53 protein-coding genes (1 of these 53 only partly in view) are annotated in these 56,883 nt (G+C 72.1%); 23 read left to right on the plus strand and 30 right to left on the minus strand.

Annotation, left to right across the window (positions count from 1 at the left end):
* The 6 genes from N801_RS20985 to N801_RS08015 form a co-directional block, all read left to right on the plus strand.
* Positions 1–322 (plus strand): hypothetical protein (locus tag N801_RS20985; RefSeq protein WP_035935984.1); only part of this gene is annotated, 322 nt, incomplete at its 5' end.
* An 85-nt stretch (positions 323–407) separates the two neighbouring features.
* Complete coding sequence (locus N801_RS07995) at positions 408–1,079, plus strand: DUF6766 family protein (RefSeq protein WP_035935986.1); 672 nt, start codon at positions 408–410, stop codon at positions 1,077–1,079.
* 160 nt (positions 1,080–1,239) lie between these two features.
* Positions 1,240–2,427 carry a Glu/Leu/Phe/Val family dehydrogenase gene (locus N801_RS08000; RefSeq protein WP_245618307.1) on the plus strand — a complete coding sequence of 396 codons (1,188 nt, stop codon included), beginning with the start codon at positions 1,240–1,242 and terminating at the stop codon, positions 2,425–2,427.
* Positions 2,428–2,574: 147 nt separating this feature from the next.
* A complete protein-coding gene (locus N801_RS08005; protein WP_035935988.1) occupies positions 2,575–2,772 on the plus strand; it encodes a DUF3073 domain-containing protein in 198 nt (65 codons plus the stop codon).
* Between the two features lie 84 nt (positions 2,773–2,856).
* Positions 2,857–4,356 (plus strand): purine-cytosine permease family protein, encoded by a 1,500-nt coding sequence (locus N801_RS08010; RefSeq protein WP_035936113.1) that lies wholly within the window; start codon positions 2,857–2,859, stop codon positions 4,354–4,356.
* Positions 4,353–4,907, plus strand: a complete 555-nt coding sequence (locus N801_RS08015) for a cysteine hydrolase family protein (protein WP_052112762.1) — start codon at positions 4,353–4,355, stop codon at positions 4,905–4,907. Before N801_RS08010 ends, N801_RS08015 begins: the two co-directional genes overlap by 4 nt.
* Positions 4,908–4,921: 14 nt before the next feature.
* Here N801_RS08015 and N801_RS20680 read toward each other — a convergent pair whose 3' ends face one another.
* The 3 genes from N801_RS20680 to purF are packed head-to-tail and all read right to left on the minus strand — an operon-like array spanning position 4,922 to position 8,004.
* The gene (locus N801_RS20680; protein ID WP_035935991.1) at positions 4,922–5,275 is read right to left on the minus strand and encodes a hypothetical protein; all 354 of its coding nucleotides are present in this window, start codon (positions 5,273–5,275) and stop codon (positions 4,922–4,924) included.
* A 7-nt stretch (positions 5,276–5,282) separates the two neighbouring features.
* The gene (gene purM / locus N801_RS08025) at positions 5,283–6,404 is read right to left on the minus strand and encodes a phosphoribosylformylglycinamidine cyclo-ligase (protein ID WP_035935994.1); all 1,122 of its coding nucleotides are present in this window, start codon (positions 6,402–6,404) and stop codon (positions 5,283–5,285) included.
* Positions 6,405–6,429: 25 nt separating this feature from the next.
* A complete protein-coding gene (gene purF, locus N801_RS08030) occupies positions 6,430–8,004 on the minus strand; it encodes an amidophosphoribosyltransferase (protein ID WP_035935997.1) in 1,575 nt (524 codons plus the stop codon).
* A gap of 85 nt (positions 8,005–8,089) precedes the next feature.
* On the opposite strand from purF, the gene N801_RS08035 reads away from it, so the two are divergent.
* The 4 genes from N801_RS08035 (at position 8,090) to N801_RS08050 (ending at position 11,858) form a co-directional block, all read left to right on the plus strand.
* Complete coding sequence (locus N801_RS08035) at positions 8,090–9,673, plus strand: molybdopterin-dependent oxidoreductase (protein ID WP_035936000.1); 1,584 nt, start codon at positions 8,090–8,092, stop codon at positions 9,671–9,673.
* A 114-nt stretch (positions 9,674–9,787) separates the two neighbouring features.
* Positions 9,788–10,438 (plus strand): fasciclin domain-containing protein, encoded by a 651-nt coding sequence (locus N801_RS08040; protein WP_035936003.1) that lies wholly within the window; start codon positions 9,788–9,790, stop codon positions 10,436–10,438.
* 35 nt (positions 10,439–10,473) lie between these two features.
* A complete protein-coding gene (gene sigK, locus N801_RS08045; protein ID WP_439330533.1) occupies positions 10,474–11,067 on the plus strand; it encodes an ECF RNA polymerase sigma factor SigK in 594 nt (197 codons plus the stop codon).
* On the plus strand, positions 11,064–11,858 hold the full coding sequence (locus N801_RS08050; RefSeq protein WP_035936009.1) for an anti-sigma factor: 795 nt from the start codon (positions 11,064–11,066) through the stop codon (positions 11,856–11,858). The genes sigK and N801_RS08050 overlap by 4 nt, the downstream gene beginning before the upstream one ends.
* A gap of 74 nt (positions 11,859–11,932) precedes the next feature.
* On the opposite strand, the gene N801_RS08055 is transcribed toward N801_RS08050, so the two are convergent.
* Genes N801_RS08055 through N801_RS08065 form a run of 3 tightly spaced genes read right to left on the minus strand, consistent with a single transcriptional unit; the run spans position 11,933 to position 13,413 of the window.
* The gene (locus N801_RS08055; RefSeq protein ID WP_035936011.1) at positions 11,933–12,181 is read right to left on the minus strand and encodes a hypothetical protein; all 249 of its coding nucleotides are present in this window, start codon (positions 12,179–12,181) and stop codon (positions 11,933–11,935) included.
* On the minus strand, positions 12,178–13,026 hold the full coding sequence (locus N801_RS08060) for an LLM class flavin-dependent oxidoreductase (RefSeq protein WP_035936014.1): 849 nt from the start codon (positions 13,024–13,026) through the stop codon (positions 12,178–12,180). Before N801_RS08060 ends, N801_RS08055 begins: the two co-directional genes overlap by 4 nt.
* Positions 13,027–13,032: 6 nt before the next feature.
* Positions 13,033–13,413: a sterol carrier family protein gene (locus tag N801_RS08065; RefSeq protein WP_035936018.1), complete on the minus strand. Its 381-nt coding sequence runs from the start codon at positions 13,411–13,413 to the stop codon at positions 13,033–13,035.
* A gap of 184 nt (positions 13,414–13,597) precedes the next feature.
* On the opposite strand from N801_RS08065, the gene N801_RS08070 reads away from it, so the two are divergent.
* Together N801_RS08070 and N801_RS08075 are read left to right on the plus strand one after the other, a co-directional pair.
* Complete coding sequence (locus N801_RS08070) at positions 13,598–15,334, plus strand: bifunctional metallophosphatase/5'-nucleotidase (RefSeq protein WP_035936022.1); 1,737 nt, start codon at positions 13,598–13,600, stop codon at positions 15,332–15,334.
* Positions 15,335–15,404: 70 nt separating this feature from the next.
* Complete coding sequence (locus N801_RS08075; protein WP_169744228.1) at positions 15,405–16,205, plus strand: spermidine synthase; 801 nt, start codon at positions 15,405–15,407, stop codon at positions 16,203–16,205.
* Between the two features lie 30 nt (positions 16,206–16,235).
* Here the strand turns inward: N801_RS08075 and N801_RS08080 are convergent, their stop codons facing one another.
* From N801_RS08080 to N801_RS08095, 4 genes are all read right to left on the minus strand, one after another.
* On the minus strand, positions 16,236–16,955 hold the full coding sequence (locus N801_RS08080) for a hypothetical protein (protein WP_156996617.1): 720 nt from the start codon (positions 16,953–16,955) through the stop codon (positions 16,236–16,238).
* On the minus strand, positions 16,952–20,839 hold the full coding sequence (gene purL, locus N801_RS08085) for a phosphoribosylformylglycinamidine synthase (protein WP_035936122.1): 3,888 nt from the start codon (positions 20,837–20,839) through the stop codon (positions 16,952–16,954). Before purL ends, N801_RS08080 begins: the two co-directional genes overlap by 4 nt.
* A 63-nt stretch (positions 20,840–20,902) precedes the next feature.
* On the minus strand, positions 20,903–22,495 hold the full coding sequence (locus N801_RS08090; RefSeq protein ID WP_035936027.1) for a serine hydrolase domain-containing protein: 1,593 nt from the start codon (positions 22,493–22,495) through the stop codon (positions 20,903–20,905).
* A gap of 180 nt (positions 22,496–22,675) precedes the next feature.
* Positions 22,676–23,566, minus strand: a complete 891-nt coding sequence (locus tag N801_RS08095; protein ID WP_035936029.1) for a phosphoribosylaminoimidazolesuccinocarboxamide synthase — start codon at positions 23,564–23,566, stop codon at positions 22,676–22,678.
* Between the two features lie 110 nt (positions 23,567–23,676).
* Here N801_RS08095 and N801_RS08100 point away from each other — a divergent pair, with 110 nt between their 5' ends.
* From N801_RS08100 to N801_RS08110, 3 genes are read left to right on the plus strand one after another with little or no spacing between them, the layout of a single operon-like run.
* Positions 23,677–24,264, plus strand: coding sequence for a biotin transporter BioY (locus N801_RS08100; RefSeq protein WP_035936031.1), 588 nt, complete (start codon positions 23,677–23,679; stop codon positions 24,262–24,264).
* Positions 24,265–24,281: 17 nt separating this feature from the next.
* Positions 24,282–24,977, plus strand: coding sequence for an energy-coupling factor ABC transporter ATP-binding protein (locus tag N801_RS08105; RefSeq protein WP_035936037.1), 696 nt, complete (start codon positions 24,282–24,284; stop codon positions 24,975–24,977).
* Positions 24,977–25,585, plus strand: coding sequence for an energy-coupling factor transporter transmembrane component T family protein (locus tag N801_RS08110; protein WP_035936038.1), 609 nt, complete (start codon positions 24,977–24,979; stop codon positions 25,583–25,585). Before N801_RS08105 ends, N801_RS08110 begins: the two co-directional genes overlap by 1 nt.
* Positions 25,586–25,619: 34 nt before the next feature.
* Here the strand turns inward: N801_RS08110 and N801_RS08115 are convergent, their stop codons facing one another.
* Together N801_RS08115 and purD are read right to left on the minus strand one after the other, a co-directional pair.
* Positions 25,620–26,066, minus strand: a complete 447-nt coding sequence (locus N801_RS08115; RefSeq protein WP_035936040.1) for a VOC family protein — start codon at positions 26,064–26,066, stop codon at positions 25,620–25,622.
* A 31-nt stretch (positions 26,067–26,097) separates the two neighbouring features.
* Positions 26,098–27,378, minus strand: a complete 1,281-nt coding sequence (gene purD / locus N801_RS08120) for a phosphoribosylamine--glycine ligase (protein WP_035936124.1) — start codon at positions 27,376–27,378, stop codon at positions 26,098–26,100.
* Between the two features lie 293 nt (positions 27,379–27,671).
* Here purD and N801_RS08125 point away from each other — a divergent pair, with 293 nt between their 5' ends.
* Complete coding sequence (locus N801_RS08125) at positions 27,672–28,664, plus strand: helix-turn-helix transcriptional regulator (RefSeq protein ID WP_035936042.1); 993 nt, start codon at positions 27,672–27,674, stop codon at positions 28,662–28,664.
* Positions 28,665–28,779: 115 nt separating this feature from the next.
* Complete coding sequence (locus tag N801_RS08130) at positions 28,780–30,993, plus strand: HelD family protein (RefSeq protein ID WP_035936045.1); 2,214 nt, start codon at positions 28,780–28,782, stop codon at positions 30,991–30,993.
* Positions 30,994–31,288: 295 nt separating this feature from the next.
* Here N801_RS08130 and N801_RS08135 read toward each other — a convergent pair whose 3' ends face one another.
* The 8 genes from N801_RS08135 to N801_RS08170 all read right to left on the minus strand — a co-directional run bounded on the left by N801_RS08135 (position 31,289) and on the right by N801_RS08170 (position 37,590).
* Positions 31,289–32,587: an adenylosuccinate synthase gene (locus N801_RS08135; RefSeq protein ID WP_035936052.1), complete on the minus strand. Its 1,299-nt coding sequence runs from the start codon at positions 32,585–32,587 to the stop codon at positions 31,289–31,291.
* 96 nt (positions 32,588–32,683) lie between these two features.
* Positions 32,684–33,502 (minus strand): helix-turn-helix transcriptional regulator, encoded by an 819-nt coding sequence (locus N801_RS19680; protein ID WP_052112763.1) that lies wholly within the window; start codon positions 33,500–33,502, stop codon positions 32,684–32,686.
* 205 nt (positions 33,503–33,707) lie between these two features.
* Positions 33,708–34,112, minus strand: coding sequence for a DUF3151 domain-containing protein (locus N801_RS08145; protein WP_035936054.1), 405 nt, complete (start codon positions 34,110–34,112; stop codon positions 33,708–33,710).
* Between the two features lie 3 nt (positions 34,113–34,115).
* Positions 34,116–35,147, minus strand: coding sequence for a class II fructose-bisphosphate aldolase (gene fbaA, locus N801_RS08150; protein ID WP_035936056.1), 1,032 nt, complete (start codon positions 35,145–35,147; stop codon positions 34,116–34,118).
* 98 nt (positions 35,148–35,245) lie between these two features.
* On the minus strand, positions 35,246–36,475 hold the full coding sequence (locus tag N801_RS08155; RefSeq protein ID WP_035936059.1) for an RNA polymerase sigma factor: 1,230 nt from the start codon (positions 36,473–36,475) through the stop codon (positions 35,246–35,248).
* Entirely contained in the window at positions 36,472–36,840 is a 369-nt protein-coding gene (locus N801_RS08160) for a YciI family protein (protein WP_035936061.1), read from the minus strand. The genes N801_RS08155 and N801_RS08160 overlap by 4 nt, the downstream gene beginning before the upstream one ends.
* Positions 36,837–37,226 carry a YciI family protein gene (locus tag N801_RS08165; RefSeq protein ID WP_035936063.1) on the minus strand — a complete coding sequence of 130 codons (390 nt, stop codon included), beginning with the start codon at positions 37,224–37,226 and terminating at the stop codon, positions 36,837–36,839. The genes N801_RS08160 and N801_RS08165 overlap by 4 nt, the downstream gene beginning before the upstream one ends.
* Before the next feature lie 16 nt (positions 37,227–37,242).
* Positions 37,243–37,590, minus strand: coding sequence for a YciI family protein (locus N801_RS08170; RefSeq protein ID WP_035936069.1), 348 nt, complete (start codon positions 37,588–37,590; stop codon positions 37,243–37,245).
* A 134-nt stretch (positions 37,591–37,724) separates the two neighbouring features.
* Between N801_RS08170 and N801_RS08175 the strand changes: the two genes are divergently transcribed.
* A complete protein-coding gene (locus N801_RS08175) occupies positions 37,725–39,023 on the plus strand; it encodes an acyltransferase family protein (protein WP_035936072.1) in 1,299 nt (432 codons plus the stop codon).
* Here N801_RS08175 and N801_RS08180 read toward each other — a convergent pair.
* The 7 genes from N801_RS08180 to N801_RS08210 are packed head-to-tail and all read right to left on the minus strand — an operon-like array spanning position 38,995 to position 49,010.
* Complete coding sequence (locus tag N801_RS08180; RefSeq protein ID WP_084108512.1) at positions 38,995–41,016, minus strand: HelD family protein; 2,022 nt, start codon at positions 41,014–41,016, stop codon at positions 38,995–38,997. The two genes, N801_RS08175 and N801_RS08180, sit on opposite strands and share 29 nt — an antisense overlap.
* Before the next feature lie 54 nt (positions 41,017–41,070).
* The gene (locus N801_RS08185) at positions 41,071–41,760 is read right to left on the minus strand and encodes a TrmH family RNA methyltransferase (protein ID WP_052112764.1); all 690 of its coding nucleotides are present in this window, start codon (positions 41,758–41,760) and stop codon (positions 41,071–41,073) included.
* 43 nt (positions 41,761–41,803) lie between these two features.
* Positions 41,804–42,142: a cupin domain-containing protein gene (locus N801_RS08190; RefSeq protein WP_035936079.1), complete on the minus strand. Its 339-nt coding sequence runs from the start codon at positions 42,140–42,142 to the stop codon at positions 41,804–41,806.
* Positions 42,139–42,876: a respiratory nitrate reductase subunit gamma gene (narI, locus tag N801_RS08195; protein ID WP_035936081.1), complete on the minus strand. Its 738-nt coding sequence runs from the start codon at positions 42,874–42,876 to the stop codon at positions 42,139–42,141. The genes N801_RS08190 and narI overlap by 4 nt, the downstream gene beginning before the upstream one ends.
* Complete coding sequence (gene narJ, locus N801_RS08200; RefSeq protein ID WP_052112765.1) at positions 42,873–43,595, minus strand: nitrate reductase molybdenum cofactor assembly chaperone; 723 nt, start codon at positions 43,593–43,595, stop codon at positions 42,873–42,875. Before narJ ends, narI begins: the two co-directional genes overlap by 4 nt.
* Entirely contained in the window at positions 43,592–45,283 is a 1,692-nt protein-coding gene (gene narH, locus N801_RS08205) for a nitrate reductase subunit beta (protein WP_035936083.1), read from the minus strand. Before narH ends, narJ begins: the two co-directional genes overlap by 4 nt.
* Position 45,284: 1 nt before the next feature.
* Positions 45,285–49,010 (minus strand): nitrate reductase subunit alpha, encoded by a 3,726-nt coding sequence (locus N801_RS08210; RefSeq protein ID WP_245618309.1) that lies wholly within the window; start codon positions 49,008–49,010, stop codon positions 45,285–45,287.
* 187 nt (positions 49,011–49,197) lie between these two features.
* On the opposite strand from N801_RS08210, the gene N801_RS08215 reads away from it, so the two are divergent.
* The 5 genes from N801_RS08215 (at position 49,198) to N801_RS08235 (ending at position 55,309) form a co-directional block, all read left to right on the plus strand.
* Complete coding sequence (locus N801_RS08215; RefSeq protein ID WP_035936086.1) at positions 49,198–50,592, plus strand: MFS transporter; 1,395 nt, start codon at positions 49,198–49,200, stop codon at positions 50,590–50,592.
* Positions 50,589–51,989 (plus strand): MFS transporter, encoded by a 1,401-nt coding sequence (locus N801_RS08220; RefSeq protein WP_035936089.1) that lies wholly within the window; start codon positions 50,589–50,591, stop codon positions 51,987–51,989. Before N801_RS08215 ends, N801_RS08220 begins: the two co-directional genes overlap by 4 nt.
* Before the next feature lie 66 nt (positions 51,990–52,055).
* Positions 52,056–52,739 (plus strand): DedA family protein, encoded by a 684-nt coding sequence (locus N801_RS08225; RefSeq protein ID WP_052112769.1) that lies wholly within the window; start codon positions 52,056–52,058, stop codon positions 52,737–52,739.
* A gap of 46 nt (positions 52,740–52,785) precedes the next feature.
* Complete coding sequence (locus tag N801_RS08230; RefSeq protein WP_035936093.1) at positions 52,786–53,697, plus strand: NYN domain-containing protein; 912 nt, start codon at positions 52,786–52,788, stop codon at positions 53,695–53,697.
* A gap of 160 nt (positions 53,698–53,857) precedes the next feature.
* Complete coding sequence (locus N801_RS08235; protein WP_245618310.1) at positions 53,858–55,309, plus strand: DUF222 domain-containing protein; 1,452 nt, start codon at positions 53,858–53,860, stop codon at positions 55,307–55,309.
* A gap of 4 nt (positions 55,310–55,313) precedes the next feature.
* Here N801_RS08235 and N801_RS08240 read toward each other — a convergent pair whose 3' ends face one another.
* The 3 genes in view from N801_RS08240 to pyrE are tightly spaced (at most 57 nt apart) and all read right to left on the minus strand, a layout consistent with a single transcriptional unit that may run on beyond the window.
* Entirely contained in the window at positions 55,314–55,742 is a 429-nt protein-coding gene (locus N801_RS08240) for an FHA domain-containing protein (protein WP_052112767.1), read from the minus strand.
* A gap of 7 nt (positions 55,743–55,749) precedes the next feature.
* Positions 55,750–56,490, minus strand: coding sequence for a LemA family protein (locus tag N801_RS08245; protein WP_035936100.1), 741 nt, complete (start codon positions 56,488–56,490; stop codon positions 55,750–55,752).
* 57 nt (positions 56,491–56,547) lie between these two features.
* Positions 56,548–56,883, minus strand: the 3' portion of a protein-coding gene (pyrE, locus tag N801_RS08250) for an orotate phosphoribosyltransferase (protein WP_035936101.1). It continues 219 nt past the right edge of the window; the window shows 336 of its 555 coding nt (coding positions 220–555); its start codon lies off the right edge, out of view; the stop codon is at positions 56,548–56,550.

Raw genomic sequence — 56,883 nt, forward strand, 5'->3', positions numbered from 1 at the left:
CGCCGCGACCGACGCGGCGACCGCCTTCCTCGCGGCGGCCTCGTCGGCGCCCCGGGGCGCGTGCGACCTGCTCGCACCGGCCACCCTCGAGGTGCTCCGCTCCGACGGGGACGACTGCGCCGCCGCGCTCGCCGAGGTCGCTCCGGACGACCTCGCCGGCGCGGAGCCGACGGCCGAGGTCTACGGGCGCGACGCGATCGTCCGCTGGGGCGGCGAGACGGTGTTCCTCGCCCGCTTCGACGACGGCTGGCGGGTCACCGCCGCCGGGTGCCGTCCGCGCGGCGACGACCTCCCCTACGACTGCTCCGTCGAGGGTCGGTGACGAGGATGCGCTGGATGTTCGTCGGGTGGCTGGTCTTCATCGTCGGCGGGCTCGCCTGGTGCCTCGCGATGGGGGTGAGTGCCCGATGAGGAGGCGGCGCGACCACGGCCTGTCGCTCGTCTTCGCCGGGCTGCTCGTCCTCGCGCTCGTCGGTCAGGCCGTCTCCGGTCTCGCCGGGGTCAACGACGACGCCCGCGACCACGGTCTGCCGACGGTCGGGATGGGCGAGTACCTCGCGTCGTCCAGCTTCGCGGTCGACGTCGCCGAGAACTGGCAGTCCGAGTACCTCCAGTTCCTCCTCTTCATCCTCCTCACCGTGTGGTTCGTCCAGCGCGGCTCGCCGGAGTCCAAGCCGCTCGACAAGGTCGGGCGGGAGAGCGACGAGGACCAGAAGGTCGGCCGGTTCGCCGAGCCCGGCTCCCCCCGGTGGGCCGCTGTCGGCGGGTGGCGCCGCCGCCTCTACTCGCACTCCCTCGGGCTCACGATGGGGCTGATCTTCCTCGGCTCGTGGGTCGCCCAGCTCGTCGCCGGCCGTGCCGCGCACAACGCCGAGCAGATCCGGGACCTCCAGGCGCCCCTCGGCTGGGCCGACTACCTCGCCGCACCGGACTTCTGGAGCCGGACGTTCCAGAACTGGCAGTCGGAGTTCCTCGCCGTCGGGAGCATGGTGGTCCTCGCCATCTACCTGCGCGAGCGGGGGTCGCCGGAGTCCAAGCCGGTGGGTGCCTCGCACGGGGCGACCGGAGTCGAGGGCTGAGTCCGGCAGCGGCTGGCGTGGCACGGTCCTCGCCCGGATCCCCTCGGTCGAGAAGTACGAGCGGAGGTCCGGCCGCACCATCCCCGTGGCGCGGCTGCACCCCGTCGCCTCCGGGCCGGACACCGCGAGCAGGTCCGGGAGACACGGCTAGCCTGTGGGGGTGCGTGCGACCCACGCCACGACCCGCTCTGCGCTGCACCACCTCGCGGCGCGCACTGACGAAGGAGTCACGACCGTGACCGTGTCGAGCACCACCGTCCCGCCCTCCCCGCCGACCTCCCCGCTCTCCATGGACGGCCACGAGCAGGTCGTCCACTGCTTCGACCGGACCACGGGCCTGCGGGCGATCATCGCCATCCACGACACCTCGCTCGGCCCGGCCCTCGGCGGCACCCGCTTCTTCCCGTACAGCAGCGACGACGAGGCCCTGGCCGACGTCCTGCGCCTGTCGCGCAGCATGAGCTACAAGAACGCGCTGGCCGGCATCCCGCACGGTGGCGGCAAGGCCGTGATCATCGGCAACCCGGCGACGGACAAGACCCCGGAGCTGCTGCGCGCCTACGGGCGCTTCGTCGAGAGCCTCGGCGGGCGCTACGTCACGGCGTGCGACGTCGGCACCTACGTGCAGGACATGGACGTCGTCGCCGAGACGACGCGCTTCGCGACCGGCCGCTCCCCCGAGAACGGCGGCGCGGGCGACTCCTCGGTGCTCACGGCATACGGGGTCTTCCAGGGCATGCGCGCGGCCGCCCAGCACGTCTGGGGCGAGCCCACCCTGCGCGGCCGACGAGTCGGCATCGCCGGCGTCGGCAAGGTCGGGCGCGTCCTCGCGGGTCACCTCGTCGAGGACGGCGCCCAGGTCGTCGTCACGGACGTCAACAGCGCCGCCGTCTCGGCCCTGCTCGCCACCCACCCGTCGGTCGAGACGGTCGGCGACGTGGCCGCCCTCGTGCGCGGCGACCTCGACGTCTACGCCCCGTGCGCGCTCGGTGGCGCCCTCGACGACGACACCGTCGAGGTGCTCAAGGCCCGCATCGTCTGTGGCGGAGCCAACAACCAGCTCGTCATCGAGGGGGACGGCGGCACCGCGGACCGGCTCGTCGCCAAGGGCATCACCTACGCCCCCGACTTCCTCGTCAACGCCGGCGGCGTCATCCAGGTCAGCGACGAGCTGCGCGGCTTCGACTTCGAGCGGGCCAAGAGGGGTGCCAGCGCCATCTTCGAGCACACGCTCGAGGTGCTCCGGGTCGCCGACGAGCGGGGCGAGAGCCCGGCCGCCGCCGCCGACCACATCGCGGAGCAGCGCATGGCCGCGGGGTCGCCGACGATCTGGCTCCCGCAACCCTGACCGGTGGAGCGGAAACACCCCGGGCTGCTGTAGCGTTGACCCCACGACATACACACGATTCCCGGGACCACAGCTCGACTTGGGATGACCCCTTCGGGGCCGTCCCTTCGGGTATGTCGCCCGGCAGACGCACAAGGGGGTCTCGCCATGGGGCGCGGCCGAGCAAAAGCCAAGCAGACCAAGGTGGCCCGGGAGCTGAAGTACTACAGCCCCGACACCGACCTGAGCTCGCTTGAGCGCGAACTCCACGGGAGCGCGCCGTCGCTCCCGTCGACGACTCGGGTCGCCGAGCCGGAGACCGACGAGGACGACGACTACGACAAGTGGGCCAGCGGACGTCGCTGACGTCTGACCGCCTGCTCGATCCTCCCCCGCACGCCACGTGCGGCCTGTGCGCCCTGACCTCGGGGATCTGACATGCTCACGGGCATGACTGACGTGCGCAGCGCCGACGCCGCCAAACGGCTCGGCGTCGAGACCACCGGGATCGAGATCATCGACGAGGCGGCCCGCACCGCCTCACCGCGCGACCTGTTCTGGCCGTGGTTCGCCGCCAACGTGTCGGTGTTCGGCATCTCCTACGCCGCGTTCGTCCTCGGCTTCGGCATCTCCTTCTGGCAGGCCCTCGTCGTGACGGTCGTCGGCATCATCGTCTCGTTCGCCCTGTGCGGGATCATCGCCCTGGCGGGCAAGCGCGGGTCGGCCCCCACGATGGTGCTGTCGCGCGCCGCGTTCGGCGTCAAGGGTCAGAGGGTGCCCGGAGTCGTCTCGTGGCTGGTCTCGATCGGCTGGGAGACCTTCCTCGCCATCCTCGCCGTGCTCGCGACCGCGACGATCTTCGAGCGCCTCGGCTGGGGCGGGGGCACGGTCACCAAGGTCGTCGCCGCGGTCGTCGTCGCCACGATGATCGTGCTCGCCTCGGTCGCCGGCTACCACATCATCATGCGGATGCAGTCGGTGCTGACCTGGCTCACCGGCGCCATCACGGTCCTCTACGTCGCCATGACGGTCCAGCACCTCGACTGGTCGGCGATCTCCTCGCTGCCCTCCGGCGGGATCGGCGCGACGATCGGCGCCCTCACCCTCGTGATGACCGGCTTCGGGCTCGGCTGGATCAACATCGCCGCCGACTGGTCCCGCTACCAGCACCGGGACGCCAGCGGGGCGGCCATCGTCGGCTGGAACACCTTCGGGGGCGCCCTCGCGCCGGCCCTGCTCGTCAGCTACGGCCTCGCCCTGGCCGGGTCGGACGAGGAGGTCCTCGCCGGCATCGGCGCCGACCCCATCGGCACCCTCGCCACGCTCCTGCCGACCTGGGTCCTCGTCCCGTTCCTCCTCGCGGCGATCCTCTCGCTCGTGTCGGGGGCGGTGCTCGGCATCTACTCCTCCGGCCTCACCCTCATCTCCCTCGGGGTGAACATCCCCCGGCCCATGGCCGCGCTCGTCGACGGCCTCATCCTCACCCTCGGCACGTTCTACGTGGTCTTCGTCGCCGAGAGCTTCATCAACCCGTTCCAGTCGTTCCTCATCACCCTCGGGGTGCCGCTCGCCTCGTGGGCGGGGATCATGATCGCCGACATCGCCCTGCGGCGGCGCGACTACGACGACGACGCCCTCTTCGACGAGACCGGCCGCTACGGCGCCTTCGACTGGGTCTCGATCGGGACGATGGTCGTCGCGTCCGTGCTCGGGTGGGGGCTCGTCGTCAACAACTTCGCCGACGACGCGACGTGGAACAACTGGCAGGGCTTCCTGCTCGACCCGCTCGGCCTCGGCACGTTCATCGAAGGAACAGCCGACTCGTCAGCGTATTGGGAGGGAACCTTCGCCTACGCCAACCTCGGCGTGCTCCTCGCGCTGATCCTGTCCTTCGTCGTGACGTACGCCGCCCGCCGGGGCACGGTGCGCCGCCAGGAGAGCGGCACGTGACCTCGGGCCGGCCGCTCGACGTCGAGCCGCTGCCCGGCGAGTGGCTCGTCGTCATCGACCCGCAGGCGATCTTCGCGGACCCGGCCACGAGCGCCTGGGGGTCGCCGATGTGGTCGCAGACGGCGCCCCGCATCGTGCGTCTCGCCGCGGCATACGGGCCCTCGCGCACCATCGTGACGCGCTTCGTCGCCGACCCGGCCCTCGGCGGCTCGTGGGGGCCGTACTACGACGCCTGGCCGTTCGCCCTCGTCCCGGACGACGACCCCCTGTATGCCGTCGTGCCCCAGCTCCGAGGTGTCGCCGACCGGGTGCTCACCGCCGGCACGTTCGGCAAGTGGCCCGTGCTCCGGGAGGTCGTCGGTGACGACGCCCGGGTGCTCCTCACCGGGGTCTCCACCGACTGCTGCGTGCTCTCGACGGCGCTGCCCGCGGCCGACGCCGGTGCCCTCGTGCGGGTGGCCGCGGACGGGTGCGCCGGCTCCACCCCCGAGAACCACGAGCGGGCCCTCGCGGCGATGGCCCTCTACGGTCCCCAGATCACCCTGGTCTGAGGCCCTCCCCCTCGTCAGAGGGCGCCGGTCGCGGCGAGCACCGCAGCACCCGCCAGGACACCGAGCGACCCGGCGGCGACGCCCGCGCCGCGAGGACCCAACGCCTCCCCGCGGCCCAGCAGCGCGGCGGCCGCGAGCCCGACGCCCCACCCGACGAGCAGACCGGGCGCGACCTCGACGAGCAGCGCCGTGAGGTCGAGTGCGCCGACGTCGCGATCCCTCACGACCTCGATGGCGGACCCCACCAGCCATGCAGCCACGATGACCAGCGTGAGCCAGGCGGTCAGCAGGACCGTGGCGACGGAGAGGACGCCGACGGCCCAGCGCCGCGTGCTGCGCTCGAGCATCGGGGGCGGGTCGTCGGACATGGTCGGCTCAGGCGGGGTGGTCGCCGACGACCTGGACGGAGCCGCCGTCGACGCCCTTGGCGCCGCGGACGACCTCGACACCGGGGGCGAGGCTCGCGCCCTCGAGCGACTGCACCTCGCCGATCGCCCACGACCGGATGCCGCGCTCCGCGAGCACCGCGCTCGCGGAGTCCACGGAGTCGGCGGGCAGGACGGCAACGAACCCCACGCCCATGTTGAGCGTGCGCTCGATGTCGTCGCGGGGCACGTTGCCGAGCTGCTGGAGGGTCGTGAAGACGGGGGGCGGGGTCCACGTCGACCGGTCGACCCGGGCGAGCACGGTGTCCGGCAGGACCCGGGCCAGGTTGGCGGCGAGCCCGCCCCCGGTCACGTGGCTGAGGCTGTGCACGTCGACGCCGTCGGCCCGGATGAGCGCGAGCAGGTCGGCGGCGTACACGCGGGTGGGGGTGAGCAGCTCCTCGCCGAGCGTGCGGCCGAACTCGGGCACGTCGCGGTCGAGCTCCCAGCCGGCGGCGGAGACGATCCGGCGCACGAGGGAGTAGCCGTTGGAGTGCAGCCCGCTCGACTCGAGGGCGAGGACGACGTCGCCCACCGCGACGCGGCCGGGGCCGAGCACGTCGGCGTACTCGACGACACCGGTGGCGGCGCCGGCGACGTCGTACTCGTCGGGCCCGAGCAGGCCCGGGTGCTCGGCCGTCTCGCCTCCGACGAGGGCCACGCCGGCCTGCTGGCAGGCGCGGGCGATGCCGCCGACGATGGCGGCGATGCGCTCGGGCACGACCTTGCCGCAGGCGATGTAGTCGGTCATGAACAGGGGCTCGGCGCCGCAGACGACGATGTCGTCGACGACCATGCCGACGAGGTCGAAGCCGATGGTGTCGTGCCGGTCGAGCGCCTGCGCGATGGCGACCTTGGTGCCGACCCCGTCGGTGCTGGACGCGAGGACGGGACGCCGGAAGCGGGTGAGGGCGCTCGCGTCGAACATCCCGGCGAAGCCGCCGAGCCCGCCGAGCACCTCGGGCCGGGTCGCGCGACGCACGTCCGCCTTCATCAGCTCGACGGCACGGTCACCGGCCTCGACGTCGACGCCGGCTGCGGCGTACGTGATCTGCTCGCCCTGTCCGCTCACGCCGGTCAGCCTAGTTCCCGGCTCGTCACGGGCGGCGCACGGCCTCCGCGGCTCCGCCGGCAGCGGTGACCGAGACCCGGTCGACGTCGAGCGTGCCGGTCTCGGTGACGTCGCTGAGGCCCGCGTCGACGGGGAACTCGAGCTCGAGCAGGCCCTTGCCCAGCCGGTCCGCGGACGGCAGCTCGATCGGGTAGTTGCCGGTGAAGCAGGCCGTGCAGAGCTTCTCCGGCTCCTGGTCGGTCGCGGCGATCATGCCGGCCTCGGAGATGTAGCCCAGCGAGTCCGCCCCGAGCGAGCGGCAGACCTCCTCGACCCCGATGCCGGTGGCGATGAGCTCGGCGCGGGTCGCGAAGTCGATGCCGTAGAAGCACGGCCAGCGCACGGGCGGCGAGGAGATGCGCACGTGGACCTCGGCCGCCCCGGCCTCTCGCAGCATCCGGACGAGCGCGCGCTGGGTGTTGCCGCGCACGATCGAGTCGTCGACGACGATGAGCCGCTTGCCCTTGATGACGTCCTTGAGCGGGTTGAGCTTGAGCCGGATGCCGAGCTGGCGGATGGTCTGCGAGGGCGCGATGAAGGTGCGGCCGACGTAGGCGTTCTTGACGAGGCCCTGGCCGTAGGGGATCCCCGACTCCTGGGCGTAGCCGATCGCGGCGGGGGTGCCCGACTCCGGCGTCGGCATGACGAGGTCCGCCTCGACCGGGTGCTCGCGGGCGAGGGCGCGGCCCATCTCGACCCTGGCCTCGTGGACGACCTTGCCGTTGATCGTCGTGTCGGGGCGGGCGAGGTAGACGTACTCGAAGACGCAGCCCTTGCGGTCGGTCTCGGCGAACCGCTGCGAACGCAGCCCGTCCTCGTCGATGGCGATGAGCTCGCCCGGCTCGACCTCGCGGATGAACGAGGCACCGACGATGTCGAGCGCCGCCGTCTCGGAGGCGACCACCCAGCCGCGCTCGAGCCGGCCGAGCACGAGGGGACGGATCCCCTGGGGGTCGCGGGCGGCATACAGGGTCTGCTCGTTCATGAAGACGAAGCAGAAGGCGCCGCGCAGCCGCGGAAGCACCTCGAGCGCGGAGTCCTCGAGGGTGCGGTCCGGGTCGGCCGTGAGCAGGGCGGTGACGAGGGCCGTGTCGGTGGTGTTGCCGCGACCGAGCTCACCGGGGTGCGGGCCGGAGCCGCTGCGCTCGTCGACGAGGTCGCGGAGCTCGCCGGAGTTGATGAGGTTGCCGTTGTGGGCCAGCGCCACGGTGCCGCCGTCGTGACCGCCGAGGGTCGGCTGGGCGTTCTCCCACGTGGAGGCCCCGGTCGTCGAGTAGCGGCAGTGCCCGATCGCGAGGTGACCCTTGAGCGAGCCGAGGGAGCGCTCGTCGAAGACCTGCGAGACCAGGCCCATGTCCTTGTAGACGAGCAGGCGGCGCCCGTCGGACGCGGCGATGCCGGCCGACTCCTGCCCGCGGTGCTGCAGCGCGTAGAGGCCGTAGTACGTCAGCTTGGCGACGTCCTCGCCGGGAGCCCAGACGCCGAAGACCCCACAGGCGTCCTGCGGCCCCTTCTCGCCGGGCATGAGGTCGTGGGTGAGTCGTCCGTCTCCGCGTGCCACGCTGTCAGTGTCCCACGACCCCGCGGGGCCTCGGCGCGGCCGTCGGTGACCCATCCGCACCGGGTTCGGCACCGAATGACCTCACATGGACCTTTCCGGCACGACGCGCTCACGCTGGCCGTATGCCGCCAGCGGCCTCCTCGCGGCTGCGGCTGGTGCCGCCGCCGGTCACCTCGCGGCGTACTTCGTCGCGCCGGAGGCCTCGCCCGTGCTCGCCGTCGGCTCCACGGTCATCGACGCGACGCCGACGCCGGTGAAGGAGTGGGCGGTGCGCACCATGGGAACCGCCGACAAGCCGGTGCTCATCGGGAGCGTCGCCGTCGTCACCCTCCTCCTCGCCGCGGTGGCCGGTCTGCTGTCCGCTCGCCGCCCGGTGGTGGGCCGGCTCGTCATCCTCGCGCTCGCGGTCCTCGCCACCGCCGCGGCGGTCCTGCGCCCCACGGCCGGCCCGGCCGACGTCATCCCCGGTCTCGTGACCGGGCTCGTCGGCGTGGCCGTCCTCGGACTGCTGCTCGGCCTGCTCCCCCGCGCTGGGGGCGCGGGAGCACCGGCCGGGGCCGGGCGGGAGCAGCCGACCGACCACAACGCCCGCGAGACCGGAGAGCCCGTCGCCCCTGCGCGTCGCAGCTTCCTGCTCGCCGCCGGCGGCACGGCGGTCGGCGCGGCCGCGGTCGGGGGCCTCGGCCAGAAGCTCACCACCGACGCGATCGCGCCGTCCTCGGTGACGCTGCCGACGCCGGCCGAGACGCTCCCGCCCCTGCCGGCCGGGCTCGAGGGGCGCATCAAGGGCCTCGTCCCGTGGCGCACGCCGAACAAGGACTTCTACCGGATCGACACCGCCCTGGTCATCCCCCGCGTCGACGTCGACGGCTGGTCGCTGACGATCGACGGCGACGTCGACTCACCCTTCACGATCGACTACGCCGAGCTGAGCTCGATGGACCTCGTCGAGAAGGACATCACGATGTGCTGCGTGAGCAACGAGGTCGGTGGCGGCTACATCGGCGGCGCCCGCTGGCTCGGCGTCCCCGTGCGCCAGCTCCTCGAGCGCGCCGGTGTGCGTTCGGGTGCCGACCAGATCCTCAGCACCTCCGTCGACGGCATGACCATCTCCACGCCGGTCCAGGCGCTCACCGACGACCGCGACGCCCTGCTCGCCATCGGCATGAACGGCGAGCCGCTGCCTCGCCGCCACGGCTACCCCGTCCGCCTCGTCACCCCCGGCCTGTTCGGGTTCGTCGGCTCGACCAAGTGGGTCGAGCGCCTCACCGCGACCACGTATGCCGCGCAGAAGGCCTACTGGACCGAGCGCGAGTGGGCGACCGACGGCCGGGTCCTCACCCAGTCGCGCATCGACACGCCCCGGGGCCTGGCCCAGCTCAGGACCGGCAAGAACGTCATCGGCGGCGTCGCCTGGGCGCAGGGTCGCGGGATCGCCAAGGTCGAGGTCCGGATCGGCGAGGGACCCTGGCAGCAGGCCGTGCTCGGCCCGGACGCCAACATCGACTACTGGCGCCAGTGGTACCTCGAGTGGGACGCCCCCGCCGGCCAGCACCAGCTGACCGTCCGCGCGACCGACCTCACCGGCGCGGTCCAGCCCGAGCAGCGCACCGAGCCCTTCCCCCGCGGCGCCACCGGCTGGCACACCATCCCCGTCACCGTCGAGTAGCCGCGGGGCGGCGTGGGCGAGAAAGTTCGAGAAACATTGGGGCGCAGGCAATCCGGAATGCCGGCGGCTGCGAATAGGAGGTGTACGCCAACCCATTCCAGGAAGAGATCGATCATGAAGCTCACGCACCGTTCCTCGGCCCTCGCCCTCGCGTTCGTCCTCCCGCTCGGCCTCGCGGCCTGCGGCAGCTCGGACGCCTCCACGGACGCCGGCTCCACCACGGAGAGCTCGGCCTCGGCGTCGGCCTCCCCCAGCGCCTCGGCCTCCCCCACGGAGTCCATGGCCATGGCGGGCGAGCCGTTCGGCGCCGCCTGCAGCCAGGTCCCCGCCTCGGGCGCGGGCTCCTTCGACGGCATGTCGACGGCCCCCGTCGCCACCGCCGCGAGCGCCAACCCGCTCCTGTCGACCCTCGTCACCGCCGTCGGTGAGGCCGGTCTCGTCGACACCCTCAACAGCGCCCCCGAGCTGACCGTCTTCGCGCCGGTCAACGACGCCTTCGCCGCGCTCCCCAAGGCGACGATGGACGCCGCGATGGCCGACCCCAAGGGTCTGCTCACCAAGGTGCTCACCAACCACGTCGTCGCGGGCAAGATCGCCCCCGACAAGATCGCCGGCGACCACAAGACCCTCGGTGGCGGCACCATCACCGTCGCGGGCAGCGGTGAGGACTTCACCGTCGGAGAGGCCAAGGTCATCTGCGGCAACGTGCAGACCGCCAACGCCACCGTCTACATCATCGACGGCGTCCTCCTGCCGGCCATGTGATCCGGCTCCACGAGGCGTAGGTCATCATGGTCGTCATGGCAGCGGTCGGATCGGGGGACACGTCCCTACCGACCGCTGCCATGGGGCCGGACCTCGTCGCCCTCCTCACCAGGGCGGCCCGCGGCGACGAAGCCGCCTTCGCCGAGCTCTACGACGCCACCGCCAGCCGGCTCCACGGTCTCGTGGTCCGGGTGGTGCGTGACCGGGCGCAGAGCGAGGAGGTCACGCAGGACGCCTACCTCGACATCTGGCGGCACTGCACCCGCTACGACCCCGCCAAGGGCTCACCGCTCTCGTGGATGATGACCATCGCCCACCGCAAGGCCGTCGACCGGGTCCGCTCGGCCGAGGCCAGCAAGGCGCGGGAGGTCACCTACGAGGCCACCACGGTCGACCGCGAGCACGACTCGACACTCGAGCAGGTCGAGGTCCGCCTCGACCAGCAGCGCGTGAGACGGGCCCTGGCCAGTCTCACCGACACCCAACGGGGAGCCGTCGAGCTCGCCTACCTGGGTGGCCACACCCACACCGAGGTGGCCGCCCTCCTCGACATCCCGCTCGGGACCGCGAAGACACGGATCCGGGACGGCCTCATCCGACTGCGCGACACCCTGGAGGTGACGGCATGAACCCTGACACCCACGCCCTGGCGGGTGCGTATGCCGTCAACGCCGTGACCGAGGACGAGCGCGCCTCCTTCGAGACCCACCTCGAGCAGTGCCCCGACTGCCGCGCCGAGGTCGCCGAGCTCCGGGCCGCCGCCGCGACGCTCACCTCCGACGTCGAGGTGACCCCGCCGCCCGCGCTGCGTGCCTCCGTCCTCTCCGCCATCTCCCAGACCCGCCAGCTCTCGCCCCTCGTCGAGACCACCGGGACCCGCAACCCGCCCGGCACCCCCGAGGCGTCCCCGTCGTCCGTCGCCGCGCCGGCGCAGGATGCCCCCGTGGTCGACGAGCTGGCCGCCCGACGCGGCCGGCGCCTGCAGCCCTGGCTCGCCGGCGTCGCCGCCGCTGCCGTCATCGGGGTCGCGACCCTGGCGTGGCAGCCGTGGGACGACGCGGACACGGGCCAGCAGGTCACCGCCACCGAGCAGGTGCTCCGGGCCGAGGACGCGCAGCGGCTCGAGCAGCCCATGGGTGCCTCCGAGATCGCCATCGTCCGCAGCCCGTCGATGAAGCAGGCCGTCTTCGTCGCCGACGCGATGCCGACGCCGCCCGCCGGCCGGGCCTACCAGCTGTGGTTCGACGTGCCCGGGCTGGGCATGGTCAGTGCCGGGATGATCCCGACGTCCAACGCCACCGTGGCCGTGATGCTCAAGGGTGACGCCTCGGCCGCCACCGGTGCGGGGATCACGCTCGAGCCCGAGACCGGCTCCGAGCACCCGACGTCCGACCCGGTCGCGCTCTTCACCTTCGCCTGACCGCCGTCAGGGTCGGCGGCGGCTCGTCACGACGAGGGCGAGCATCACCCCGAGCGCGAGTCGCAGGCCGGGACTCATCGGTTGCGGCGCTCCGAGAGCGTCTCGATGAGGACGGAGACGGCGGCGGCGAGGAGCCCGACGACGATCGCGCCGAGCAACCCGAGGTAGCCGACCGCCGTCGACGTCGAGTACTCGCCCTGCACGACCCGCGACGACGGCTCGAGCCCGCGAAAGATCCCGAGGAACCCGCCGAGGGCGAAGCCGACGACCGCTCCGATGATGAGGACGCGGAGGTGGTTGGGGCGACGGACCTGACTGTTCACGGGTCCACGGTACTTCGGGAGGCGACCTCCTCGAGCGTCGCCTCCGACCCGGCATACGGGTCCTCGGGACGAGGCCAGTGGGTGATGGTGTCGGTGAAGCCCAGGGAGGCCGCGCGCCCGGTCATCTCCTCGTAGACGCCGACCGACTCGAGCGAGAACTGCGGCGAGGCGTCGAGCAGGAGGTAGCGGTCCTTGCCCTCCGACCCGGGCGTGTCCGTGAACCGAGCGGCGAGCGCGGCGACCCCGGCCCACCACTCCTCCACGGTGTCCCCACCGGCGCCCGTCGTCACCCAGGCGTCGCCGTGCGAGGCGGCGAGGCGGAGCGAGCGCGGCCCGTTGGCCGCGACGACGAAGGGGACCCGGTCGCGAACCGGACCGGGGAGCGTGCGCGCGTCGCGGACGGCATACCACTCACCGTCGTGGTCGACGTGGTCCTCGCGCAGCAGGCGGTCGAGGAGCGGGACGAACTCGTGGAAGCGGTCCACCCGCGCCCTGAGCGGGTGCGTCTCGCCGAGGATGGTCGCGTCGAGGTCGCCGCCGGTGCCGAGCCCGCAGAGGAACCGCCCCCCGGACAGGTCGTCGAGGGCGAGCACGTCGCGGGCGAAGACGTAGGGGTGGCGGAAGTTCGGCGACGTGACGAAGGTGCCGAGCCGGATCGTCGACGTCACCCCCGCCGCGGCGGCCAGCGTCGGCACCGCGGGGAACCACGGGCTGTCCGGGAGCCCGCCCCACACGAGGTGGTCGTAGACCCAGGCGTGGCTGAAGCCCATCTCCTCGGCGGCGCGCCAGCGCGGGCCGGCCTCGCGCCAGGGGAGGTCGGGCAGGATCGAGATGCCGTGGCGCACGTCGGTTCAGCTCGCTTCGTCGTGGGGGAAGAGCGGGAGGTATGCCGTGAGGTCGGCTCGCGTGCCGCTCACCCGCAGGCGCCCCCCACCGGCGGCGGCGGCGCTGTCGAGGTCGCCGACCGCGAGCGCGAGCCAGGTGGACGCGTCGGTCTCGATGACGTTGGGAGGGGTGCCGCGACGGTGCTGGAGGCCCTCGACGCACTGGACGACGCCGAACGGGGGGACGCGCACCTCCACGCTGCGCCCGGGCGCGCGGATGCCGAGCTCCTCGAGGGTGAACCGGACGGCCAGGGCCGTCGTGGGACGGTCCGCCGCGGCGGGGTCGGCGGCCCAGGTGGTGAGCGCAGCGCGCCCAGCGGTCACGGGCACTCGGCGACGGGGCGGCATACCGCTCATCGTAGGTCTGACCTCGGACGTCACCCTCGCGGCGGTCGGGTCACGCGTCGTTCACAGAACGTTTGCACAGAAGGGTGTGCAAATGGCCCGCCTCAGGGCAATATGGACCGGGTTGCCGAGCCCCTGCCGGCAACCACGCGCGCACTCACCCGGAGTGGCGGAACCAGGAGTTGGCATGACGATCACCACCAGGCGCCGGGTCGGCGCGACCGTTGTCGCGGCGGCTTGCGCCGCAACCCTCGCTGCGCAAGCCCCGGCGAGCGCCGACCGCCCCGAGGCCACCAAGGCGACGACGACGGTGCAGCTGCTGTCGTTCAACGACTACCACGGGCACCTCGAGGCCACCGACCCGAAGCTCACCCCCGTCGAGGACCCGAGCCAGACGCCCGTCGGTGGCGCCGAGTACCTCTCCTCGACGCTCGGCGCGCTGCGCCAGAAGTCCGGCTACGCCGGCAGCCTGACGGTCGCGGCCGGAGACCTCATCGGTGGTTCGCCGTTCCTGTCGGGCATGTTCCACGACGAGCCCTCGGTGGAGTCCCTCAACGAGATGGGCCTCGACGTCAGCTCGGTCGGCAACCACGAGTTCGACGAGGGCACCGACGAGCTCCTCCGCATGCAGGCCGGCGGCTGCCACCCGACCGACGGCTGCTACTTCCCGGAGGCGCCGTACGCGGGTGCCGACTTCCAGTGGCTCTCGGCCAACGTGGTCCGCAAGGACACCGGCAGCACACTCCTGCCCGGCACCTCGATCAAGAAGATCAAGGGTGCCAAGATCGGCTTCATCGGCATGACCCTCGAGGCCACCCCCACCCTCGTCAGCCCGGCCGGCGTCTCGTCGGTCGACTTCCTCGACGAGGTCCAGACCGCGAACGCGCAGGCTGCCCAGCTCAAGAAGCAGGGCGTCGAGGCAATCGTCGTCCTCCTGCACGAGGGTGGCTACCAGAGCGGCAACATCAACGCCTGCAACGGCATCTCGTCGCCGATCGCCCAGATCGCCGCCCAGATGACCCCCGAGGTCGACCAGATCGTCACCGGTCACACCCACCAGGCCTACATCTGCTCGCTGCCCGACCCGGCCGGCAACCCGCGCCTCGTCACCAGCGCCCACGACTACGGACGCACCGTCACGGAGACCTCGCTCGTCATCGACCGTCGCACGGGTGAAGTGGTTCGTGACCGGTCGACGGCCGTCAACCACCTCGTCAAGCAGGAGACGAAGGACGGCGCGATCACCCAGATCATCGACAAGTGGAACACCCTCGCGGGCCCGCTCAAGTCCCAGGTCGTGGGGACGCACACCGAGGACATCCTCGGGGACTCCGGCGGCAACCGCGGCATCGAGACGCCGATGGCCGACGTCGTGGCCGACGCGATCCTCGCCGGCACCGACGGGGCGAACGAGGGCGGCGCGCAGATCGCGTTCATGAACGTCGGAGGTGTCCGCGAGGACCTGCCGATGGCCCCGAAGTACTCCGAGGCGCCCGGTCAGATCACCTACGCCGAGGCGTTCGACGTCGCACCGTTCAACAACCTGCTCGTGAGCGTCGACCTCACCGGTGACCAGATCCGCCAGGTCCTCGAGCAGCAGTACCAGCCCGTGGCCGCCCGCGGCTCGCGCCCCATGCTGGCTCTGGGCGTCTCCGAGGGCTTCACCTACGACTGGGACGCGTCGCAGCCGCAGGGCTCGCGGGTGGTCTTCGGCTCGATGGCCCTCGACGGGGCGCCGATCGAGGCGACGAAGACCTACCGGGTCGGGACGCTGAACTTCCTCGCCGACGGTGGCGACCTGTTCACCGCCTTCACCAAGGGCACGAACCGCGCCGGTGGCCCGGAGGACCTGGCCAACCTCGTCGCGTACTTCGAGGCCAACCCCGGCCTCACCGCTCCGGCCAGCCGCATCGGCGGCCTCTGAGCACCATCGGTCCCCGCACCCCACGCACCCCCCGCGCCACGTCGGCGCGGGGGGTGCTTGGCTGTGGGGCGTGACCGACGCGCCCGTCTTCGAGCAGGACGGCGACGTGACGTGGGTCCACGTCGGCGAGCACGCCCAGTCGGCGGTGTCCCTCACCGACCCCTCCTACCTCGCGTTCGAGTACGTCCAGCACCTCGCCCTCTGCGTCGACGCGGTCTTCGCCCGTCCGGAACCGGTGCGGGTGACGCACGTCGGCGGCGCCGGGCTAACGCTGGCGCGCTGGGTGCACCACACCCGCCCCGGGTCTCCCCAGATCGTGCTCGAGCCCGACACCGCGCTCACCGAGGCGGTCCGACGCGAGCTGCCGCTCCCCCGCGGCCACCGCATCCGGGTGCGCCCGCTCGGCGGCGAGGAGGGCGTGGCCGGGCTCGCCCCCGCCAGCGCGGACCTCGTCGTCCTCGACGCGTATGCCGGCGGGCAGGTCCCCGCCTCCCTCACCTCGGTCGAGTGGATGGGTGAGGTCGCCCGGGTCCTCGCACCGGGCGGGCTGTTCCTCGCGAACCTCGGCGACCGCCCGGGACTGAGGTATGCCGCGCGCGTCGCCTCGGGTGCCCGGGCCGCGCTGGGCCCGGGTGCTCAGACGGCCCACGTCGCGCTGCACAGCGTGCTCAAGTCGAAGGGGTTCGGCAACGTCGTCGTCGCCGCCTCGCGTGACCCGCTTCCCGTCGACGCGCTCAAGCGGGCGGCGGCCCGGCAGCCGCTGCCGACCGGGGTGGTGGGGCCGCGGGAGGTGCTCGCCCGCAGCGCCGGCGCCGTCCCCTTCAGCGAGGCCGCGGGCGACACCGCCCCCTCGCCTGCTCCCCCCGCCTGAACCGGGCGGCCCGCCGTCGCTGCGGCTCGGTCACCTCGGCGGCCGGAAGTCCTCCGGAGACCAGTCCCGTGACCAGTCCGTGGTGGTCCCGTCGTCCACGAACGGGGTCGACTCATCGCGGGACGCATCCCCCGGGGTCGAGTCCGTCGCCGTCGGCTCCTCGTCGACCGACTCCCCGAGGTCGACCTCGGGCGCCGGCGCGAGGCGCACCCACCACAGCACCGCCCCGGTCAGGGTCAGCAGCGAGGCGCAGAGCGTCATCAGGTTGCCCACGATGAGGTCGGTCGGCGGCCCCGTGCCGAAGAAGCCCGCCGGGTCATCCCCCGCACTGTCCGGACTCGTCATCGCATAGAGGTTGGCCAGAACGAGCCCCAGGACGACGACGAGGGCGAGCAGCAGAGCCCCCAGCACCTCCCAGCGGAGCCGTCTGGCCTGCCCCCACGAAGGGTGACGGTGGAGGGCCATGACGGCGACGGCCACCAGCGCCGACGCCAGCAGGAGCTGGGCACCGATCGGACGAAAACCGGACTCGACCACCAGCAGGGTGGTGCGAACGGCGAAGGTCAGCGTCAGGGGCGAGCCGTCCGGTTCTGAGGACTCCTCGTACTGCTGCCACGCGCTCCGGAGGCCGATGAGGAGCCCGGTGGTCGTCAACACCGAGGCCCCCGCCAGCAGTCGCGTGCTGACGCCGACGAGCCGATCCCGTGCCATCGCACGCACGTGCCCGGTCGCCCCACCCTGTCCCGTCATCCGACAAAGGTACGGGCGTTGCGGAAGAGACGCATCCACGGCGACAGGTCCTCGACCGACCCGCTCGTCCACGACATCTGGGCGTTGCGCTGGACCCGCTCGGGGTGCGGCATCATCGCCGTGAACCGGCCGTCGGTCGTCGTGACCGCGGTGAGCCCGTCGGGGGACCCGTTGGGGTTGACCGGGTAGGACGTCGCGACGCCGCCGTCGTTCGTCACGTAGCGGGCCACCCGCTGCACGCCCACCACGTCACCGCGCACCGAGAAGTCGGCGAACCCCTCGCCGTGCGCGACCGCGATCGGGATGCGCGACCCGGCCATGCCGGACGTGAAGATCGAGGGCGAGTCGAGGACCTCGACCAGCGACAGGCGCGCCTCGTACTGCTCGGAGCGGTTGCGGGTGAACCGCGGCCAGTCCTGCGCGCCCGGGATGAGGTCGGCCAGCGCCGCGAACATCTGGCAGCCGTTGCAGATGCCGAGCCCGAAGGTGTCGCCGCGGTGGAAGAAGTCGTGGAACTCGTCCGTCAGCTTCTCGTTGAAGAGCACCGACCGCGCCCAGCCCTCACCGGCCCCGAGGGTGTCGCCGTAGGAGAAGCCGCCGCACGCGACCAGCCCGGCGACGTCGGACAGGGAGGCCCGGCCGGTCTGCAGGTCGGTCATGTGGACGTCGATCGTCTCGAAGCCGGCCCGGTGGAACGCGTAGGCCGTCTCGACGTGGGAGTTGACGCCCTGCTCACGCAGGATCGCCACCCGCGGCCGGGCGCCGAGGTTGAGGAACGGCGCAGCCACGTCGTCGGCGGGGTCGAAGGAGGTCGAGACATGCAGCCCCGGGTCGCCGTCGGTGCCGACGGACGCGTGCTCCTCGTCGGCGCACTCCGGGTTGTCGCGCAGCGACGAGATCCGCCAGGACACCTCGTCCCACGCCTGCACGAGGTCCTGCACGGCCTCGTCGATCGGCATGTCGCCGTCGACCGACACCCGCACCCGGCGCTCCTCCTGGGTCCCGCCGACGACCGACGAGAAGTCGCCGACGCCCGCGCGGACGAGCACCTCGCGCACCTCGTTGACCGCGTCGGCCGGCACCCCGAGCACCGCGCCGAGCTCCTCGGTGAAGAGGGCCTCCACCGAGTCGACGGCGACCTCGACCCCCAGACCGCTCGCGAACGCCATCTCGCACACGGTCGCCCACAGCCCGCCGTCCGAGCGGTCGTGGTAGGCCGAAACCAGCCCGCGAGAACGCAGCTCGCGCACGGCCTCGGCGAGCGCCACGAGCCGGGACGGGTCGTCGAGGTCGGGGACCTCACCGCCGAACACCCCCGACACCTGGGCGAGCATCGAGCCGCCGAGGCGGTCGGCGCCGGCGCCGAGGTCGACGAGGACGAGCGCCGAGTCGGGCTGCAGCTGGGGCGTGAGCGTGCCGCGCACGTCCGGCAGCGCCGCGAACGCGGTGACGACGAGCGAGACCGGCGACGTCACCTGGCGGGTCTGCCCGGAGGTCGCGTCGGTCCAGCGCGTGCGCATCGACATCGAGTCCTTGCCAACCGGCACCGAGATCCCCAGCGCCGGGCACAGCTCCATGGCGACGGCCTCGACCGTGTCGTAGAGGGCGGCGTCCTCGCCGTCCTCCCCCGCCGCGGCCATCCAGTTGCACGACAGCTTCACGCCCGCCAGCGCCGGCAGGGGCGCCGCGAGCAGGTTGGTCAGCGCCTCGCCGACCGCCATCCGCCCGGAGGCGGGAGCGTTGACGGAGGCCAGCGGCATACGCTCGCCGGATGCCATGGCCTCACCCGCGAAGCCGACGTGGTCCGCCAGGGTGACCGCGACGTCGGCGACCGGCACCTGCCACGGGCCGACCATCTGGTCGCGGTGCGAGAAGCCGCCCACGGTCCGGTCCGCGATGGTGACGAGGAAGCGCTTGCTCGCCACCGACGGGTGCCGGAGCACGGCGTATGCCGCGTCGCGCACGTCGACCGCGCCCACGTCGAGCGGGTCGCCGGTCCACGACACCCGGGTCGCGTCGCGGGTCATCTTCGGCGGCTTGCCGAGCAGGACCTCCATCGGCATGTCGATGGGGACGTCGTCGTCGGAGTCGCCGGCCACGAGCAGCTGGGCGTCGTCCGCCGCCACCCCGATGACCGACAGCGGGCAGCGCTCGCGCTCGGCGAAGGACTCGAGCAGCCCGAGCGACTCCGGCGCGATCGCGAGGACGTAGCGCTCCTGGCTCTCGTTGCACCAGATCTCCTTGGGCGCGAGACCGGACTCCTCGAGCAGCACCGCGGAGAGGTCGAACCGGGCACCGAGCCCCGCGTCGTCGACGAGCTCGGGGAAGGCGTTGGAAAGGCCGCCGGCGCCGACGTCGTGGATCGCGAGCACGGGGTTGTCGGCCCCCATCGACCAGCAGTGGTTGATGACCTCCTGCGCGCGCCGCTCCATCTCCGGGTTGCCGCGCTGCACCGAGTCGAAGTCGAGCTCGGCCGCGTTGGCGCCGGAGGCCATCGACGACGCCGCACCGCCGCCCATGCCGATGCGCATGCCCGGGCCACCGATCTGCACGAGGAGCGTCCCCGCGGGGAAGAGCACCTTCTCGGTCTGGTCGGCGCTGATCGAGCCGAGGCCGCCGGCGCTCATGATCGGCTTGTGGTAGCCGCGGCGCACCCCGTCGACGGTCTGCTCGTAGACGCGGAAGAACCCGCCGAGACCGGGTCGCCCGAACTCGTTGTTGAAGGCTGCGGCGCCGATCGGGCCGTCGACCATGATGGCGAGCGGCGTCGCGATGTGGTCAGGCGATCCGTAGACCTCGCGCTCCCACGGCTCGTCCGTGCCGGGCAGGTGCAGGTTCGACACGACGAAGCCGGTGAGCCCCGCCTTGGGCGCGGACCCCCGCCCGGTCGCCCCCTCGTCGCGGATCTCGCCGCCGGCGCCGGTCGCGGCTCCGGGGAACGGAGAGATGGCGGTGGGGTGGTTGTGCGTCTCCACCTTCATGAGGACGTGGACGTCCTCCTCTCGCGCGGCGTAGGCCGTCGGCCCGTCACCGCACCCGGGCAGCCAGCGCTCGACCCGCCCGCCCTCCATGACGGAGGCATTGTCCTTGTACGCGACGACGGTGCCCGCGCCGGCGACCGCCTCGGTGTGCCGGATCATCCCGAACAGGCTGCGGACCTGCGGCTCGCCGTCGACGACGAAGTCGGCGTTGAAGATCTTGTGCCGGCAGTGCTCCGAGTTGGCCTGCGCGAACATCATCAGCTCGACGTCCGTCGGGTTGCGCTGCAGCCCCGTGAACGACTCCGCGAGGTAGTCGATCTCGTCGTCCGACAGGGCCAGCCCGTATGCCGTGTTCGCGCCTTCCAGCGCGGCGCGGCCGCCGCCCAGCACGTCGACGTGCTCCATCGGCTCGGCCTGGCGCTCGTCGAAGAGGACCTGCGCCGCCTCGCGCAGCGGGAGCGCGGTCTCCGTCATGCGGTCGTGGAGGAGCGCGGCGACCGCGCCCCACGGCTCGCCGGTCAGCTCGACCCCCTCGACGACGAACTCGGTGACCCGCTCGACGCGGCGGATGTCGATGCCGCAGTTGTGGACGATGTCGGTCGCCTTGCTGGCCCACGGCGAGATGGTGCCGAGCCGGGGGCCGACCACGACGAGGGTGCGGGGCTCCTCGTCAGCCGGCGCGCCGGCATACGCCTCGCCGTAGGTGAGCAACCGGGACACCGTCTCCGCGACGTCGTCGGTGAGGGGCTCCTCGCTGGCGACCCAGTGCACGAAGCGGGCCGAGACGCCGGTGACCCCCGGGTCCACCGACCGGAGCCTCGCGAGGAGGGCGCGTGCCCGGAACGGTGAGAGGGCGGACCCGCCCTCGACGGCGGTCAGGGCGAGGTCGTGCGAGGAAACCAACACAGGTTCTCCGAGGGGTGGTGCGGCCGGGCCGTGTCACAGGCTACTGGCCCGCCCCGGAGGTCAGATCCCGGCGTCCGCGGGTGAGCGCGGCCCCTGGGGCCGTCGCTGGCCGGCGGCCTGTCGAACCGCGATCCCTGCCGCTGCGACGGGCAGCAGCGTCGTGATCGCGGTGACGAGGGCGAGGTCCGGCACCGCGGACCACATCGCCCTCAGGGGGAGGTGGGCCCCGTCGCGGTTCGGCACGTGGACCAGGGCGAGCCAGAGCAGGCCCGCGCCGTAGGCGAGGGCCACCAGACTCACGATGGTCGCGGCCGTCCGGCGGCGGCATGCAGCCAACGCTGCGGCGACGAGCACGAGACCGAGACCGAGGGTGGGACCACCGACGAGGACCCAGGTCGAACGCTCGACCAGGAGGTCCCGCGGCGGCTCGCCCGCCTCGGTGCCGAGGACCTGGTGCACGAGCTCCACCCGGAGCCGCTGCAGGCGGTTCGCGTCAGGTCCGGAGCCGACGTTGGACAGGGCCACGACGGCGAGCCCCACCTCCCGGCAGACGAACATCGTCGTCATCGACCGGTCGATCATGCCGTCGTGCTCGAGGCAGGCAGGAAGCCCGGGGTCGCGCCAGTCGCCTCCGGGCGGCACGGCCTCCCACAGCCGCCGGACGTACCACCCGCTGGCGTACTCGGCCTGGTCGTGGACGCGGGCCACGGGCTCCGCCGCGGCGGCGAGCACCTCGTCAGGGAGCCTGGTGTCGACAGCGCCGAGGTGTGCCCGGGCCACGAGGGCCAGGTCGTCGGCACTCGACACGACGAGGGCCGAGGGAACGCCCCCCGCGGGCCGTGGCGCGGGGGTGGGCACGGTGAGGGCGCCGAACCACGTGTAGTGGCCCTCCGCGACCCCCCACCGCGCGGCCTCGGCCGGATCGGCGGTCGTCCGGGTCAACCCCAGTGGACCGGCGACGAGGTCACGCAGTGCGGTGGCGTAGCTCGTCCCGGTGACCTCCTCGATGAGGGCACCGAGGACGTCGTAGTTCGCGTTCGAGTGCTCGTACCCGGAACCCGGCGCGCGCTCGAGGTCCACCGACGCGAGGACCTCGGCCTCGTCCCGGATCGACCCCGGGGCGCCGGCGAACCAACCCCACTTGCGCTGGCCGGCCGCCGTCGACCAGCCGGCGGTGTGGCCCAGCAGCTGGCGCACGGTGATCGCGGCGTGCGACGGGCCTGCGTCTGCGAACTCCGGCAGCACGTCGCCGAGGCGGTCGTCCAGTCGCAGCCGACCGTCGGCGATGAGCGCCTGCGCGACGAGCCCGGTGAGCTGCTTGGAGGTGGAGCCCAGGTAGTAGGGCGTCGAGCCGTCGACCCCGCCGACGTAGTGCTCGACGAACGTCTGGCCGTCCTTGACGACCACGACGGCGAGGCTCGGCAGGCGCAGCGCCTCGGCCCGTTCGTCGACGAAGCGCCGGACGTCGTCACTCGACGCCGGCGTCGCGGCCGTCACCGCGCTCACCGCGCTCGCCGCTCCCGCCCACCCCGGCGTCCAGTCTCCGGGGGATCCGCCCGCCCCCGCAGGAACCGCCGCACCGACCGACACCGCCACGAGGGCTCCCACGGTCAGCGCGACCAGACGGGCACCGCGGCTCGTGGCCGACACCATGGGTCCATCGTCCCCCGGCGTCGGGCCCCCGCGCAGCCGGTTTCGTCAGGATCAGGACCGGCACCCTCGGGTCTCACGCGACCTCGGGCCGGAACCCACGAGTCGGGGGTGGCGTGACGGGTCGGGGCGCCACGGCCCCCCGACTCGTCACGGAGCCCCCGACTGGCGGCAGCCGGCGGCTCAGAAGGTCCGGCCGGTGAGCCGCTCGTAGGCCTCGACGTACTTGGCCCGGGTCCGCTCCACGACCTCGGGCGGCAGCCGAGGGGGCGCCTTGCCCGACGCCCTGTCCCAGCCGCTCGCGGGCGAGAGCAGCCACTCGCGGACGAACTCCTTATCGAAGCTCGGCTGCGGATGGCCTGGCTCCCACTGGTCGGCCGGCCAGAACCGCGACGAGTCCGGGGTGAGCACCTCGTCGGCCAGGACGAGGGTGCCGTCGGCGTCGAGGCCGAACTCCACCTTGGTGTCGGCGATGAGGATCCCGCGCTCGCCCGCGATCTCGTTGCCGCGGGCGAGGATCCGGGTCGTGAGGTCGCGGAGCCGGGCGGCGAGCTCGGGCCCGACCTCCGCCTCGACCTCCTCGTAGGTCATCGGCTCGTCGTGCTCCCCCATCGGGGCCTTCGTCGACGGCGTGAAGAGCGGTGCGGCGAAGCGGTCGCCGTCACGCAGCCCCTCGGGCAGCGCGAGGCCGCTCACGGTGCCGTCGGCGGCGTACTCGCGCAGCCCGCCGCCGGTGAGGTAGGCGCGGGCCACACACTCGACCGGGACCATCTCGAGGCGGCGCACGAGCACCGCGCGCCCGGCGACGACGTCGGGCACGTCGGTCGAGACGACGTGGTGGGGCACGAGGTCGGCGAGCTGGTCGAACCACCAGAGCGAGAGCTGCGTGAGCACCGCGCCCTTGTCGGGGATCGGCGGGTCGAGGATGAAGTCGAAGGCCGAGATCCGGTCCGAGGCCACGAGGAGCAGCTGGTCGTCGCGGCCGTCGGGCGCGTAGAGGTCCCGCACCTTGCCGGAGTAGACGTGGGTGAAGCCGGGGATCGCGAGCGCGGACTGCGCGTCGGGCGTCGTCATGCGGCGATTCTCGCAGGCGGCGCGCAGGCGGCGACGCCCTCACGCCGCGCCTGCGTCCGCAGGCCGACCCGCACCTCCCCAGGACCTCGCCGGAGTGGCACAGTACGGGCATGCTCACGTCCCGAGACCTCGCTCTCATCGCGATGTTCACCGGCGTCATCGCCGCCCTCGGCCTCATCCCGGCCGTCGCCCCGTTCGGCGCCGCGGTCCCCATCACCGCGCAGTCCATGGGCGTCATGCTCGCCGGAGCCATCCTCGGCTCGAAGCGTGGAGCCCTCGCGGTCCTGCTGTTCCTCGGCCTCGTGGCGATCGGCCTGCCGCTGCTGTCCGGCGGTCGCGGCGGGCTCGGCGTCTTCGCCGGCCCCAGCGTCGGCTACCTCGTCGGCTTCCCGGTCGCCGCCTGGCTGGTGGGCCGGCTCACCGAGCTCATCGGCCGCCCGTACCGCGTCACGCTCGGCGTCATGGCCAACGTCCTCGGCGGCGTCCTCGTCCTCAACGTCATCGGCATCCTCGGGATGGCGCTCGTCGCGGACCTCTCGCTGGTCAGGGCCACCACGGTTGCCGCCGTCTTCATCCCCGGCGACCTCATCAAGGCGGTGCTCACCGCGCTCGTCGCGGTCGGCGTCCACGCGGCCTACCCCGGCCTCATCCCCGCCCGCCGCGAGCGCACCGCGACCACCCCCCGCGTCCACGCCTGACCCTGCGGACCGCGACCGTGCCCGACATCCACGTCAGCGCCGTCAGCCACTCCTTCGGTGACGGAGCCGCACGCCGCACCGTCCTGCGCGAGGTCGACCTGCACCTCACCGAGCCCCGCATCGGTGTCGTCGGGGCGAACGGCTCCGGCAAGTCGACGTTCGTCCGGCTCCTCAACGGGCTCGTGCGCCCCGACTCGGGGACGGTGACGGTCGACGGGCTCGACACGGTGCGCGACGGCCGTGAGGTGCGCCGGCGCGTCGGCTTCTGCTTCACCGACCCGGACGCCCAGATCGTCATGCCGACGGTCGGGGAGGACATCGCCTTCGGGCTGCGTCGTCGCGGCCTCTCCCGGGCCGAGATCGCGGAACGCACGGAAGGTGCGCTGACGGCATACGGTCTCGCGGACCACGCCGACCATCCGGCCCACCTGCTCTCCGGGGGGCAGAAGCAGCTCCTCGCGCTGGCGAGCGTCCTCGTCACCGAGCCCGACCTCCTCGTCCTCGACGAGCCGACGACGCTGCTCGACCTGCGCAACGCCGACATGGTGCGGCGGCTCGTCGACCGCCTCCCGCAGCAGGTCGTGCTCGTCACCCACCACCTCGACCTGCTGCGCGGCTTCGACCGCGTCCTCGTCTTCGACCACGGCAGGGTCGTCCACGACGGCGGCGCCGACGACGCGGTCGGGGCCTACCGCGAGCTGGCGACCCGCTGATGCCCGCCCAGGCAGTCCCGCTCTACCTCCCGGGTGCGTCCCTCGTGCACCGGGTCGGGGCGGGGCCCAAGCTCCTCGTCCTGCTCGCGACCGGCGCCGCGCTGGCCGTGTGGCGCTCACCCTGGCAGGTCGGGCTCGCCATCGCGCTCGTCCTGGCCGGGTATGCCGTGGCGCGCCTGCCGCTGCGGGCGCTGCTCCGCCAGGTGGCGGGCCTGGCCTGGGTCGCGGTGCCGCTGCTCGTCGTCCAGTGGGTGTTCGCGTCGTGGCGCACCGGGGTGGGGGTGGTCGGGTCGTTCGTCGCGCTCGTGCTGCTCGCGGGCCTGGTCACCCTGACGACCCGGACGACGGCGATGGTGGACGTCGTCGTGCGGGTGGCCGGTTGGCTGCGCTGGTTCGGGATCGACCCGCAGCGCGTCGGGCTCATGCTCGCCCTGGGGATCCGTTCGGTCCACGTCGTCCTCGGGCTGGCGCAGGAGGTCCGCGAGGCCCAGCACGCCCGGGGCCTGCGGTCGAGCCCACGCGCCTTCGCCGTACCGCTCATCGTGCGCTCGCTGCGGCACGCCGACCGTCTCGGCGAGGCGCTGAGCGCGCGGGGCGTCGACGACTGACCCGTCGGGCGGCGGCCAGGTGCCGCGCGCGGGCTCAGACGATGCAGAACTCGTTGCCCTCCGGGTCCTCCATGACGAGGTGGTCGAGGTGGCCGTCGAACCGGTCCTCGCGCTGAAGCCGCGCGCCCCGCGCGACGAGGTCGGCCTCGGTCGCCCGGATGCGCTGCTCGCGCAGCGACTGCTCGACCGCGCGCCCACCGCTGACGCGCACGTCGAGGTGGAGCCGGTTCTTCACGGTCTTGGGCTCCGGCACCTTGAGGAAGCTGATCCTGGGTCCACCTCCCGACCGGGGGCAGATGCTCGCCCCGTCGCCCCACTCCTCCTCGGGGACCTCGTGGTCGCGCAGGAAGCTCGGCCAGTCGCTCCATCCCGGGGGCGGTGGCGCCTGCACCCAGCCCAGCGCGTGCGCCCAGAAGTCGGCCACGACCCGGGCGTCCGTGCAGTCGATCGTGATCCCGAGCTCGGGCTGCGGCTGGTCCATCGCCCCACCGTAGCCACGGCCACCGACGGGGTCAGCCGACCGTGACCTCACCGCGGGACGCCCGCAGCGCGATGTCGGTGCGGTGGTGCGACCCGTCCAGCTCCACGAGCGCCACCGCGGCGTAGGCACGGTCGCGGGCCTGCGCGAGGTCGTCTCCGGTCGCGACGACGGACACCACGCGGCCGCCGGACGACACGAGGGTGCCGTCGGCGTCGAGCGCCGTCCCGGCGTGCAGGACGTATGCCGTGGGGACGCCCTCGACCTCGTCGAGCCCCCCGAGGGGGTCGCCGGTGCGCGGGGTGCCCGGGTAGTTGTGCGCCGCGACGACCACCGTGACGGCGTGCTCGTCGGACCACCGGAGCGTGTCGTACTCGTCGAGACGACCGGTGGCCGCGGCCTTGAGCAGGGTGCCGAGCGGGGTGAGGAGGCGGGCGAGGACGACCTGGGTCTCGGGGTCACCGAAGCGGGCGTTGAACTCGATCACCCGGGGGCCCCTCGTGGTGAGGGCGAGGCCGATGAACAGCACGCCGACGAACGGGGTCCCGCGGCGGCGCATCTCGTCGACGGTCGGCTGGGCGACCCGGGTCACGAGGTCGGCGGTGAGCCCGGCCGGGGCCCAGTCCAGCGGGCTGTAGGCCCCCATGCCCCCGGTGTTGGGGCCGGCGTCGTCGTCGCCGACCCGCTTGAAGTCCTGCGCCGGCGACAGCGGCAGCACGGTCATCCCGTCGCTGAGGACGAAGAGGGAGACCTCGGGTCCGTCGAGGAACTCCTCGACGACGACCTGGCCGCCCTCCTTGGCGAGGCAGGCCGCGGCGTGCCGCAGCCCGGCCTCACGGTCGTCGGTGACGACGACGCCCTTGCCGGCGGCGAGCCCGTCGTCCTTGATGACGTAGGGCGTGCCCAACGCGTCCATGGAGTCGGCCACCTCGTCGGGGGTGGTGCAGAGGTGGGCGAGCCCGGTGGGGACCTCGGCGGCCGACATGACCTCCTTGGCGAAGGCCTTGCTCCCCTCGAGCCGCGCGGCGGCCGCGGACGGGCCGAAGACGTCGAAGCCCCCGTCACGCAGGACGTCCGCCATGCCGGCGACCAGCGGGACCTCGGGCCCGACGATGACGAGGTCGACGTCGTGGCGCTGCGCGATGGCCAGGGCGGTCGCGCTGTCGGTGATCTCGTCGAGCGGCTCGCAGAGCGCGAGGTGGCCGATGCCGGGATTGCCGGGAGCCGCGATCACCGCGTCGACCGAGGTGTCCGCCACGAGGCTGCGGACGATGGCGTGCTCGCGAGCACCGGCGCCGATGACGAGGACCTTCATGGGCGCCAAGCCTAGGTGTGGCCCGAGGCGGGGCCCACGGCAGTCCGCGGACGGCATACGGGCTCGGCGGTGCGGCAGGAGAAAAGTGTGGGCGCGACGCGCCCGGGGAGCAGGGGGGTACCCCCGGGAGCGTCGCGCCCGATCACGCGGCACTCACGGTTGGGGGGAACCGGCGCTCTGCGTGAACATCGACGTGGTCGACGTGTCCCACCATGACACGTGGGTCGCCCGTCATTCAAACCGAATGGAGGCGGGTTCCTGACAATGTCGTCATCCCGCCATAGTGTGGGCGCGTGACCGACCCCGCTCCCCTGCTCGCGGGCGACGAGCTGACGACGCGCGTCTACCTTCTCCTGCTGCGTCAGGCGGCGCCCCGCCGCAGCGCGCTGCTCAGGGAGGGGTTCACCGAGGACGAGGTCGGCGCCGCGCTGACCAGCCTCGAGATGCGCGGGATGGTCAACGCGACCCGACGCGACGTCATCGAGGTCTACCCGCCGGACAGCACCCTCCCGGCCTACGCGGCCGACCTCGAGCGCCAGGCCCGCACGACCCGATCGGCCGTCGAGGGCCTCACCCACATGTACAACGAGGCGCGCTCGGCGGAGGGCGCGTCCCGGACGAACCGGGAGGTCGCCCTCCTCGCGACCGTCGACGACGTCGAGGCCGCGTTCTTCCGCGCCGCCCGCCGGGCCGAGACCCGGGTCGTCCGGCTCGTCGCCCGCAGCGAGCGCATGGACAGGGTCGTCATCCGTCACGCCGAGTCGATCATCGCGGCCCGGCCGACGACCACCAGCCCCAGCCTCGAGCGCCTGCTCGTCTTCGAGCAGTCGATCCTCGAGGTCGAGGGGGCGTTCAGCGCCCTCGAGACGATGCGTGCCGACGGCATCGAGGTTCGGCTCACTCCCCATCTCGCGTTCTCGGTGCTCGCGGTCGACCGCACCACGGCGGTCATCGACGTCACGCACCTCGACGCCACGGGCGGCGGCTCCCTCTACGTCCAGCAGCGCCACCTCGCGGGCGCCCTGATGGACATGTGCATGGGCCTCTTCGCAGCCAGCACCCCTCTGCCGCGCACGCTCCGGGGCGGGCCCCTCGGCCGCCTGCACGAGCGCGACGGTCAGGTCATCGCGCTGCTCGCCGCCGGCGCCAGCGACCAGACGATCGCCCGGCAGCTGGGCATCTCGCAGCGCACGGTCGAGCGTCGGATCCGCGCCATCATGGTCGAGCTGGGTGCGACGACCCGCTTCCAGGCGGGCGTGATCGCCGTCCGACGTGAGTTCCTCTGACGCCCGGGACCGGGGTGGGCCGCCCGTCCTCGCACCCCCGCCGCCCGCGTAGACTCGTCCCTTCCGTGCGCGACGCGCACCACGCACACGTTGCTCTGCAGGGAGGGCCCCGACCGTGACGACCGCGCGCCCCGGCGCCACCGACACGTCGGCCGATGTCGCACGCGAGATCGCCGGCGAACAGGACCATGTCGACCGCGTCTACCGCGAGCTGGAGAAGGCGTCCGCGCGCGCCGCCGAGGTCGAGAAGGACGGCATCGCCCGGGGGCGGTCGAGCCGCAGCGGCGAGGTCCGCGACGAGGAGCTCACCGGGCTCTTCGAGCGTGACGCCCTCGTGTACGCCGCGGCGAAGCGCCGGTCCGCGATCGAGAAGCAGTACGAGGGCCTCGTCTTCGGACGCCTCGACCTCGGCGACGTCGAGACCCCGGCCGCCGAGCGCGACATCCGGCACATCGGACGCCTCGGGGTGCGCGACGACGACTACGAGCCCCTGGTCGTCGACTGGCGGGCACCCGCCGCCGCAGCCTTCTACCGGGCGACGCCCGTCGACCCCATGGGGGTGCTCCGCCGACGCGTGCTGCGCTGCAAGGGCGCCACCGTCGTCGGCGTCGAGGACGACCTCATGGTTCCCGAGGCGCCGGACGACATCGTCGTCGTCGGCGACGGGGCTCTCATCGCCGCGCTGACCCGCACCCGCGGACGCCAGATGCGCGACATCGTCGCCACCATCCAGCGCCACCAGGACGAGGCGATCCGCGCGCCCTCGCGCGGCGTCACCGAGATCACCGGCGGTCCCGGCACCGGCAAGACGGTCGTCGCCCTGCACCGGGCGGCATACCTCCTGTACTCCGAGCGTCGCCGGTTCGAGTCCGGCGGCATCCTCGTCGTGGGTCCGTCCGCGGCGTACACCGCCTACATCGAACGCGTGCTGCCCTCGCTCGGCGAGGACAGCGTCGCGCTGCGGGCGCTCGGCGACCTCGTCGACGGCGTCACCGCGAGCCGCCTGGACCAGCCCGAGGTCGCGGCGGTCAAGGGTTCGCTGCGGATCCGGCGGCTCCTGTCCCGGGCCGCGTCACGGCCGCCGGCGGGCGCGCCGACCCATCTGCGCGCCTTCATCAACGGCCACGCGGTGCGGCTCGACGAGTCCGTCCTGCACCGCATCCGGCGCCAGGTCCTGCGCTCGGCCCAGCACAACCTCGCCACCCACCAGGCCCGTGAGCAGCTCGCCCAGGCGGCGTGGGCCTCGGTGCGCCAGGGCGAACGGGACGAGTTCTTCGACGCGTTCGACTCCTCGCGCGACGTCGACGAGTTCATGCGCACGTGGTGGCGCCAGGTCGACCCCCGCGAGGTGCTGCTCGGACTCGCCGACACCGACCTCGTCTACGGCCTCGCCCGCGGCGTCCTCGACCAGGAGGAGTCGGCCGCGCTCGCCCTCTCGATGCGCGAGGCGCTGGAGCTCGGCACGTGGTCGGTGTCCGACATCGCCCTCATCGACGACCTCTCCGGCAAGCTCGGCCCGGTGCAGGAGCCCGAGTCCGAGGAGCGCGGCTTCTACGACATCGACGAGTACGACGACCTCGCGTCCTACGGCGTCAACGACGTGCGCGCCGGCGTGGACCGCGGGGTGGCGACCGCCCGGACCCAGAGCGTGGTCACGCCCCTCGACCCCCGCGAACGGCTCCTGCACGGCCGCATCGAACGCGCTTCGAGCAGCGCGCACGTCCTCGTCGACGAGGCGCAGGACCTCTCCCCGATGCAGTGGCGGGTGCTGGCGCGCCGGGGGCGCAACGCCTCGTGGACCGTCGTCGGCGACGCGGCCCAGGCGTCGTGGAGCGACCGCGAGGAGGCCCGTGCCGCGCAGACGGAGGCCTACGGCTCGCACGAGGTGCGTGGCTTCCACATGGACACCAACTACCGCAACGCGCGGGAGATCTTCGCCTACGCCCGCGACGTCATCCTCCCGCTCGTGCCCGACGCCGACATCCCGGAGGCGGTGCGCGAGACCGGCGTCGACCCGCTCGACCGCGTCGTCGACGCGCCGCCGACGTCGGCGGTCGAGCAGGCGGTCGAGGAGCTGCTCGATGACGTCGAGGGCTCGATCGCGGTCATCACGCCCCGTCGCTGGGCCGACCGGCTCGCCCACCTCGACGGCACCGGAGAGGGACGGGTGCAGGTCATCGACCCGCTCTCGACCAAGGGTCTCGAGTGGGACGCGACGGTCGTGCTCGACCCCGACGCGATCGTCGAGGAGTCACCCGGCGGGGTGCGCGTCCTCTACGTCGTCCTCACCCGCGCCGCCCACCGGATGACCGTCCTCCGCCCCGGCTGAGCCGCCCCGGCCCCGGCTGCCCCTCCGTTGCCGCCCGACTTCTTGCGTCCGCAACCCTGGTCGCGAACCCGACCACCCTTGCGGACGCAACAGGACGGCATACGGCAGCGTCCGCAACCCTGGTCGCGAACCCGACCACCCTTGCGGACGCAGCTGAACCTGCCGACGTATGCCGTCCCGTCACCGAGGCGCGACCCGACTGATTGCGCATTCCGGTCGCACCGCGGACCTGCGCCGGCGCCGATGTCTGACCGGAATGCGCAATCAGTCGCACTCGGGAGAGCGCAATGCGCAATCAGTCGAGGAGGGGGTGGCGCTCGATGATCTCGTGCCGGCCGGGGCCGACGCCGATGGCCGAGACCCGGGCGCCGATGAGCTCCTCGACGCGCAGGACGTAGGCCCGCGCGTTGGCCGGCAGCTCCTCGAAGGTGCGGCACCCGGAGATGTCCTCCGGCCAGCCGGGGAGCTCCTCGTAGATCGGGGTCGCGTGGTGGAAGTCGCTCTGCCCCACCGGCATCTCGTCGTGGCGGACGCCGTCCACGTCGTAGGCGACGCAGATCGGGACGGTGTCGAGCCCGGTGAGCACGTCGAGCTTGGTGATGACGAAGTCGGTGACCCCGTTGATCCGGGTGGCGTAGCGGCCGATGACGACGTCGAGCCAGCCGCAGCGACGCGGGCGCCCGGTCGTCGTGCCGTACTCGGCGCCGGTCCTGCGGAGGAACTCGCCGTTGTCGTCGTCGAGCTCGGTCGGGAACGGGCCTTCCCCGACGCGGGTCGTGTACGCCTTGAGGATCGCGATGACCCGGCTGACGCGGGTCGGCGGGATGCCGGAGCCGGTGCAGGCCCCGCCGGCGGTCGCCGACGAGGACGTGACGAAGGGGTAGGTGCCGTGGTCGACGTCGAGCAGCGTCGCCTGGCCGGCCTCGAGGAGGACGTTCTTGCCCTCGTTCAGCGCCTGCTCGAGCACGAGGGCGGTGTCGGCGACCATGGGACGCAACCGGTCGGCATACGACAGCAGCTCCTCGACGACCCGGTCGGCCTCCGCCGCGCGGGTGTTGTAGATCTTGACGAGGACCTGGTTCTTCAGCGCCAGGGCCGCCTCGACCTTCTGGCGCAGGATGCCCTCGTCGAAGATGTCCTGGATGCGGATGCCGACGCGGTTCATCTTGTCGGCGTAGGTCGGTCCGATGCCGCGGCCGGTCGTGCCGATCTTGCGGGCACCGAGGAAGCGCTCGGTGACCTTGTCGAGCGTGCGGTTGTACGGCGCGATGACGTGCGCGTTGGCGCTGACGAGCAGCTTGCTCGTGTCGACGCCGCGGGCACCCAGACCGTCGAGCTCCTCGAAGAGGACCTCGAGGTCGACGACGACGCCGTTGCCGATGACGGGCGTGACGCTCGGCGTGAGGATGCCGGAGGGAAGGAGGTGCAGGGCGTACTTCTCGCGCTTCCCGTCGGTCTCGATGACGACCGTGTGCCCGGCGTTGTTGCCCCCGTTGAACTTCACGACGTAGTCGACGTCCTCGCCCATGAGGTCGGTCGCCTTGCCCTTGCCTTCGTCGCCCCACTGGGCCCCGACGAGCACGATTGCCGGCATCTGGTCCACCTTCCGTGCGCGGGCGAGCCCGCGCGTGCGTGACATGCGAGGGGCCCGGCGCGAGACGTGCGACGGGCCCCCGGATCGCGCTCCAGCCTATCGGGTGCGGCCGGACCCCACCCGCGTCGGCCGCGTCGGCCCCGAGCGCAGCGACGTCAGCGCCGCGCCCAGCTGGAACCGGGTGTCGACGCCATGGATCGCCATGAGGGCGGCGATCCGCCGGCGGACGGTACGCAGACCGATGCCGAGGAAGCGCGCGATGGCCTCGTCCTTGAGCCCCATGCCGAGCAGCTCGACGAGCCGCTCGTCACCGGGGACGCTGGCCGCGAACGGCACCGCGTGCGCGTGCTCCCAGGCGAGGTCGAAGTGTGCCGCGAGCGTCGAGATGAGCAGCGGGTCCCGGATGAGGACGTAGCCGGACGCCAGCTCGCCCCATCGGGCGAGCGCGACGGCTCCGACGTCGCCGAAGACGGCGTACTCCGACCCGACCTCCGGGAGGAGACGCTGCTCCTCCCCCACCGTCGACCAGGACCGCAGCCACTGCAGCCCCTGCGGGGTGTCGAGCGCGGCCGCGGGGTAGATCGTGCGCTGGAGGTTGCCGCCGGCGATCCACTGCTGGTTGTCGCGCATCGTCGTGTCGTCGAGGGCGGGGCCCGAGTCGACGACCATGACGACGTTGCGCAGCAGGCCGCTGGCCTCGTGGATGAGCCGCTGCACGACCGTCGGCGCCATCTCGTCGCTGATCGGCTCGACCCCCTGCGTGCTCGGCGCGGGGCCGGCGCTGTCGAGGCGGGCGAGCAGCGCCCGGGCCTGCCCGAGGTCACGAAGTCGCTCCTCGATCCGTGAGTCCTCGCGGTCGCAGTACTCCCCGAGCAACCGGGAGGGCGACGTCGCATCTGCTGAGGTCAGCGGCATGAGAGCTCCTGTGAGGGGGTCGGTGGCAAGTTCCTGCCATTGGCAGTTAAGTGTCGCAGAAACCGCCGCCGCCGGTGCATGATGGCACTGCGCATCCGACGTGGCAGGGGACACAACGGACGCGCTCGCGCCACGGCGCGGTGCTCCTGGCAGGGGCGGAGAGGGGCCCGGACCACACGGTCCGGGCCCCTCTCGACGTCCCCGGTCAGAGACCGAGCTCGCGCGCCCCCGTCGTCGAGGAGTCACGCAGGAAGTCGGCGCAGCGCCGCTCCTCGTCGCTCTCACCGATGAGGCCGGCGGCCCGGGACAGCACGGCGAGCGAGCGCAGGAAGCCGCGGTTCGGCTCGTGCTCCCACGGCACCGGGCCCTGGCCGCGCCAGCCGCTCTTGCGCAGCGCGTCGAGGGCACGGTGGTAGCCGGTGCGGGCGTAGGCGTAGCCCTCGACCGTGCGGCCGTCGGCGAGGGCGTCCTCGGCGAGGGTGGCCCAGGCCAGCGACGACGTGGGGTTGCCGGCGGCCACCTGGTCGGGCGCCACACCCTCGTCGAGCAGCCGCGCGGCCGGGTCCACGGGGAGCCGGGTCTCGGGGATGCCGAGCAGGTTGTCGCTCATGCCTTAGGCCGGGTGGGTGCCGGCGGAGCGGAGGTTCTCGCAGGCCTCGACGACGCGGGCGGCCATGCCCTTCTCGGCCTCCTTGCCCCAGGCGCGCGGGTCGTACTGCTTCTTGTTGCCGACCTCACCGTCGATCTTGAGGACGCCGTCGTAGTGGCGCAGCATCCACTCGACGACGGGACGGGTGAACGCGTACTGGGTGTCGGTGTCGACGTTCATCTTGACGACGCCGTAGTCGACGGCCGCCGCGATCTCCTCGGCGGTCGAGCCGGACCCGCCGTGGAAGACGAGGTCGAAGGGGCGGGCGTCGGAGCCCAGGCCCAGCTCGGCGGCCGCGGCCTCCTGCGCGGACTTGAGGATCTCGGGGCGGAGCTTGACGTTGCCCGGCTTGTAGACGCCGTGCACGTTGCCGAAGGTCAGGGCCGTGAGGTAGCGGCCCTCTTCGCCGGATCCGAGCGCCTTGATGGTCGCGACCGCATCCTCGGGCGTGGTGTAGAGCTGCTCGTTGATGTCGTTGGCGACACCGTCCTCCTCACCGCCGACGACGCCGACCTCGATCTCGAGGATGACGTTCGCCGCCTTGCACAGGGCGAGGAGCTCGTCGGCGATCTGGAGGTTCTCCTCGAGCGGCACGGCCGAGCCGTCCCACATGTGCGACTGGAAGATGGGCAGCCCTCCGGCCTTGACCCGTTCCGTGCTCGCGGCGAGCAGGGGGCGCACGAAACCGTCGAGCTTGTCCTTGGGGCAGTGGTCCGTGTGCAGCGCGATGTTGACCGGGTAGCCCTTCGCCACCTCCTCCGCGTAGGCCGCGAGCGCCTTGGCGCCGGTGACCATGTCCTTGATCGTCGAGCCCGAGGCGTACTCGCCGCCGCCCGTCGACACCTGGATGATGCCGTCGCTGCCGGCCTCGGCGAAGCCACGGATGGCGGCGGTGACCGTCTGGCTGGACGTGATGTTGATGGCCGGGTAGGCGAACGAGCCGTTCTTGGCCCGGTCGAGCATGTCGGCATAGATCTCGGGAGTGGCGATGGGCATGAGGTCTCCTTGTCAGCGGCGAACAGGTTCAGTCTCGATCCTTCCACGCAGGCCCCCGCTGGCAACAGCGTGCCCATGGACCGACCGGTAACCCGGCCCTACGTGCCGAGCGCGTCCCGCCGGCTCTCGAGGTGGCGACGCTCGATCTCGTTCTCGCAGAGCGCGACCGCCTCGGCGAGGCTCTCTCGCGCCCGGTCGAGGTCGCCCGCGCGGGCCTGCAGCTCCCCACGGACGGCGGGGAGCCGGTGTCCGGACAGCGTGACCCCGTCGAGCAGCGCCAGCCCGCGTCGTGGCCCCTCCGCCTCGGCGACCGCCACCGCGCGAGCGACCCGGACCGCGGGCGAGGGTGTGAGCGTCTCGAGGCCGGCGTAGAGCGTCGCGATGTGGTCCCAGCGCGTGTCCTCGGGCCTCGCGGCGGTCGCGTGCTCGACGGCGACCAGGGCCTGGAGGTGGTAGCTGCGCCCCAACGTCGACGAGGGGCCGGGCCCGTTCTCGATCGACCGGAGCAGCGCGAGCGCATCCGCGATCTCGTCGTGGTGCCAGCGGTCGCGGTCCTGGTCGGCGAGCAGGACGAGGGAGCCGTCCGTGCCCACGCGCGCGTCGCGGCGGGAGTGCTGCAGGGCCATGAGCACGACGAGGAGGTCGAGCGTGACGCTCGGGTGCAGGGAGCGGGTGACCCGCGCGAGGCGCAGTGCCTCACCGGCCAGCTCGGCCCGCAGGAGGTCGGGTCCACTGCCGGGCGCGTAGCCGGCCGTGAAGGACAGGTATGCCGTGTGCGCGACGACGTCGAGCCGCTCACCGATGGCGTCGTTCCCCGGGATCGCGAAGGGGATGCCGGCCGCGACGACCTTCTTCTTCGCCCGGGTGATCCGCGCCGCCACCGTCGCCTCCGGGACGAGGAAGAGCCGGGCGATGTCGGACGTCGGGATGCCCATGACGAGACGGAGCGAGAGCGCGCTGGCGCCCTCCGGCGGCAGCGCGGGGTGGGCGCACATGAGCACGAGGCGCAGCAGGTCGTCGTCGACTGCGGTGCCGTCGTCGACCATCACGCCCTCCTTCGGTCGTCCGGCCGCCTCGACCGCGAGCAGGGGTTCCTTGCGCGCGGCCATGGCCTCGGCGCGCAGCCGGTCGAGGACCCGGCGCCGGGCGGCGGTCACGATCCAGCCGACCGGGTTGTCGGGGGTGGTGGCGTCGGTCCAGCTCGCCTGGGCCGACGCCACCGCCTCCGCCAGCGCGTCCTCGACGAGGTCGAGGCGGCGGAACTGCGCGAGGAGGATGGCGACGAGCCGCCCCCACTCCTCGCGCACGACGCGCTCGAGAGGGGTCACCCGACCTGCTCACCCGTGGGGTCGAGCTCGACCACCGACCGGATCTCGACGGCATACGCAGGTGGGAGGAGGGAGGCGGCGGCGATGGCGACGTCGAGGTCGGGCAGCTCCACGTCGTAGTAGCCACCGATCATCTCGACCGACTCGGCGAACGGGCCGTCGGTGAGCACCCGTCGTCCAGCGCTGTGGCGGACCGTCGTCGCCGTGTCGGCGTCGGCGAGCGGAGCACCGGAGACCCGGCGACCGTGCCGGTCGACGAAGCGGTCGAACGCGGCGTGCCCGTCGACGTACAGCCGGCGTTCCTCCGCGGTGGCCGACTCCCAGCCGCCGGGGTCGTGGGCGATGAGCATGAGGTAGCGCCTCATGCCTCCCGGTCCTCCTCGGTCGCCACGCGGCGCACCTCGACGGCGCCCATGCCGGCCCGGTCGTGGTCGGGCCCAGCGACGAGCCCGACGAGCTGGAGGAGGCCGTCGAGGTCGTCGGTCTCGACCTCGTAGTAGCCGGTGAGCTGCTCGGTCGTCTCCGCGAAGGGTCCGTCACTGACCAGGACCCTGCCGTCGGCATCGGCCCGGACCAGCTTCGTCTCGCGCGAGTGGGTCAGCTCGGCGCCCCCGACGACCGGGTGGCCGCCCGCCCGCAGCCTGCGGCCGAACTCGTCGTGGCGGGCGTAGACGGCGTCGCGGTGCTCCTGCGGCGCCTCCTCCCAGGCGGTCTCGTCGCCCGGCAGCAGGATGACGTAGCGCTGGCTCATGGCAGGACTCCTTCTCTCAGACCAGGTTGCGGAACTCGATGAGCTCACCACGGGCGGCGAACTCCATGCAGAGGCGACGGAGGTCGGGCTCGTCCTCGGTCTCGACGAGGTAGAAGCCGACGACCTGCTCGACGGACTCGGTGAAGGGACCCTGGGTGACGAGGGCCCCGCCCTTGCCGTCGGGACGCATCCCCGTCGCCTCGGCCGAGGGCGCGAGCGGGCTGGTGGTGACGACGGTGTGCCCACCGGAGGCGAGGTCGCGGTGGAACCGCTCGTGCGAGCGCAACCCCTTCTCGTGCTCCTCCGGTGGCAGCTCCGCCCACTCGGCCTCGGGTGCGGGCAGCAGCAGCAGGTGGCGACTCATCGGTCTCCTCGTGGTCGTGACGGTGGGGGCGCGGGCGCGTCCTCACCCACCTGACGAGCGAACCACAACGGGATCGACAACGGTGGGTGGTCGTACTCACGCGCGGTCGACTGCGCAGACGCCACGCTGTCCCCATGGACCTCTCCACCGTGCGCGACCTCGCAGCCGCCACCCCCGCCGAGCGCAACCGCGTCGTCGACCTCCTGCGCGCCGGCGCCATCGTCGTCGTCGTCCTGGGCCACTGGCTCATGGCGGCCGTGCACGTCCGCGACGGCGAGCTCGTCATCGGACACCTGCTCGCCCTCGCCTCGTGGACCCACCCCCTCACCTGGGTCTTCCAGGTCATGCCGGTCTTCTTCATCGTCGGCGGCTACGCGAACGGCCTGTCCTGGCGCTCCGCCCGCCGCCGCGGCCTTCCGTATGCCGCGTGGCTGCGTTCGCGGCTGCGTCGCCTCCTCGTCCCGGTCGTCCCGCTGCTGGGTTTCTGGCTCGCCGCCACGGCGGTGGCGTGGGCTGCCGGCGTCCCGGCGGGGACGCTTCGCACGGCCTCCCAGGTGGCGCTCGTCCCGACCTGGTTCCTCGCGGCCTACGTCGTCGTGTGCGCCGTCGCCCCCGCCACCCTGTGGCTCTGGGAGCGCGCCGGCTGGACGTCGGTCGCCGGGGGCGCCGCCCTGGCCTGCCTCGTCGACCTCGTGTCCATCGGCACCGACACCCTGCTCGTCGGGTTCGCCAACTACCTCGTCGTCTGGGCCACGGTCTCCATGCTCGGCTACGCCTGGCTCGACGGGCGGCTGTCCGGCACCGGCCGCCGGGCGCTCCTCGCGGCCGTGGGCGCGGTCGGGATGGTCGCCCTCGTGTGGGCCGGTCCGTACCCGGTGTCGATGATCGGGCTCGACGGCGCCGCGGTGAACAACTCCTACCCGACGCGGGTCACGATGCTCTTCCTCGGCATGCTCCAGGGCGGCGTGGTGCTCGCGCTCGAACCCCTGCTGGCCCGGTGGATGCAGCGACCCCGCGCCTGGACCGCGACGGTGCTCGTCAACACGCGGATCATGACGCTCTACCTGTGGCACCTCACGGCGATGGTGCTCGTCATCGGCGTCTCGGTGCTGCTCGGCGGCCCGGGTCTGGGGATCGAGCCGCTGACCGGCGGGTGGTGGGCGAGCAGGCCGCTGTGGTGGGCGGCGCTGGCCCTCGTCACCACCGGGTTCATCGCCGTGCTGGGGCGCTTCGAGACGCCCCGTCCCGACGACGCCGCACCCCCACCGGCCTGGCTGCCCGTCGTCGTCACGCTGGCAGCCTGCGGCGGGCTCGGGCTCATGGCCGGCCAGGGCGTCGTCGACGACGACGGCGTCCACTGGTGGTGGCCGGTGCTCACCGTGGCCGCGGTCGGCCTGCTCCTTGTCAGCCCCCGACGCGTGGCGACTCGGTGAGCGGCTGGGGAAGCGGCTCCGCGTGGACGACGGTGAGGTCGGAGACGGCGCGGGTCAGGACGACGTAGAGCCGGCGCAGCCCCGTCCGCTCGTCCGGTTCGGCGGCCGCGATCTCGGCGGGCTCGAGGACGAGCACGTGGTCGAACTCCAGGCCCTTGGCCACGGTGGCGGGCACGACGTCGACCTGGTGGTCGACGTCGCCGTGGCCGGCTCCGAGCGTCCCGTGCTCGATGCCGCCGGCGCCCAGCGCCGCGGACACCTCGGCGACGCGCGCGTCGGGCACGATGACGCCGATGCTCCCCTCGAGGGCACGGAGCCCGTCGACCCGGGCCACCGTCGCCGGGACGAGGTCGGCCGACCCCACGCGCACGAGGTCGAGGCGCCCCGGGTTGTCACGCACGGACAGCGGGGCAGCGAGCCCGGGGGCGGCGAGCGGCAGCAGCCGGGCCGCGAAGTCGATGACCGTCGCGGGCACGCGGAACCCGCGGCGCAGCTCGGAGACCACGCCGTCGGGCTTGCCGAGGTGGCGCAGGCTCTCCGTCCACGACCCGGTCGCCCACGGGGTCGTGCCCTGCGCGATGTCGCCCAGCACGGTCGCCGCGCCGCTGGTGCACCGCCGACCGACGGCCCGCAGCTGCATCGGCGAGAGGTCCTGGGCCTCGTCGAGGACGACGTGTCCGAGGCTGGGCGTGCGGCTGAGGAGGTCGCCGAGCTCGTCGAGCAGCACCGTGTCGGCCAACGTCCACCTCGCCGATCCGGCTGTGCGCGAAGGCTTCTGCCACCGCAACCGTTCCTGCTCCTCCTCCGTGAGGATGCCGTCCGCAGCGGCCGCGAGCGCATCGGCGTCGGAGAGCAGGCGGTGCAGCAGCGCCCGGGCGTCGACCCTGGGCCACAGCGACGCGGCATACGCCTTGACGGGGGCGCTGCGCGCCACCGAGTCCTGGACGCGGTCGTCGGGGTACTCCCCCAGCGCCTCCATCTTGAGGAGGACCGCATGCGCGAGCCGTTGCGGCAGCAGCTGTCGCGCGGTCTCGTAGCGGATGTCGCGTCCCGCCAGGCCGTCCACGAGCGGGGCGAGGTCGTGGGCGGCGACCCGCCACCGCCGCGACCCGCGCGGCAGCACCATCGCCTCCGTGGGCGGGACGAGGTGCGACCAGACCGCGCGGTGCAGCACCTCCGCCATGCGGGCGTCACCCTTGAGCCGGGCCACGTCGGTGGGCTCCACGGCGCGGACCGGGACGGAGGACGTCAGCGCCTCGATGCTCGTGTGCCGCACCTCGACCTCGCCGAGGGTGGGGAGGACGGCGCCGATGTGCTCGAGGAACGCCTGGTTGGGGCCGATGACGAGCACCCCTGTGCGAGTGAGTCGGTCGCGGAAGGCGTAGAGCAACCAGGCCGCCCGGTGGAGGCCGACGGCGGTCTTGCCGGTGCCGGGCGCCCCCTGGATGCAGACGGTGGTCGTGACGTCGACCCGGACGAGGGCGTCCTGCTCGGGCTGGATGGTCGCGACGATGTCGCGCATCGGGCCCACGCGGGGCCGCTCGATCTCGCTCGCGAGGATCTGCGAGCGCGCGTCCGGTTCACTGGCGTCGAGGAGGTGCTCGTCCTCCATCGCCGTGATCCGGCCGTGGTCGTAGCCGAACCGGCGACGCAGCCGCACCCCGAGCGGGTCGGTGTGTGAGGCCCGGTAGAACGTCGTCGAGACCGGGGCGCGCCAGTCGATGACGAGCGGGTCGCCGGCGTCGTCGGTGACGTGGCGGCGGCCGATGTACCAGCGCTCGTCGGTCTCGAGGTCGATGCGCCCGAAGAACAGGGCGGTCGCCGGGTCGTCCTCGAGGGACCGTGCCCGCCGCCACAGCGACTCGGCCAGCGCCTCGCTGGACGCGGCGTTGCCTCCCTGCACCTCGAGGGCGAGGGTGCGCTCACGCATGCGGGACAGCTCGGCGCGGGCCGCGGCGAGGTGCTGCCGCTCCGCCGTGAGCTCCTCGGGCATGGGCATGGCGAAGCGCCTCTCGTGGGCTCTGGCGGTGCGGGGGGAGGAGCAAGCCTAGACCACGGTCGACGGCGGCGAGCCGACCGTCCCGGACGCCGGCGTCCTCAGCAGCACGTCCTGCCCGAAGACGTGGCGGCGCACCCACGCGTGCATCGCGATGGCCGCAGCCGCCCCGGCGTTGATCGAGCGGGTCGACCCGAACTGCTCGATGTGCAGGGTGGCCTCGCACTCGGCGCGCATCGCCTCGGAGAGCCCGGGGCCCTCCTGGCCGAACACGAGCATCGTGCGCCTCGGCAGGTCGTAGGTCTCGAGCGCCCGGCTGCCCGGCAGGTTGTCGATGCCGATGAGGCGTATGCCGTTCTCCCGGGCCCACGTGGCGAGGTCACCGGGGGTGGGGTGGTGGTGCTCGTGCTGGTAGCGGTCGGTGACCATGGCACCGCGCCGGTTCCACCGGCGACGACCGACGATGTGGAACGCCGCGGCCCCCATGGCGTTGGCGGTGCGCACCACGGACCCGATGTTGAAGTCGTGCTCCCAGTTCTCGATCGCGACGTGGAAGTCGTGACGGCGGGTGTCGAGGTCGGCGACGATCGCGTCGTGGCGCCAGTAGCGGTAGCCGTCCACGACGTTGCGGCGGTCGCCGTCACGCAGCAGGTCGGGGTCCAGGCGCTCGTCATGTGGCCACGACCCGACCCACGGCCCGACGCCCACCTCTGCGCCATTGCGGTCGCGTTCGCCAGTCACGACCCCACCATGTCAGGCATGGCTGGGGTTCACGGCCTCGGGCTCAGTCGATCGAGACGGTGAGGAGGCAGATGCTGTCGACATCGGCCCGCACGTCGTGACGCGCCTGGGGGATGGCCCGCCCCGACCCTGCCGGCAGCGTCCAGGACCGTCCCTCGCTGCTCAGGACCACCTCGCCCGCGAGGCACACGAGCGAGGCGGGACCCGGGGCGTCGTGGTCGGGCAGGCCACCACCGGCCGGGAGCCCGAGCAGCAGGGACCTCTGACCCGGCTGGCCGAAGGCGAGGCGGACCGCCTGCGCCCGCCCGCCGTCGCGGGCCTGCGCCAGGAGGACCTCCCCGTCGGCGAGGAGGTCGACGGCCGGCTCTGGAGCCTCCGTCACCCGACCTTCTCCCAGCCGCGCTTCTGGGCGCGGCTGCCGGTCCCCCGACCGGGACGCTCGTCGCGGCTGCGGTAGACGATGTAGGGGCGGGTGAAGTAGCCGAGCGGCGCGGAGAACACGTGAACGAGCCGGGTGAAGGGCCACATGGCGATGAGGAGGAACGCGAGGAAGGCGTGCAGCTTGAAGCCCACCGGCGCCTCAGCCATGAGGCTCGCGTCGGGCTGGAACCAGAAGATCTGGCGGAACCACGGCGAGACCCCGTCGCGGTAGTTGTACTCGCCACCGATGGTGAACAGGCTCCCGGCGATGGTGTTCCACATCCCCAGGACGATGACCGTGCCGAGCACGGCATACATCACCTTGTCGTTGACGGTCGTGGCCGAGAAGACCGGGCCGACCGTGCGACGCCGGTAGACGAGGATGGCGAGCCCGACGACGGCGGCGATGCCGGCCGGGATGCCACCGGCGAGCGCGAGCACGTGGTACGCCTCGTGGCTGAGGCCGAGGGAGTCGGTGAGGCTCTGCGGGATGAGGAGCCCCATGACGTGGCCCACCACGACGCCGAGCATCCCGAAGTGGAAGAGCGGGCTGCCGATGCGGAGCAGCCTGCTCTCGTAGAGCTGGGAGCTGCGCGTGGTCCACCCGAACTTGTCGTAGCGGTAGCGCCACACGTGGCCGGCGACGAAGACCGCGAGGCAGATGTAGGGAAAGATCACCCACAGGAACGTGCTCATCGCGGGCCTCCGATCGTGACGGGCGTGGGGCCGCTGGGCTGGTGGTCGTCGAGGTTCGACGGTGTCGCGTAGGGGGCGTTCATCTCGGTGCTCAGCCCGACGAGCTCGGCGGGCGGACCCTCCTCGATGAGCCGGGCGAGGGCCTCGTGGTCGTCCCCGGCGAGGACCGGCAGGGTCGCGCGGAGGGCCTCGACGACGTCGAGCCAGGCCGACTCCCGCTCGACGAGCGCGACGCGGAGCAGCTCGATGCCGACCCGGTGGTCGTTGAGCAGCCGCCAGGTCGTCCCCGCGTCGACGGTCGCACCGAACTCCAGTGCCACACAGAGGTGGTCGGGCAGCTCGGCGTCCTCGTCGGTGAACTGCACGCCGTGACGGCGGTAGTCCTGCTTGATCCGGACCAGCGCCGCGCCGCGGTTGCGGGTGTCGCCGTGGAGGAAGTAGGTGAGGTGCAGGCAGCACCGGCGGGTCACGTCGAACGTGTCGACGTAGTCGCGCTGGAGCTCGCCGAGGTCGGTGGTGGCGAGGTGGGCGAGGAAGCGGCGCAACGGCATACGCACACCGTCGGGAAGCCCGTCGACGACCTCGGTGAGCATGGGCACCCGCTCGAGCAGGGTCTCGTCCGGGTAGTCGAGCAGCAGCGAGATGCACTGCCACGCACTGGCCTGGTCCTGCGGGGAGAGCTGCGAGGAGGTGCGGCGGTGACGCCGCCACGGCATCATCGCCGCGCCTCGTCGTCGACCGCGGAGCCGTCGTCCGGGTCCGTCGGGAACATCCCGGGCGGCACGCCCTTGCCGTCCCAGTTGAGCAGGTTGACCCGGCCGGTGGAGCTGCCACCGCCGACGAGGCCCTCGGAGGTCTGGCGCTGCTGGAGCATGTGGAAGTTCTCGACCGCGACCGGGGTCGCCGACCCGCGGCCCGAGCCCTCGCCGAACGGTCCGGAGATGTCGAGCAGCTCGTCGTCGTAGCTCGTCACGGGGCAGTCGGTGGCCAGCTCCTCGAGGCCGTGCGCCTCCTCGACGTGCGCCGTGGGGATGACGTAGCGGTCCTCGTACTTGGCGATGGCGAGCAGGCGGAACATGTCGTACATCTCCTCCTCCGTCATGCCGACGGCGGCGGGGATGCGCTCCTGCGGGTCACGCCCGAGGTTGATGTCGCGCATGTAGGAGCGCATGGCGGCGAGGCGGCGGAGCACCGCGTCGACCGGCGCCGGGTCACCCGCGGTGAAGAGGTTCGCGAGGTACTCGATGGGGATCCGGAGGGTGTCGATGGCCGCGAAGAGGTTGTCCTGGTCCTCGGCGTCGTGGCCCGTGTCCTTGATGACGTCGACGACCGGCGACAGCGGCGGGATGTACCAGACCATCGGCATGGTCCGGTACTCCGGGTGCAGCGGCAGCGCGACCTTGTAGGTGTTGATGAGCGCGTAGACCGGCGAGCGCTGGGCCGCATCGACCCAGTCGCCCGGTATGCCGGCCCGCTCCGCCTCGCGCATCACCGCCGGGTCGAACGGGTCGAGGAAGACCGAGCGCTGCGCCTCGTAGAGGTCGTGGTCGTCCTCGACCGACGCCGCCTCGAGGACCGCGTCCGCGTCGTAGAGCATGAGCCCGATGTAGCGGAGCCGGCCGACGCAGGTCTCCGCGCAGACGGTCGGGATCCCGACCTCGATGCGCGGGTAGCAGAAGGTGCACTTCTCGGCCTTGCCGGTCTTGTGGTTGAAGTAGATCTTCTTGTAGGGGCATCCGGTCACGCACATGCGCCAGCCGCGGCACTTGTCCTGGTCGACGAGGACGATGCCGTCCTCCTCGCGCTTGTAGATCGCGCCGGAGGGGCACGACGCGGCGCAGCTGGGGTTGAGGCAGTGCTCGCAGATGCGCGGCAGGTAGAACATGAAGGTCTGGTCGAACTCGAACTTCACCTTGTCCTCGATGCCCTTGAGCATGAGGTCCTTGGTGGCGTGCTCCATGCTGCCGCCGAGGTCGTCGTCCCAGTTGGCCGACCACTCGATGTTGATCGGCTTGCCGGAGATGAGCGAGTGCGGCCGGGCCACGGGGAAGTTCTTCTGCGCCGGTGCGCTGAGGAGGGTCTCGTAGTCGTAGGTCCACGGCTCGTAGTAGTCGCTCAGCGCCGGCATCTTCGGGTTCGAGAAGATGTTGAGGAGCTTGTTGAGGCGACCGCCGGCGCGCAGGGTGAGGCGTCCTCGCCCGTTGAGGGCCCAGCCACCCTTCCACTTCTCCTGGTCCTGGTATCCGCGCGGGTAGCCGAGGCCGGGGCGGGTCTCGACGTTGTTGAACCAGACGTACTCCATGCCGGAGCGGTTGGTCCACGCCTGCTTGCACGTCACCGAGCAGGTGTGGCACCCGATGCACTTGTCGAGGTTCATGACCATCGCCATCTGAGCCATGACCTTCATGTCAGTACTCCACCTTCGCGGTCCGCTTGCGGATGGTCGTGACCTCGTCGCGGTTGTTGCCGATCGGCCCGATGTAGTTGAAGAAGTACGACAGCTGGGCGTAGCCGCCGACGATGTGGTTCGGCTTGAGCAGGATGCGCGTGAGGCTGTTGTGGATGCCGCCCCGCTTTCCGTCGCGCTCGGTGAGCGGCACGTCGATGAGCCGGTCCTGGGCGTGGTGCATGTAGACCGTGCCCTCGGGCATCCGGTGGCTGACGATGGCACGGGCCGCGACGACGCCGTTGCGGTTGACCATCTCGATCCAGTCGTTGTCCTTGATGCCCACCTTGTCCGCGTCCACGTTCGACATCCACACCGACTGGCCGCCGCGGGAGAGGGACAGCATGAAGAGGTTGTCCTGGTACTCCGAGTGGATCGACCACTTGTTGTGCGGGGTGAGGTAGCGCACCGACACCGACAGGCTCTGGCCGTGCTTGTCGCTCAGCTCCCCGACCGGCGCCTCACCGAAGAGGTGGGTCATGTTGAGCGGTGGCCGGTAGACGGGCAGCGCTTCGCCCATGCCGAGGAACCAGTCGTGGTCGACGTAGAACTGCTGCCGGCCGGTCAGCGTGTGGAACGGCTTGTGCCGCTCGATGTTGATGGTGAACGGGGCGTAGCGCCGCCCTCCCGACTCCGAGCCGGACCACTCCGGGCTCGTGATGACGGGGACCGGCGCCACCTGGGTGTCGGCGAAGGTGATCTGCTTCCCCTCGTGCTCCGAGGCGAGGTCGGCGAGCCTGGTGCCCGTCCTCTTCTCGAGGAACTCGAAGCCCTGGGTGGCGAGGTGGCCGTTGGACACGCCGGCGAGGTGCAGCATGGCGTCGGCCATCTGGATGTCGGTCTCGACCTTCGGCTGGCCGTCACCGACACCGCCGCGGCGGACCCCGTTGCGCCCGCGGAGGATCTCGACCTCGCGCTTGACGTCGTACGCGACGCCCTTGGTGAGCATGCCGACCTTCTCGAGGAGCGGGCCGATCGTCGTCATCTTGTCGTAGATCTGGGTGTAGTCCCGCTCGGCGACGGCAATGACCGGCATGGTCTTGCCGGGCACCGGTTCGCACTCGCCGGCGCGCCAGTCCTTGACCTCGCCGTGGACGGTGGCCATGGCCTCGGGCGTGTCGTGCCAGAGGGGCTTGGCGATGACGTCCTTGCGTGTGCCGAGGTGGTCCACGGCCAGCTCGCTGAACTTCTTCGCGATGGCCTTCCACGTCTCCCAGTCCGACTTCGTCTGCCACGGCGGGTTGATCGCCGGGTTGAACGAGTGGATGAACGGGTGCATGTCGGTCGTCGACAGGTCGTGCTTCTCGTACCAAGTGGCGGCGGGCAGCACGACGTCCGAGAAGATCGTCGAGCTCGTCATCCGGAAGTCGATGGTGAGGAGCAGGTCGAGCTTGCCGTCGAGGGCCTTGTCGGCCCACTCGACGCTCGTCGGCCGCTGCTCCGGGCCCGCCTCGACCGCGGTGGCCGCGCTGTCGGTGCCGAGCAGGTGGCGCAGGAAGTACTCGTTGCCCTTGGCCGAGCTGCCGAGGAGGTTCGAGCGCCACAGCGAGAGGATCCGCGGATGGTTGGTTCCTGACTCCGGGTCCTCGACCGCGAAGCGCAGCCGGCCCTCCTTGAGCTCCTGGGCGACGTAGGCCGGTGCCTCCATGCCGGCGGCGGCGGCGTCGTCGGCGAGGTCGAGCGAGCTGCGGTCGAAGGTGGGGTAGCTCGGCGTCCAGCCCAGCCGCACCGACTGGGAGAGCAGGTCCATGACGCTCTTGCCGGCGAAGATCCCGGTGCCGGCGTCGAGGTCGTCGGCGGAGAAGGTGTCGTAGCGGTACTGGGAGGTGTGGACGTACCAGTACGCGGTCTGGTTCATGTGGCGCGGCGGACGCTGCCAGTCGAGGGCGAACGCCATGTGCTGGAAGCCCATGATCGGCCGGATCTTCTCCTGGCCGACGTAGTGCGCCCAGCCGCCGCCGTTGCGGCCCTGGCACCCGGTGATCGTCGTGAGGAGGAGGATCGCCCGGTAGATCTGGTCGCTGTGGAACCAGTGGTTGGTCCCGGCACCGAGCAGGATCATGCCGCGGCCGTCGGTGTCGATGGCGTTCTGCGCCCACTCGCGGGCGAGCCGCTCGACCTGCGCGGCCGGGACGCCGGTGAGCTCCTCCTGCCACGCGGGCGTCGCGGGCACCGACGGGTCGTCGTAGCCGGTCGGCCAGGCGCCGGGCAGCCCGTCGCGGGCCACGCCGTACTGGGCGAGGAGCAGGTCGAGCACCGTCGTGACGAGCCGGTCGCCGAGACGGCGCACCGGCACCCCTCGTGGCTCGTGGGCGACCTTGCCGTCGGCGGCGTCGAAGCGCGGCAGCGAGACCTCGACCGCGTCGTCGTGGGTGCCGAACAGCGTGAGCACCGGGTCGACGTCACCGAGCTCGAGGTTCCACTTCCCGAGGCCCTCGTCACCGAACCGGTCGCCGATCGACCCGCCCAGCACGGCGAGCTCGCCGGTGCGGGCGTCGAACACGGCCGGCTTCCACATGGCGTTCTCGGAGTCCGACTTCGGCCCGCCCTCGACGTCGCCGGCGACGAGGTACTTGCCGGGCCGCAGGACGCCGTCAGGACCGGGCACGAGCACGACGAGGTTGGAGAGGTCGGTGTACTGCTTGTTGTAGTCGGTGAAGAACGGCACCTGCTGGTCGACGAAGAACTCCTTGAGGATGACGTGCCCCATCGCCATCGCGAGCGCACCGTCGGTCCCCGGGCCGAGCGTCACCCACTCGTCGGCGAACTTGACGTTCTCGGCGTAGTCGGGTGCGACGGCGATGACCTTCTGCCCGCGGTAGCGCGCCTCGGTCATCCAGTGGGCGTCCGGCGTCCGCGTGAGCGGCACGTTCGAGCCCCACATGATGAGGTATGCCGCGTCCCACCAGTCCCCGGACTCCGGCACGTCGGTCTGGTCGCCGAACATCTGCGGCGAGGCGTTGGGCAGGTCTGCGTACCAGTCGTAGAACGAGAGCATGGGTGCGCCGACGAGCTCGAGGAACCGGGCACCGGACGCGTACGACACCGGCGACATCGCGGGGATGGGCGAGAACCCGGCGATGCGGTCGGGACCGTGGACCTTCGTCGTCCAGACGTGCGCCGCCGCGACGATCTCGACGACCTCGTCCCACGTGGAGCGGACGAGTCCGCCCTTGCCGCGGGCCTTCTTGTAGCGGTCGGCCTTCACGGGGTCCTCGACGATCGAGCCCCAGGCGAGCACCGGGTCTCCCCCGTGCGCCTTCTTGGCCTCACGGAACAGCTCGACCAGGACGGCGCGCACGTAGGGGTAGCGGATCCGGGTGGGCGAGTAGGTGTACCAGGAGAAGGCGGCCCCCCGAGGACAGCCGCGCGGCTCGTAGTCGGGCCGGTCCGCGCCCGCGGACGGGTAGTCGGTCTGCTGCGCCTCCCAGGTGATGATGCCGTCCTTGACGTACACCTTCCACGAGCACGAGCCCGTGCAGTTCACCCCGTGCGTCGAGCGCACGACCTTGTCGTGGCTCCAGCGGTCGCGGTAGAACGAGTCGCCGCCGCGCCCACCCTCGAGGCTCAGGGTGCGCTTGTCGTCCGAGACGTCACCCCGCGTGAAGAACCTCCGGGTCCCGACGAGTGCGTCGGCGAGTGGGCCGTCGAATCCGGATCGTCTGGCGGCCGGCTCGCTGATGCTCACGTGATCTCCTCGTCGTCGCGGAACTCCGACGCCAGCCAACCCCCCCAGCGGCCGAAGGGCAAGGACCAACGTCCCGACGACACGCGGCGACACAGGACCAAAGACCCTGACCGACGGCCGTGGAGGTCGCTAACGTCACGTGCCGGCGGTCGAAAACGACCGCGCCACGCTTGGAAGGAGACCGGCCGTGCCGGACCACCGCTCTGCCACGGTCGCCAGTGAGGACACCTCCGCTCGCCGGGTGCTGGTGATGTCGACCCTCGCCTTCACCGTGATGTTCGCGGTGTGGCTGATGTTCGGCATCCTCGGCATCCCGATCCGCGAGGAGTTCGGCCTCAGCGACGTCGAGCTCTCGTGGTTGAGCGCGGTGGCGGTCCTCAACGGTTCGCTGTGGCGGCTGCCCGCCGGGATGATCACCGACCGCATCGGCGGTCGCAAGGTCTTCGCGGCGATGCTCGCGTTCACGGCGGTGCCGGCCTACCTCGTGTCCCGGGCGGAGAGCTACGGACTCCTGCTCGTCCTCGCCTTCCTCGTCGGCTTCGCCGGCAACTCCTTCAGCGCCGGCATCTCGTGGAACTCGGCCTGGACGGCGCGGGGCCGGCAGGGGTTCGCTCTCGGAGTCTTCGGGGCCGGGAACGTCGGGGCGTCGGTCACCAAGTTCATCGGGCCGGCGCTCATCACGGGCACCGCGGGTGCCACGTACTTCGGTGTCGTCGAGGGCGGCTGGCGGATCGTCCCGGTGATCTACGCCGTGCTGCTCCTCGTCCTCGCGGTCCTCGTCCTCGTCGTCACCCCGGCCGAGGACCGGATGCCGGGCCGCGGGCGCCCGTTGCGCGAGCAGGTCCAGCCGTTGCGGCAGCTCCGGGTGTGGCGCTTCAGCCTCTACTACGTCGCCGTCTTCGGCGCCTACGTGGCGCTGGCAGCCTGGCTGCCGAAGTACTATGTCGACAACTTCGACGTGAGCCTGGGCACCGCTGCCCTGCTCACCGCGACCTTCATCTTCCCGGCCTCGCTGCTGCGCCCGGTCGGTGGCTGGTTCTCCGACCGGTGGGGCGCGCGACGCGCGATGTACTGGACCTTCGGCGTGATGATGGCCACCACCCTCTTCCTGTCGATGCCGGGTGGCCACATCGTCCTGCAGACCCGGAGCGGGGCGAAGGAGATCCTCCCGTACGAGATCGGTCTGTGGCCCTTCGCCATCGTCGTCTTCGTGCTCGGCTGCGCGATGGGGGTCGGCAAGGCCGCCGTCTTCAAGCACATCCCCGAGTACTTCCCGAAGGACGTCGGCGCGGTCGGTGGCCTCGTCGGGATGCTCGGTGGTCTCGGTGGCTTCTTCCTGCCGCCGCTGTTCGCCTACAGCCAGCGGTGGACCGGCCTGCCGTCGAGCACGTTCTTCGTCCTCTTCCTCCTCACCGCCGGCTGCAGCCTGTGGATGCACTGGACCGTCGTCCACATGCTCCACACCTCCTCGCCCGAGCTCGCCACGGCCCTCGAGGCCCCGGGCTCCATGCCCGACACGTCACCGGCCACCCCGGCCACCCCGGCGGACTCCCGCCAGATCCCACAGGAGGCACGAGCATGAGCAGCACGACCGCGAAGCGCGCAGGTGGTGAGTGGCTGGACGCCTGGGACCCCGAGAACGAGGAGACCTGGGACAAGCGGCTGGCCTGGACGACCCTCTCGATCACGACGTTCACGCTGACCCTCTGCTTCGCCTCGTGGTTCCTCGCCAGCGCCATCGCCCCCAAGCTCACCAACTTGGGGTTCGACCTCACCCAGAGCCAGCTCTACTGGCTCACCTCTCTGCCCGGGCTCGCAGGCGGACTGATGCGCCTCGGGTGGATGGTCATGCCGCCCGTGCTCGGCACGCGCAAGCTCGTCACCCTGACGACACTGCTGCTCATCTTCCCGGTGCTCGGCTGGGCCGTACGCATCCAGGACCCGACCACGCCCTACTGGGAGCTCCTCGCGCTCTCGTTCCTGTCCGGCATCGGCGGCGGGGCGTTCTCGGGCTTCATGCCCAGCACGTCCTACTTCTTCCCGCGACGGCTGCAGGGCACGGCGCTCGGCCTCCAGGCCGGCATCGGCAACTTCGGCGTCTCCCTCGTCCAGCTGCTCACCCCGTGGATCATCGGCTTCAGCATGATCGGCTTCCTCGGCAGCTCGCAGACGATGCAGGGCCTGCCGGGCAAGCAGGCCTCCGAGGTCTGGTACCAGAACGCGTCCTTCGTCTACATCCCGTTCATCCTCATCGGTGCCGCGCTCGCCTGGACGATGCTCAAGTCGGTCCCGGTCACCTCCAACATCCGCCAGCAGTTCGACATCTTCAAGAGCCAGGACACCTGGTGGATGACGCTCATCTACATCATGACCTTCGGCACCTTCTCCGGCCTCGCAGCCCAGTTCGGCCTGCTCATGAAGAACCTCTACGGCGCCGGCAACGCCGAGATCGTCCAGGGAGCCGGGGCGAGCGCCCAGCTGCTCATCGACGGCTACTCGGTGCCCGACCCGGTGAAGTACGTCTTCCTCGGCCCGCTCGTCGGCGCCGCCGCCCGGGTCGTCTTCAGCCCGCTGACTGACCGCATGGGCGGCGCCCGGTGGACGCTGGCCTCGGGGATCGGCCTCGTCGCCTCCATCGCGTGGACGATGACCGCGCTGGTGCCCGACACCTCCTCGGCCGAGGCCCTGCGCAGTGACTTCAACACCTTCCTCTGGGGGATGCTCGCGATCTTCCTCTTCAGCGGCATCGGCAACGCCTCGACCTTCAAACAGATGCCGATGATCTTCGAGCGCCGCCAGGCCGGTGGGGTCATCGGATGGACGGCGGCGATCGCGGCCTTCGGCCCGTTCCTCTTCGGCGTCGGCCTCACGATCATGTCTCCGACGACGTTCTACGCCATCGGTATCGCGTGGGCCGTCATGTGCATCGCCATCACGTGGATGCGCTACGCGCGACCCGGGGCCCCGAAACCCTCGTAGGCCACCGGACCCGGACCGCGCGTGTTCCGGGCGCCGGCCTGACGGCATACCCTTGTCCGCGTGATGATGCCCTCGCTCGGACCCGACTGGATGGACCCACAGTGGCTCCTCGACCGCTTCGGCTCCCAGTTCTTCTGGGTGAGCACGGCGATCGTCTTCATCGAGTGCGGCCTGCTCTTCCCGATCCTCCCGGGTGACTCGCTGCTCTTCGCGATCGGCCTGTTCATCAACCGCGGCGACCTCGACATCAACATCGCCCTGGCCTGCCTCATCCTCAGCATCGCCGCCTTCGTCGGCAACGTCGTCGGGTACGAGATCGGCCGCTTCATCGGGGCCCCGCTCTACGAGCGCGACGGCCGCTTCATCAAGCGCAAGTACTTCGACCAGACGCACGAGTTCTTCGAGAAGCACGGCAACAAGGCGCTCGTCCTCGGCCGGTTCGTCCCGATCGTCCGGACGTTCATCACGGTCGTCGCGGGCGTGAGCCGCATGGACCGGGGACGCTTCTTCCTCTGGAGCGGTGTGGGCGCCGTGCTGTGGGCGACCGGCATCACGCTTCTCGGCTACTTCCTCGGCGGCATCCAGTTCGTCCACGACAACCTCGAGGCCGCGATCCTGCTCATCGTGGCGATGTCGGTGCTGCCGATGGTGTTCGAGCTGGTCCGCGCACGGCGCGGTCACACGGCGAGCGAAACCATCATCGAGGAGACCGTCGAGGTCATCGACGACGTCCGCAAGGACCGGCTCTGACGTCTCACCCCGTGGGAGCCGAGCCCGGCCGGGCTATGGTCTCGCCATGAGTGATGGGTCCCGCGTGGCCGTGTACGTCGACTTCGACAACATGGTCATCTCCCGGTACGACGACGTCCACGGCGCCGGGCACTGGCGTCGGGACGACGCCCGACGGCACGTCCCGGACAGCGGCTCCGGCGACGACGTCTCCCAGCGGCTGGCCGAGGCCCAGGTCGACCTGGGCGCGATCATCGACTACGCCTCGTCCTTCGGGACGGTCGCGCTGACCCGGGCCTACGCCGACTGGTCGGTCCCGGCGAACGCCTCGTACAAGCACCAGCTCATCGACCGGGCGGTCGACCTCGTGCAGCTCTTCGCCACCTCGGGCACCAAGAACGGCGCGGACATCCGGTTGTCGATCGACGCGGTCGACGACCTCTTCCAGCACGCCGACATCACCCACGTCGTCGTGGTCGGAGGCGACTCCGACTACATCCCGCTGGCCCAGCGCTGCAAGCGGATGGGCCGCTTCGTCGTCGGCATCGGGGTCACCGGGTCCACGAGCCGTGCCCTGGTCGCGGCCTGTGACGACTTCAGCTCCTACGGCGACCTCCCGGGCGTCGACGAGCCGCCGGTCCCCGATCCGGCCCAGGAGACCACGCCGGAGTCCGTGCCGGAGTCGACCCCCGCCAAGGCGAAGAAGGCCGCGCCCACGAAGGCGGCGGCGTCGGGTCGGGGCAAGGGCGCCAAGGCGCAGGCGACGCTGTTCCGACGGGCCATCGAGGTGGGCTCGGAGAAGAGCGACGACGGCTGGCAGCACTCCTCCAGCGTGAAGAGCCAGATGCAGCGGCTCGACTCGACGTTCAAGGAGAAGGCGCTGGGGTTCTCGTCGTTCCGGGCGTTCGTCGAGGCCCACGACCACCTCGTCGAGACGAAGGTGCTCGACAACGGCCAGCTGGCCGTGCGCCTGCGCTGAACGAGGGCGGCTACCGGCGGACGGACCCGACACGACCATCCCGCCCGGCGAGGCATGACGCCCTTCGTCTCGGGGCACACACGCTGTGCCGCACTGCTGGTCGCTGGCGACCAGCCCTCGAACGATGTCGAGTGTCAGTGGTCGTCCGTAGTGTTGGGGCATGGGAAGGACAGCTGAGGCGAGCGGGCGCGAGGGCAGCGTCCCACCTGTCGTGTCCTCGCTCGCGAGCATCACGCCGGAGGGCCTGTCCGAGGCGGAGCGGGTCGCGACGGTGTCGGCACTGGAGTCGCTCAAGGGTGCCGCTGCGGCCGCGCAGGCCAGGCTCACCGCGGCAGCCGTGGCCGACCGCGAGCAGCTCGGTGAGGACTCCCGCTCGGTGCGGGCCGACCTCGCGCTCGCCCGCCGCTGCTCCCCCGCTCTGGCCGACCAGCACGTCGGTGTGGCCAAGGCGCTGGTGGGCGAGATGCCGCACACCCTGCGGGCCCTCGAGCGCGGCGAGATCAGCGAACGGCGCGCCACCATCATGGTTCGCGAGACCGCCTGCCTCAGCGTCGAGCACCGCGCCGAGGTGGACCGACGGCTGGCGCCGGTGATCGGGTCGCTCGGCGACAAGGCGTTGGCCGCGGCGGCCCGACGCGCGGCTGCCGCACTGGACGCGGAGTCCCTCGCCGAGCGCCACCGCCGCGCCGTCGCGAGCCGCCGCGTGAGCATCCGCCCCGCTCCCGACGGCATGGCCTGGCTGTCGGTCCTCGGGCCGATGAAGGACGTCGTGGGGGCATTCGTCGCCCTGACCGCCGAGGAGTCGCGTCGCCACGTCATCGACCCGGACCTGGACGACGTCGCTCACGCCTCCGCCGTGGCTGCGGCGCGCGCCGACACCCGAGGCAAGGGCGCGTGGTTGGCCGACCGCGCGCTCGAGCTGCTCAGCGGTCGCGCTCACGGCCAGCCGCAGCCGGTTGAGGTCAACCTCGTCATGAGCGACCGGGTCCTCCTGCCTGCTGCCTTCGGTGGCACAGCGCCGATGGACGACGTCGCCGTGATCCCGGGCTGGGGGCCCGTTCCCGGTGCCGACGCCCGCGCGCACGTCGCAGACCTGCTCGACCACCACGACGGCTCAGACGACGTCACAGACGCCGCCAGCGTCCTGTGGCTGCGGCGACTGTTCACCGACCCCACGGGTCGCGACCTCGTCGCCCTGGACTCGACGCGGCGCAGGTTCCACGGCGGTCTCCGCCGGTTCCTTCAGCTGCGTGACCCCACCTGCCGGGTGCCGTGGTGCGATGCGCCCGCCGTCCAGACCGACCACGTGACCGCGATCCATGCGACCGGGGACACCACAGCGCGCAACGGCAACGGTCAGTGCCAACGTCACAACCTCGTCAAGGAGCTCGACGGCTGGCACGTCCGGGTGCAGTCGACCGGCCTCGACGGCACGGGACCACACGGCATACGTCTCACCACCCCGAGCGGGCAGACCCACGACGCCACCGCCCCACCGATCCTCGGTGAGGGCTGGACACCCCCGGAGCCGGACGACTGGCTCGACGACTTCGGGACGAGGTTCGTCGACTGGCTCGAGCACGCCCACGAAGGCCACTCCTGGGCCGCGTGACCGTTCAGCGGGCGAGTGGCTCCTCGCGGAGCACGATCCGGGTCCAGGACCCGAGGTAGAGCACGTTGCCCGAGCGGACGGGCAGGCCGGTCTCGATCGGGTCGTCGGGGATGTCGCCGACCACGGCGCCGAGGTAGGTGCCGTTGGCCGAGCCCAGGTCCTGGAGCACCCAGCCGGTGCCGTGCCGGGTCAGCTGCGCGTGACGACGGCTCACCCCCGCGTCCCCGTCGCAGTCGATGTGCGGCGCCACCGAAGCAGCGGCGCTGCGACGCCCGATGAGGATCTGGCTCCCCCGGAGGCTGACGACGGTCGGGGGGCCGGGGTCGGGCAGCCGGTCCGGGCTGCTCTGGCACTCGTACCACTGGGGGTCCACCCAGACCTCGGCCACCCAGGGAGCGGGGGCGGCGCGACTGCTGCCGGTGAGGACGGGCACGCGCGCCTCAGGCCCGGGGGGCCGGGGGCGCGTCGGTGCGGGGAGTGGGAGGCGTCGGGTCGATCGGCTGGGTCTGCCCGACCGGCGCTGCGGGGGTCTGGGCGGGCGAGGTCGCCCCGGGCGGCGCCTGCGGGGCATGCGGCTGCTGAGCGCCCGCGTAGCCGCTGGGCGGCGGGATGGTCGCGTCGCGCTGCCCGAAGTCGACCCGCGGCGCCTCGCGCTGCTCACCGACGGCCTCGAAGTACTCGGCCTGCTTGATGCCGAACATGCCGGCAATGACGTTCGTCGGCACCGTCTCGACCTTGGTGTTGAGGTCGCGCACGGTCGCGTTGTAGTAGCGCCTGGCCGACGCGATCCGGTCCTCGGTGGAGGTCAGCTCCTGCTGGAGGGCGAGGAAGTTCTGGTTGGCCTTGAGGTCGGGGTAGGCCTCGACCACCGCGAGGAGCCGGCCGAGCGACTGGCTGAGGATGTTCTCGCTCTCGGCCTGCTGTGCCGGCGACTGGTTCGGCGCCATGGCCGCACTGCGGGCCTTCATGACGTCCTCGAGGGTGCCGCGCTCGTGGGCGGCGTAGCCCTTCACCGTCTCGACGAGGTTGCCGATGAGGTCGTGGCGTCGGGTGAGCTCGACGTCGATCTGCCGCCAGGCCTCCTGCACGAGGTTGCGCAGCTTGATGAGGCCGTTGTACATGCCGACGACCACGCCGACGAGCAGCAGCGCGACGACGGCGATGATGATGGCGGTGATCATGGGAACTCCCGTGTTGGTGGCGTCTCGTTCGCGATCCTAGGGCCTGGCGGTGCCGGGTCAGGCAAGGCCGAGATCGCCCAGGCCGTAGGCGTGGCGGTACTCCAGGCCCGCGTCGGCGAACACCTCGGCCGCCCCGGTGGCCCGGTCGGCGATGGTCGCGACCCCGACGACGGTCGCACCCGCGTCCTGGGCCGCCTTCGCGGCGTCGAGCGGCGAGGCGCCCGTGGTCGAGGTGTCCTCGACGATGAGCACGCGGCGACCCTCGATCGACGGGCCCTCGATCCGCTGCTGCAGGCCGTGCGCCTTCCCCGCCTTGCGGACGACGAAGGCGTCGAGCCGCTCCCCGGCGGCCGCGGCGGCGTGGAGCATCGCGGTGGCGACCGGGTCGGCGCC

Source organism: Knoellia aerolata DSM 18566 (genome assembly GCF_000768695.1).
GTDB lineage: Bacteria > Actinomycetota > Actinomycetes > Actinomycetales > Dermatophilaceae > Knoellia > Knoellia aerolata.

Excerpts from the sequence above, each read along its gene's own strand:
- narJ (WP_052112765.1), bottom strand. The coding sequence starts at position 43,595 with ATGATGCCGTGGCGGCGTCACCGCCGCACCTCCTCGCAGCTCTCCCCG.
- N801_RS08230 (WP_035936093.1), top strand. The coding sequence starts at position 52,786 with ATGAGTGATGGGTCCCGCGTGGCCGTGTACGTCGACTTCGACAACATG.
- N801_RS08135 (WP_035936052.1), bottom strand. The coding sequence starts at position 32,587 with ATGCCGGCAATCGTGCTCGTCGGGGCCCAGTGGGGCGACGAAGGCAAG.
- N801_RS08145 (WP_035936054.1), bottom strand. The coding sequence starts at position 34,112 with ATGAGCGACAACCTGCTCGGCATCCCCGAGACCCGGCTCCCCGTGGAC.
- N801_RS08110 (WP_035936038.1), top strand. The coding sequence starts at position 24,977 with ATGCCCGCCCAGGCAGTCCCGCTCTACCTCCCGGGTGCGTCCCTCGTG.
- N801_RS08245 (WP_035936100.1), bottom strand. The coding sequence starts at position 56,490 with ATGATCACCGCCATCATCATCGCCGTCGTCGCGCTGCTGCTCGTCGGC.
- N801_RS19680 (WP_052112763.1), bottom strand. The coding sequence starts at position 33,502 with ATGCCGCTGACCTCAGCAGATGCGACGTCGCCCTCCCGGTTGCTCGGG.
- purD (WP_035936124.1), bottom strand. The coding sequence starts at position 27,378 with ATGAAGGTCCTCGTCATCGGCGCCGGTGCTCGCGAGCACGCCATCGTC.
- N801_RS08070 (WP_035936022.1), top strand. The coding sequence starts at position 13,598 with ATGACGATCACCACCAGGCGCCGGGTCGGCGCGACCGTTGTCGCGGCG.
- N801_RS08065 (WP_035936018.1), bottom strand. The coding sequence starts at position 13,413 with ATGCCGCCCCGTCGCCGAGTGCCCGTGACCGCTGGGCGCGCTGCGCTC.
- N801_RS08100 (WP_035936031.1), top strand. The coding sequence starts at position 23,677 with ATGCTCACGTCCCGAGACCTCGCTCTCATCGCGATGTTCACCGGCGTC.
- N801_RS08115 (WP_035936040.1), bottom strand. The coding sequence starts at position 26,066 with ATGGACCAGCCGCAGCCCGAGCTCGGGATCACGATCGACTGCACGGAC.
- N801_RS08160 (WP_035936061.1), bottom strand. The coding sequence starts at position 36,840 with ATGAGGCGCTACCTCATGCTCATCGCCCACGACCCCGGCGGCTGGGAG.
- N801_RS08080 (WP_156996617.1), bottom strand. The coding sequence starts at position 16,955 with ATGACGGGACAGGGTGGGGCGACCGGGCACGTGCGTGCGATGGCACGG.
- N801_RS08005 (WP_035935988.1), top strand. The coding sequence starts at position 2,575 with ATGGGGCGCGGCCGAGCAAAAGCCAAGCAGACCAAGGTGGCCCGGGAG.
- N801_RS08035 (WP_035936000.1), top strand. The coding sequence starts at position 8,090 with ATGGACCTTTCCGGCACGACGCGCTCACGCTGGCCGTATGCCGCCAGC.
- N801_RS08220 (WP_035936089.1), top strand. The coding sequence starts at position 50,589 with ATGAGCAGCACGACCGCGAAGCGCGCAGGTGGTGAGTGGCTGGACGCC.
- N801_RS08010 (WP_035936113.1), top strand. The coding sequence starts at position 2,857 with ATGACTGACGTGCGCAGCGCCGACGCCGCCAAACGGCTCGGCGTCGAG.
- N801_RS08050 (WP_035936009.1), top strand. The coding sequence starts at position 11,064 with ATGAACCCTGACACCCACGCCCTGGCGGGTGCGTATGCCGTCAACGCC.
- N801_RS08095 (WP_035936029.1), bottom strand. The coding sequence starts at position 23,566 with ATGACGACGCCCGACGCGCAGTCCGCGCTCGCGATCCCCGGCTTCACC.
- N801_RS08040 (WP_035936003.1), top strand. The coding sequence starts at position 9,788 with ATGAAGCTCACGCACCGTTCCTCGGCCCTCGCCCTCGCGTTCGTCCTC.
- fbaA (WP_035936056.1), bottom strand. The coding sequence starts at position 35,147 with ATGCCCATCGCCACTCCCGAGATCTATGCCGACATGCTCGACCGGGCC.
- N801_RS08235 (WP_245618310.1), top strand. The coding sequence starts at position 53,858 with ATGGGAAGGACAGCTGAGGCGAGCGGGCGCGAGGGCAGCGTCCCACCT.
- N801_RS08170 (WP_035936069.1), bottom strand. The coding sequence starts at position 37,590 with ATGAGTCGCCACCTGCTGCTGCTGCCCGCACCCGAGGCCGAGTGGGCG.
- N801_RS07995 (WP_035935986.1), top strand. The coding sequence starts at position 408 with ATGAGGAGGCGGCGCGACCACGGCCTGTCGCTCGTCTTCGCCGGGCTG.
- N801_RS08180 (WP_084108512.1), bottom strand. The coding sequence starts at position 41,016 with ATGCCCGAGGAGCTCACGGCGGAGCGGCAGCACCTCGCCGCGGCCCGC.
- N801_RS08090 (WP_035936027.1), bottom strand. The coding sequence starts at position 22,495 with ATGGTGTCGGCCACGAGCCGCGGTGCCCGTCTGGTCGCGCTGACCGTG.
- N801_RS08165 (WP_035936063.1), bottom strand. The coding sequence starts at position 37,226 with ATGAGCCAGCGCTACGTCATCCTGCTGCCGGGCGACGAGACCGCCTGG.
- sigK (WP_439330533.1), top strand. The coding sequence starts at position 10,474 with ATGGCAGCGGTCGGATCGGGGGACACGTCCCTACCGACCGCTGCCATG.
- N801_RS08175 (WP_035936072.1), top strand. The coding sequence starts at position 37,725 with ATGGACCTCTCCACCGTGCGCGACCTCGCAGCCGCCACCCCCGCCGAG.
- narH (WP_035936083.1), bottom strand. The coding sequence starts at position 45,283 with ATGAAGGTCATGGCTCAGATGGCGATGGTCATGAACCTCGACAAGTGC.
- narI (WP_035936081.1), bottom strand. The coding sequence starts at position 42,876 with ATGAGCACGTTCCTGTGGGTGATCTTTCCCTACATCTGCCTCGCGGTC.
- N801_RS20680 (WP_035935991.1), bottom strand. The coding sequence starts at position 5,275 with ATGTCCGACGACCCGCCCCCGATGCTCGAGCGCAGCACGCGGCGCTGG.
- N801_RS08225 (WP_052112769.1), top strand. The coding sequence starts at position 52,056 with ATGCCCTCGCTCGGACCCGACTGGATGGACCCACAGTGGCTCCTCGAC.